This is a genomic window from Nonomuraea maheshkhaliensis (genome assembly GCF_039529435.1).
Classification (GTDB): domain Bacteria; phylum Actinomycetota; class Actinomycetes; order Streptosporangiales; family Streptosporangiaceae; genus Nonomuraea; species Nonomuraea maheshkhaliensis.
This window is the reverse complement of sequence record NZ_BAAAMU010000003.1, coordinates 57,672-114,995: the sequence shown is the minus strand read 5'-3', so window position 1 is coordinate 114,995 and position 57,324 is coordinate 57,672. Positions and strand designations below refer to the sequence as shown.

General features: G+C 67.6%; 49 protein-coding genes and 1 pseudogene. 22 read left to right on the top strand and 28 right to left on the bottom strand.

The window, feature by feature from the left end; genetic code table 11:
- The first annotated feature begins 377 nt into the window (after positions 1-377).
- Positions 378-1,529: a coiled-coil domain-containing protein gene (locus ABFX54_RS03445; RefSeq protein ID WP_346101397.1), complete on the top strand. Its 1,152-nt coding sequence runs from the start codon at positions 378-380 to the stop codon at positions 1,527-1,529.
- An 846-nt stretch (positions 1,530-2,375) separates the two neighbouring features.
- Here ABFX54_RS03445 and ABFX54_RS03440 read toward each other — a convergent pair.
- The 3 genes and pseudogenes from ABFX54_RS03440 to ABFX54_RS03430 all read right to left on the bottom strand — a co-directional run.
- A complete protein-coding gene (locus ABFX54_RS03440; protein WP_346101396.1) occupies positions 2,376-6,125 on the bottom strand; it encodes a P-loop domain-containing protein in 3,750 nt (1,249 codons plus the stop codon).
- Positions 6,126-6,128: 3 nt separating this feature from the next.
- On the bottom strand, positions 6,129-6,431 hold the full coding sequence (locus tag ABFX54_RS03435; protein WP_346101395.1) for a trypco2 family protein: 303 nt from the start codon (positions 6,429-6,431) through the stop codon (positions 6,129-6,131).
- A 399-nt stretch (positions 6,432-6,830) separates the two neighbouring features.
- Positions 6,831-7,748 (bottom strand): annotated as a pseudogene (locus tag ABFX54_RS03430) (Tn3 family transposase); the annotation flags it as partial.
- Positions 7,749-7,891: 143 nt separating this feature from the next.
- Here ABFX54_RS03430 and mihF point away from each other — a divergent pair.
- Positions 7,892-8,203 carry an integration host factor, actinobacterial type gene (mihF, locus tag ABFX54_RS03425; protein WP_346101394.1) on the top strand — a complete coding sequence of 104 codons (312 nt, stop codon included), beginning with the start codon at positions 7,892-7,894 and terminating at the stop codon, positions 8,201-8,203.
- 25 nt (positions 8,204-8,228) lie between these two features.
- On the opposite strand, the gene ABFX54_RS03420 is transcribed toward mihF, so the two are convergent.
- The gene (locus ABFX54_RS03420; protein WP_428834491.1) at positions 8,229-9,347 is read right to left on the bottom strand and encodes a recombinase family protein; all 1,119 of its coding nucleotides are present in this window, start codon (positions 9,345-9,347) and stop codon (positions 8,229-8,231) included.
- Positions 9,348-9,615: 268 nt separating this feature from the next.
- Positions 9,616-10,326: a TetR/AcrR family transcriptional regulator gene (locus tag ABFX54_RS03415; protein ID WP_346101392.1), complete on the bottom strand. Its 711-nt coding sequence runs from the start codon at positions 10,324-10,326 to the stop codon at positions 9,616-9,618.
- Positions 10,327-10,414: 88 nt separating this feature from the next.
- On the opposite strand from ABFX54_RS03415, the gene ABFX54_RS03410 reads away from it, so the two are divergent.
- The 4 genes from ABFX54_RS03410 (at position 10,415) to ABFX54_RS03395 (ending at position 13,976) form a co-directional block, all read left to right on the top strand.
- On the top strand, positions 10,415-11,599 hold the full coding sequence (locus tag ABFX54_RS03410; protein ID WP_346101391.1) for a cytochrome P450: 1,185 nt from the start codon (positions 10,415-10,417) through the stop codon (positions 11,597-11,599).
- A gap of 5 nt (positions 11,600-11,604) precedes the next feature.
- The gene (locus ABFX54_RS03405) at positions 11,605-12,297 is read left to right on the top strand and encodes a class I SAM-dependent methyltransferase (protein ID WP_346101522.1); all 693 of its coding nucleotides are present in this window, start codon (positions 11,605-11,607) and stop codon (positions 12,295-12,297) included.
- 58 nt (positions 12,298-12,355) lie between these two features.
- The gene (locus ABFX54_RS03400) at positions 12,356-12,688 is read left to right on the top strand and encodes a thioredoxin family protein (RefSeq protein ID WP_346101390.1); all 333 of its coding nucleotides are present in this window, start codon (positions 12,356-12,358) and stop codon (positions 12,686-12,688) included.
- 352 nt (positions 12,689-13,040) lie between these two features.
- Positions 13,041-13,976, top strand: a complete 936-nt coding sequence (locus ABFX54_RS03395; protein WP_346101389.1) for a tyrosine-type recombinase/integrase — start codon at positions 13,041-13,043, stop codon at positions 13,974-13,976.
- Positions 13,977-13,993: 17 nt separating this feature from the next.
- On the opposite strand, the gene ABFX54_RS03390 is transcribed toward ABFX54_RS03395, so the two are convergent.
- From ABFX54_RS03390 to ABFX54_RS03380, 3 genes are all read right to left on the bottom strand, one after another.
- Entirely contained in the window at positions 13,994-14,737 is a 744-nt protein-coding gene (locus ABFX54_RS03390) for a hypothetical protein (protein ID WP_346101388.1), read from the bottom strand.
- Positions 14,738-14,821: 84 nt separating this feature from the next.
- Positions 14,822-15,223: a helix-turn-helix transcriptional regulator gene (locus ABFX54_RS03385; protein ID WP_346101387.1), complete on the bottom strand. Its 402-nt coding sequence runs from the start codon at positions 15,221-15,223 to the stop codon at positions 14,822-14,824.
- Positions 15,224-15,414: 191 nt separating this feature from the next.
- Entirely contained in the window at positions 15,415-15,615 is a 201-nt protein-coding gene (locus ABFX54_RS03380; protein WP_346101386.1) for a hypothetical protein, read from the bottom strand.
- A 179-nt stretch (positions 15,616-15,794) separates the two neighbouring features.
- Between ABFX54_RS03380 and ABFX54_RS03375 the strand changes: the two genes are divergently transcribed.
- Positions 15,795-16,823: a hypothetical protein gene (locus tag ABFX54_RS03375; RefSeq protein ID WP_346101385.1), complete on the top strand. Its 1,029-nt coding sequence runs from the start codon at positions 15,795-15,797 to the stop codon at positions 16,821-16,823.
- Positions 16,824-16,963: 140 nt separating this feature from the next.
- Here the strand turns inward: ABFX54_RS03375 and ABFX54_RS03370 are convergent, their stop codons facing one another.
- Together ABFX54_RS03370 and ABFX54_RS03365 are read right to left on the bottom strand one after the other, a co-directional pair.
- On the bottom strand, positions 16,964-17,836 hold the full coding sequence (locus ABFX54_RS03370; protein WP_346101384.1) for a hypothetical protein: 873 nt from the start codon (positions 17,834-17,836) through the stop codon (positions 16,964-16,966).
- 547 nt (positions 17,837-18,383) lie between these two features.
- Positions 18,384-18,872: a hypothetical protein gene (locus ABFX54_RS03365; RefSeq protein ID WP_346101383.1), complete on the bottom strand. Its 489-nt coding sequence runs from the start codon at positions 18,870-18,872 to the stop codon at positions 18,384-18,386.
- Positions 18,873-19,403: 531 nt separating this feature from the next.
- Here ABFX54_RS03365 and ABFX54_RS03360 point away from each other — a divergent pair.
- A complete protein-coding gene (locus ABFX54_RS03360) occupies positions 19,404-21,032 on the top strand; it encodes a YncE family protein (RefSeq protein WP_346101382.1) in 1,629 nt (542 codons plus the stop codon).
- 346 nt (positions 21,033-21,378) lie between these two features.
- Positions 21,379-22,107 carry a hypothetical protein gene (locus tag ABFX54_RS03355; protein ID WP_346101381.1) on the top strand — a complete coding sequence of 243 codons (729 nt, stop codon included), beginning with the start codon at positions 21,379-21,381 and terminating at the stop codon, positions 22,105-22,107.
- A 624-nt stretch (positions 22,108-22,731) separates the two neighbouring features.
- On the opposite strand, the gene ABFX54_RS03350 is transcribed toward ABFX54_RS03355, so the two are convergent.
- The gene (locus ABFX54_RS03350) at positions 22,732-23,079 is read right to left on the bottom strand and encodes a histone-like nucleoid-structuring protein Lsr2 (protein ID WP_346101380.1); all 348 of its coding nucleotides are present in this window, start codon (positions 23,077-23,079) and stop codon (positions 22,732-22,734) included.
- Positions 23,080-23,974: 895 nt separating this feature from the next.
- Here ABFX54_RS03350 and ABFX54_RS03345 point away from each other — a divergent pair.
- Entirely contained in the window at positions 23,975-24,601 is a 627-nt protein-coding gene (locus tag ABFX54_RS03345; protein ID WP_346101379.1) for a hypothetical protein, read from the top strand.
- Between the two features lie 1,355 nt (positions 24,602-25,956).
- On the opposite strand, the gene ABFX54_RS03340 is transcribed toward ABFX54_RS03345, so the two are convergent.
- Positions 25,957-26,571, bottom strand: coding sequence for a hypothetical protein (locus ABFX54_RS03340; RefSeq protein ID WP_346101378.1), 615 nt, complete (start codon positions 26,569-26,571; stop codon positions 25,957-25,959).
- Between the two features lie 185 nt (positions 26,572-26,756).
- Between ABFX54_RS03340 and ABFX54_RS03335 the strand changes: the two genes are divergently transcribed.
- Together ABFX54_RS03335 and ABFX54_RS03330 are read left to right on the top strand one after the other, a co-directional pair.
- Positions 26,757-27,584 carry a helix-turn-helix domain-containing protein gene (locus tag ABFX54_RS03335; RefSeq protein WP_346101377.1) on the top strand — a complete coding sequence of 276 codons (828 nt, stop codon included), beginning with the start codon at positions 26,757-26,759 and terminating at the stop codon, positions 27,582-27,584.
- Positions 27,584-28,471, top strand: a complete 888-nt coding sequence (locus ABFX54_RS03330) for a helix-turn-helix domain-containing protein (protein WP_346101521.1) — start codon at positions 27,584-27,586, stop codon at positions 28,469-28,471. Before ABFX54_RS03335 ends, ABFX54_RS03330 begins: the two co-directional genes overlap by 1 nt.
- 735 nt (positions 28,472-29,206) lie before the next feature.
- Here ABFX54_RS03330 and ABFX54_RS03325 read toward each other — a convergent pair.
- The 3 genes from ABFX54_RS03325 to ABFX54_RS56830 all read right to left on the bottom strand — a co-directional run bounded on the left by ABFX54_RS03325 (position 29,207) and on the right by ABFX54_RS56830 (position 33,057).
- On the bottom strand, positions 29,207-30,184 hold the full coding sequence (locus ABFX54_RS03325; RefSeq protein ID WP_346101376.1) for an ATP-dependent DNA ligase: 978 nt from the start codon (positions 30,182-30,184) through the stop codon (positions 29,207-29,209).
- A gap of 312 nt (positions 30,185-30,496) precedes the next feature.
- A complete protein-coding gene (locus ABFX54_RS03320) occupies positions 30,497-32,017 on the bottom strand; it encodes a TetR/AcrR family transcriptional regulator (RefSeq protein WP_346101520.1) in 1,521 nt (506 codons plus the stop codon).
- Positions 32,018-32,646: 629 nt separating this feature from the next.
- A complete protein-coding gene (locus tag ABFX54_RS56830; RefSeq protein WP_428834490.1) occupies positions 32,647-33,057 on the bottom strand; it encodes a DUF5919 domain-containing protein in 411 nt (136 codons plus the stop codon).
- A gap of 792 nt (positions 33,058-33,849) precedes the next feature.
- Between ABFX54_RS56830 and ABFX54_RS03310 the strand changes: the two genes are divergently transcribed.
- From ABFX54_RS03310 to casA, 5 genes are all read left to right on the top strand, one after another.
- Positions 33,850-35,292 carry a hypothetical protein gene (locus ABFX54_RS03310; protein WP_346101374.1) on the top strand — a complete coding sequence of 481 codons (1,443 nt, stop codon included), beginning with the start codon at positions 33,850-33,852 and terminating at the stop codon, positions 35,290-35,292.
- 176 nt (positions 35,293-35,468) lie between these two features.
- Positions 35,469-35,921 (top strand): calponin homology domain-containing protein, encoded by a 453-nt coding sequence (locus ABFX54_RS03305; protein WP_346101373.1) that lies wholly within the window; start codon positions 35,469-35,471, stop codon positions 35,919-35,921.
- 80 nt (positions 35,922-36,001) lie between these two features.
- Entirely contained in the window at positions 36,002-36,733 is a 732-nt protein-coding gene (locus ABFX54_RS03300) for a zinc finger domain-containing protein (protein WP_346101372.1), read from the top strand.
- Positions 36,734-36,948: 215 nt separating this feature from the next.
- Positions 36,949-37,125 carry a hypothetical protein gene (locus ABFX54_RS03295; RefSeq protein ID WP_346101371.1) on the top strand — a complete coding sequence of 59 codons (177 nt, stop codon included), beginning with the start codon at positions 36,949-36,951 and terminating at the stop codon, positions 37,123-37,125.
- A 75-nt stretch (positions 37,126-37,200) separates the two neighbouring features.
- A complete protein-coding gene (gene casA / locus ABFX54_RS03290) occupies positions 37,201-39,033 on the top strand; it encodes a type I-E CRISPR-associated protein Cse1/CasA (RefSeq protein WP_346101370.1) in 1,833 nt (610 codons plus the stop codon).
- A 63-nt stretch (positions 39,034-39,096) separates the two neighbouring features.
- Here the strand turns inward: casA and ABFX54_RS03285 are convergent, their stop codons facing one another.
- From ABFX54_RS03285 to ABFX54_RS03275, 3 genes are all read right to left on the bottom strand, one after another.
- On the bottom strand, positions 39,097-39,783 hold the full coding sequence (locus ABFX54_RS03285; RefSeq protein ID WP_346101369.1) for a hypothetical protein: 687 nt from the start codon (positions 39,781-39,783) through the stop codon (positions 39,097-39,099).
- Positions 39,784-40,004: 221 nt separating this feature from the next.
- The gene (locus ABFX54_RS03280; RefSeq protein ID WP_346101368.1) at positions 40,005-40,382 is read right to left on the bottom strand and encodes a hypothetical protein; all 378 of its coding nucleotides are present in this window, start codon (positions 40,380-40,382) and stop codon (positions 40,005-40,007) included.
- Between the two features lie 227 nt (positions 40,383-40,609).
- On the bottom strand, positions 40,610-42,409 hold the full coding sequence (locus ABFX54_RS03275; protein WP_346101367.1) for a helix-turn-helix domain-containing protein: 1,800 nt from the start codon (positions 42,407-42,409) through the stop codon (positions 40,610-40,612).
- Between the two features lie 248 nt (positions 42,410-42,657).
- Here ABFX54_RS03275 and ABFX54_RS03270 point away from each other — a divergent pair, with 248 nt between their 5' ends.
- A complete protein-coding gene (locus ABFX54_RS03270) occupies positions 42,658-43,260 on the top strand; it encodes a hypothetical protein (protein ID WP_346101366.1) in 603 nt (200 codons plus the stop codon).
- Positions 43,261-43,408: 148 nt separating this feature from the next.
- Here the strand turns inward: ABFX54_RS03270 and ABFX54_RS03265 are convergent, their stop codons facing one another.
- The 4 genes from ABFX54_RS03265 to ABFX54_RS03250 form a co-directional block, all read right to left on the bottom strand.
- Positions 43,409-43,990, bottom strand: a complete 582-nt coding sequence (locus tag ABFX54_RS03265) for a DUF6262 family protein (RefSeq protein ID WP_346101365.1) — start codon at positions 43,988-43,990, stop codon at positions 43,409-43,411.
- A complete protein-coding gene (locus tag ABFX54_RS03260) occupies positions 43,987-45,900 on the bottom strand; it encodes a tyrosine-type recombinase/integrase (protein WP_346101364.1) in 1,914 nt (637 codons plus the stop codon). The genes ABFX54_RS03265 and ABFX54_RS03260 overlap by 4 nt, the downstream gene beginning before the upstream one ends.
- 388 nt (positions 45,901-46,288) lie before the next feature.
- Positions 46,289-46,489, bottom strand: a complete 201-nt coding sequence (locus ABFX54_RS03255) for a hypothetical protein (protein WP_346101363.1) — start codon at positions 46,487-46,489, stop codon at positions 46,289-46,291.
- A 423-nt stretch (positions 46,490-46,912) separates the two neighbouring features.
- Positions 46,913-47,176, bottom strand: coding sequence for a hypothetical protein (locus ABFX54_RS03250; RefSeq protein ID WP_346101362.1), 264 nt, complete (start codon positions 47,174-47,176; stop codon positions 46,913-46,915).
- Positions 47,177-47,191: 15 nt separating this feature from the next.
- Here ABFX54_RS03250 and ABFX54_RS56825 point away from each other — a divergent pair, with 15 nt between their 5' ends.
- Positions 47,192-47,488, top strand: coding sequence for a zinc-ribbon domain-containing protein (locus ABFX54_RS56825; protein WP_428834489.1), 297 nt, complete (start codon positions 47,192-47,194; stop codon positions 47,486-47,488).
- Between the two features lie 478 nt (positions 47,489-47,966).
- Positions 47,967-48,329 carry a hypothetical protein gene (locus ABFX54_RS03245; protein ID WP_346101361.1) on the top strand — a complete coding sequence of 121 codons (363 nt, stop codon included), beginning with the start codon at positions 47,967-47,969 and terminating at the stop codon, positions 48,327-48,329.
- A 321-nt stretch (positions 48,330-48,650) separates the two neighbouring features.
- On the opposite strand, the gene ABFX54_RS03240 is transcribed toward ABFX54_RS03245, so the two are convergent.
- The 4 genes from ABFX54_RS03240 to ABFX54_RS03225 form a co-directional block, all read right to left on the bottom strand.
- On the bottom strand, positions 48,651-49,469 hold the full coding sequence (locus tag ABFX54_RS03240; protein WP_346101360.1) for a phosphotransferase family protein: 819 nt from the start codon (positions 49,467-49,469) through the stop codon (positions 48,651-48,653).
- A 308-nt stretch (positions 49,470-49,777) separates the two neighbouring features.
- A complete protein-coding gene (locus tag ABFX54_RS03235; protein WP_346101359.1) occupies positions 49,778-50,032 on the bottom strand; it encodes a hypothetical protein in 255 nt (84 codons plus the stop codon).
- A 140-nt stretch (positions 50,033-50,172) separates the two neighbouring features.
- Positions 50,173-51,372 (bottom strand): DUF6236 family protein, encoded by a 1,200-nt coding sequence (locus tag ABFX54_RS03230; protein ID WP_346101358.1) that lies wholly within the window; start codon positions 51,370-51,372, stop codon positions 50,173-50,175.
- Between the two features lie 1,111 nt (positions 51,373-52,483).
- Positions 52,484-53,002 carry a GNAT family N-acetyltransferase gene (locus ABFX54_RS03225; protein WP_346101357.1) on the bottom strand — a complete coding sequence of 173 codons (519 nt, stop codon included), beginning with the start codon at positions 53,000-53,002 and terminating at the stop codon, positions 52,484-52,486.
- A 281-nt stretch (positions 53,003-53,283) separates the two neighbouring features.
- Between ABFX54_RS03225 and ABFX54_RS03220 the strand changes: the two genes are divergently transcribed.
- Positions 53,284-53,700 (top strand): hypothetical protein, encoded by a 417-nt coding sequence (locus ABFX54_RS03220; RefSeq protein ID WP_346101356.1) that lies wholly within the window; start codon positions 53,284-53,286, stop codon positions 53,698-53,700.
- 133 nt (positions 53,701-53,833) lie between these two features.
- Here ABFX54_RS03220 and ABFX54_RS03215 read toward each other — a convergent pair whose 3' ends face one another.
- Complete coding sequence (locus tag ABFX54_RS03215; RefSeq protein WP_346101355.1) at positions 53,834-54,871, bottom strand: TetR/AcrR family transcriptional regulator; 1,038 nt, start codon at positions 54,869-54,871, stop codon at positions 53,834-53,836.
- A gap of 196 nt (positions 54,872-55,067) precedes the next feature.
- Positions 55,068-55,538, bottom strand: coding sequence for a hypothetical protein (locus tag ABFX54_RS03210; protein WP_346101354.1), 471 nt, complete (start codon positions 55,536-55,538; stop codon positions 55,068-55,070).
- Positions 55,539-56,114: 576 nt separating this feature from the next.
- Between ABFX54_RS03210 and ABFX54_RS03205 the strand changes: the two genes are divergently transcribed.
- Positions 56,115-57,257 (top strand): helix-turn-helix domain-containing protein, encoded by a 1,143-nt coding sequence (locus tag ABFX54_RS03205; RefSeq protein WP_346101353.1) that lies wholly within the window; start codon positions 56,115-56,117, stop codon positions 57,255-57,257.
- Positions 57,258-57,324 lie beyond the last annotated feature (67 nt).

Below are 57,324 nucleotides of genomic sequence, written 5' to 3'. Positions count from 1 at the left end.
TACGGCGTAACGTGACCGGCGGGTGGCGCTGTGCGCCGCCGCTCGATCGCCTGATGGGCCTTCGGCCGCCGCATCGCGCGGCCCGGGGGAAGGATGGCAGGGTTCTCCCCCTGCCCGCGGAGTGAAGACATCCTCCGCTCGTGCCGGGCATGGGATCGGGCGGCGCGCCAAGCACCGCGGCGGCTGAACACGCCCGCGTTGATCTTGAACCGGGCCAGGCCTGCGTAGTCACCCTCATCCCTCCCTCCTTCCCCTTCGGTTGCATGCTTTCACAGAAGGAGCATTCTGTGAAGCCTTACGCGTTCATAACGCGGAACGCTAAACAAATCGCGTCATCTAATACGCGCAATATGTTGATCTTGAGGTACGCTCAACGCATGATCGACGACGACGCAGAACCGGCGGCCGTCCCGAGGACGGGGCCCGGCGAAGAGCTGCGCTGCGGCAACCCGGGCTGCGCGGAGCTGTGGGCCACGCCGGACGGCCTGCCCCGGTCGCTGGAATACAGCGGCGCCGGCCGCAGGCCCAAGCACTGCTCACGGCGCTGCACCAACGCCGTCAGCAACGCCCGCAAGCGCTCCCACGACCAGCGCCGCAGCCAGCTGCAGTCCACCTTCGCCGCCACGGTGGCCGAGCACCGGCCCGCCTTGACGGCTCTCGCCGAGACGGTCGGTGCTCAGCTGACCGCCGAGGTCGCGCTGCTGCACCGCATCGAGACCGAGCTGCTGGAGCGCATCGCCGACCTGGAAGAGCAACTCGAGGACGAGCGAGGGGTCGCAACGGAAGCCGAGCAGCGCGCCGCCGCCGCCGACGAACGCGTCCGCACGGCCGAACAGAACGCGCGCAACGCCGACGAACGCGCCGCGGCTGCCGAGCACATCGCGGCGCAGGCCGCCGACGCGCAGCGCACCGCCGACGACCGCGCGGACGCCGCCGAGCATCGCGCCCAGGCAGCCGAGCGGCGCGCAGACGCCGCCAAGGAGCAGGCCCGCACCGACCGCGCCCTGGCAGCCCAGGCCAACCGGCAACTCACCGAAGCGGCCGACCGGCACGCCGAACAGCTCCGGCAGTTGCGCACCGAGCACGACGTGGCCCTGGCCGGCCAGCGAGAACGGGTCGCCACGGTAGAGCGCGAGCTGGCGGCCCTGCAGGAGCGTCACCGCGCCGGCGTCGAGGAGCTTCAGCGGTTGCGCGACCGCGCCGAGGAGGCCGTGACCGCCGCAGAGCAGGCTCGCACCGAGACCGCCACGGTGCGCGCGCAACTACTTGCCGCGGAGGAGCGCAACACCGACCTTGCCCGGCAGGCGGAACAGGCTCGCCGCGAGGAGAGCGAAGCCCGCGATCTGCTGATGGTCCGCAACAGCCGGATCGAGAAGGCCGAACGCCAGCGAGACACCGCGCATGCCGCCCAGCGCGCCGCCGAACAGCATGCCGAGCGCCTGCAGCAGAGCCTGACCTTGCTCCTGCAACGACTACCGGACCCCACGCCCGGCAGCCCGCCCAGCACGCCGGACCCGGCCGGATCATGACCACCAGTGGACAGAGCCGCGCACGGCGCCCCCCGGCAAGGAAGGACGAGCACCTCATGGGACGACGCGTCGCCGAACGCCCCCGCCAACGGCAGGCGCTGCAGGAGCTTCATGCAACTGCCCGAAGTAGTCCTGCCAAGGCCTATGCCAGCAATCGTGCAACATCCCGGATCGACATGTCCGACCTCGAGCGCAATCTCCTCCAGGCTTCGTCCGGAGTACGGATTCTCGACTGGGATCAGTGGCCGACCGGTGCCCCCTATCTCCTGTTGACATCCTCGGGCGCGTGCGGCGACCACCCCAACCGGCCGACAGCCTGCCGCCTGTACGGAGCCGTCGCCACAGCCAACATGCGCTGCCCGCACGGTTGCACCGCGAGCACCACACTGTCAGCCGAGCAGCTGGTTGACGTCATCCTGCGTTCCTTCACGATCGGAGGGCACCGCGACTACGCCGCGCACGCCGACACCACGAGAACTCTGGTAGCCGATCCCCGGCTCGGCCCGCCATACTGCGGCTGTGGAGCGGTCACACCTCGGCCCGCCACGAGGTCGAGCGCGCTCAGCGCCATCACCTCGCCCCCCATGACGACATCCCCCGCCACCGACGAAGGGCAGCGAACGAACCTCATACCAGAAATGATCACTAACACTGCGCCGCCGAGTAACCGCACACCTCCCGGTGAGCCCCGTGCTGACGTGCGGGTGACCAGGAACCACTGACACCTCGCGGGCCAGTACAAGCCAGAGACGAAGCCCCCATGGCGTGTCAGCAGGAATGTGGCCGGAGGCGATCATCGCCTCCGGCCACATTCGCATGATCGCAAGGTGATCTACTGATCTGCCCTCAAGCGGATGCGGATCTTGTCAGGGGTGCGGCCAACACCATCAGTGCGCCCGCGTCCCCACCCAGAGCCAGGACAGCGCCGGGCAGCCCCTCGCCGGTGGCGAGCGCCCATGCGGTGACGGGTCTGGGCGCGGTGAAGCGCATCTGGCACACCCCCTGTGCCAGATCCCAGATCTGGATGACGCCATCGGCCGACAGCGTCGCGGCGCAGGAGCCGTCCGCGTCCGTGACGATGGACTCTATCGGGCCGAGCAGGCCCTCGGCCCGATGTCGTAACCGGCCTTGCCGCACGTCCCAGACAAGCAGCGCACTGTCGCCGCTGTCCGCCAGCGCGACACCGCCGTCAGCGCTGATGGCCACCACGCGTCCGGCATCGATCTCTTCCTCGAGGAGGGGAGCGCTCGCGGTGTCCCGGCTGATGGGCCAGACGCGGACGATGCCGTCCTTGAGGCCGATCACATGGCTCATGTCGTTGCTGATGGCGACCGTGGAGGTGACGGGCAGGTTCTGCTCGCTGTACGGGACGCGCTGCCGGAGTTTCCAGAGCTTCAGGCATCCGGCGGCGTCGATGGTCGCGGCACGATTCCCTTTAGGGCTCAGCGCCACCGCGACGACGACCGAGGTATGCCAGGACACTTGGTCGTGCAGCGGTAGCCGTCGGTTGCGTTTCATGTCCCAGGCACGAACGTGCCAATCGCTGCTTCCCGTTATGACGCGGGTGCCGAGCCGACTCACCGCCATAGCTGTGGGGGGCCTTGGGCTGGTGTCCCATTGGTCCAGCGAGCGGGCGAGCCTGCGGGCGCGGCGGGACCATCGGGAGGGGCCGGGTATCTCCCGCAGCACCGACAGCCCGTCGCCCAAGACCTCGACCAAGCCGGTGGGACCGCCGTAGTGGCCTAACGGGTCACCGGTTGGGAGATCCCACAAACGGATAGTGCCGTCCGCCCCGGCGCTGACGATCAATTCGTGGCGGGGCTCGATGGCCACGAAGTGGACGGGGCCGTTGTGACGGGCCGGGTCGATCGGAAGCGGGCCGTGGTCGGGATCGTGGTGCCAGTCCATCCAGATGGTACGGGACCAGTATCTGCCCTGCTCCTTGTCCTCCAGCGGGAAACGGCCCACGACAACTGGCCGGGCCAGACGCATGTTCCACAGGAGCGGACCGTCTCGGTACGGCGGTTCCACCGCCGCCCGCAAGACCGGATGGAGCCGTCCGAACGAATTCTCAACCGCTTCACCTTCGAGGTCCCAGACCCGCACGGCGCCGTCTGCACCACCGCTGAGAATACGCCTGCCCCTGACGGCGACCGCTCGCACCGCCCCGCCCGGCTGGCGAAACAGGTGCGTCTGGCGGCCGTCGCGCAGGTCCCAGACGCGCACGGTGGCGTCTGCGCCACCGCTGACTCCAAGACTGCCGTCCTCCGTGATGGCAACCGACCAGACCCGCCTGAAGTGGGCGTGTGAGCAGCGGATCTCCTGACCCTGCCGCTTCACCCACACGAACCCGGTCAGGTCGCGGATGATGGACACGCCGTCGGCACTGACCGCCTCCCATCGCGAGTACAGGCCATAGTGGTCCTGGTCGAGCTGCACTTGGGAGGTGGAGAGAGGGCTTCCCGTCGCCAGATCCCATGTGACGGTGTGACCGGTGGTATCGGTGGTGACCGCCGTCAGGCCGTCGGGTTCCAGAGCCACCCGAGCGATCGGCCCGGAGTGGCCCAGCAGGGTGCGTGTCAGCGCACGCGGCACGCGATTCGCCGTCCATATCGGCACGGCCGGCGAGGACGGTTCGTCCAGCAGCCAGTCCGCCGCCCTGTCGGCCAGATCGTCGTGGTCGCTCTCCAGCGCCTGCAGGCACAGTGCCTGTACCACGGCCACCTGCGGATCGTCCTCCCACCCGCCGAGCCGATGGCTTTCCCGGTACAGCACCTGGGCCAGCCTCGCGAACGCCGGATCGGCGGACACCGCGTCCGCCCGCCGCAGATCCTGGCCGACCCTGTTCACGCCGAGCGCGGCCACGGCCCTGCCCACGTATCCGACGTCGCCGTACAGCTCGGCCAGCAGACCGGGGGCGTTGACCGCTAGCATGCCGGGATAACTCTCCAGCAGATATCGGGGGGTCTGCTCAGGCCACCGCTGGGCCCGGAACCGTTCGGCCCAGCCGCGGATCGCCTCACGCAGCCGGCTCACCTCGTCCTCACCCAGCGCCGACTCGGCCGAGCCGCGCAGCGACTCGTGCGCGAAGACGTACCTGGCCTCGCTGCCCGTGGAGCGTTCGAGCACCCTGGCGACCTCCCGGTCCAGCAGTCGCTGAACGCGGGAGCGGCTCACGTCCAGCCCGGACTCGCGCAGCACGGCGTGGACGTCGTCGGCCGTGACGGGGCCTTCCGCCGCCACCAGGGCCGCCAGCAGCGACTCCCCGACGAGGTCGGCGGCGCCGGGGCCGAGCATGCCGTCGAGGTCGTAGGCGGCTCGCCTGGCCAGTTCCAGGGCATGGCGGCTCGGCTCGAGCGGCGTTCTGGGCGTCCGTGTCAGGGGGTGATCGATGAGGTCCACCGGGAGCTGCGGCAGCGGTCTGCTGGTGACGAGCAGGTGTGCGTACCGGCCCAGGTCAGCAGGCAGGAACGCGGCCACGCTGGGCTGCCCGCGCGACGGTCCGAGGTCCTCGTCCAGGCCGTCCACCACGAGCAGCAGATGCCTGCCCAGACGGCGGGCTCGCCCGGTGGCCTGCCGCCACAGCGAGGAGAAGCCCTCGCGGCTGCCGAGCCCGTCCGGGGCGACGCCGAGGAGCGCGGCGAGCTGCGTGGACACCACGCGCAAGAAGGCATGGGCATCGGCCTCACCCATGCGTCTGGACAGGAAGCAGGCCACGCAGTCCACGTTCGCCGGCGACGTGCGCAAGAAGTGGGCGAGCAGCGTGGTCTTCCCCGCCCACGGTCGGCCCACCAGCCAGACCAGCGGCTCGTGACCGGTCGTGAACCCGGCCAGGAACGCCAGCTCCTCTTCGCGGTCGAGGAGGTCGCCGGCGCCGAGCTCGGCGACGCGCTCGCGCAGGTATCCGTCTGAGGTCGAGCCCTGAGGGAGCTCGACGAAGTCGTCGCGGTCGGCGCCCAAGGCAGACCACCACGCCTCGGCGTCGGCCCGTCCGTCGAGCGCGGTCAGCGGCACCACCCCGAGCGCCTGGACGCCTTCCGGCCGGTGATGTTCGGTCACCACTCCGATCAGGATGCCGGCGCTGAACACCGCCGCACCGGACATGCCCGACCACTCGCTGTCGCCGCGACCGGCGGCGAGCACGCGTGGCGTGGCGGTGACGCGAAGCGTGAGCACGTCGCCGTCCAGGTTCTCCCCAGTGGCGATCTCCCCATTCACCTGGGCCGTCAGCCGCTCGCCCCGTTCCTTGTAGCGGGGGAAACCGACCGCCCAGCAGTTGCGGATCAGAGCGGCCCGTTCCCGGTTGAGGGCCCCGCAGGGCGGGGGAACCGCTTCTGTGGCGAGATCGGGCACCGTGAGGATGGCCACGTCGACCACGTCATCGCCAAACAGCGACACGGTGGCGTCGTACGTCACCCCGCGGACACGCACCATGAGCGCGCCCGGCCCGGTGACGTTGTGCGCCGCCGTGAGCACCGTGTGCGGCGCCACCACGTAGCCGGATCCTAGTGACCAGTCGGGCCTCGCCTCATCGCCCTCGTCGTGCAGCACCTCCACGACGAGGTCGGCGAGCGCTGGTCCGGCGTTCGCCGACACCTGTTATGGCTTCTCACGCCTGCGGCGGCGTACCTTGACCGGCTCCCCGTCCTGGTCCACGGGAGAACCGAAGGTCACGGTGACGGTGTGGACGTCCTCGCGAGTCACGCCGGCGCCGCCCTCGAACTCCACAACCCAAACTTTGAGCCCCCCGGAGCCACTCTTCTCCCGCGTCACCCCGACCTGGAATTGTAGTTCCACCGATTCGATGGGGAACTGGAGATCTTGATCCGCCCCCTGTTCCATGGCCGCGAGCAGCCCTGCCCGTACCTCCGCGATAGCCTCCGGCAATCCGATCTCTTCCACATCCTCTGTATCGCGCGGGGCCGACGGCCGTTACCCACAGTCGAGGCCGATCGGGGTGCTGCCGTCCGGCGCTCCCGCACCGTGGGGTCCCGGACAGGCAGAAAATCCAACGAAGCAACCTCTGACCTGCGGTGATCCTGGGCACCGATGACTAAGTCCCTGCGTAAGAACGAAGTAGACCCCGACCCGGGATGGGCAGAACGCGCAGGCGGCGCTCGATCCGACCGATCTCAGCCAGAACGGGCATCGACGAGCTCGAACCGATCGTCTGGCGTCACCTCGCCCGCCGCCCGTCCGCACCCCAGCCGGTCACACCGTCGCCCAGCACGTGCGCCCATCGCGGTGCTCAAGGTCTTCTTCGGTGGCTGTCGTATCGCCGCCACCTTGTGGTAACTCACGCTGCAGGATGCGCAGGCACAACACGCTCATCTCCAGCTCCTCCCGCCGGTTGGTGGCGATGTCACCGCCCTTGTCGTAGAAGATCACCGAATTCGCACCATTGGAGGACTCCACCACGTTGAGCCCTTCCTGAATCTCCCGCTGCAGCTCGCGAAGGCGCAGATAGCGGGCCACGAAGATGGTCTCCTGTGCCCGGCCGACCTCCAGCATGGCCTGGTAGGTCGGGTGAGAGGCGGACTCGGTGAAGCGGCGCAGGATCGCCTCGGTGGAGGCGGTGCCCTGCTTGATCGCGGTCGCGTACTTGATCATCTGGTCGTAGTTCTGCTCGATCAGGTCCCAGCGGATCGGCCGGGTCATCGCCGGCGTCAGCCGGGGGTACAGGTCGCTCTCGCCGCTCTCGACCCGGTACAGCTTGACCTTGTTGATCTGCTTGATGCGCGGCAGCAGGTCAAAGCCCAGGAGCCGGGTCACGCCGAACCCGATTTCCGTCTGGCCGTGGGAGTCGACATAGTTCCCTTCGACCTTCATGGTGGTGCCGTGCCGGACCGCACCCTCGATCATCGCGTGCACCTCCGAGGCCGAGGCACGCAGCGTCTGCGAGTGCACCACCATGGACCCGCGCTCGATGTGCCAGTAGATGAGGATGCCGCGGCCTCCATACCTGGAGTGCCACTCAGTGAAAATATTCTGATCGTAGGCGCGCACATGCGTGGAGTCGGAGGCGACCGTGGTCGTCCCCTCACCCCACAGCGCCACGTCCCGGGCGGCGAAGGTGGCGTTCGCGATGGCGATCGCGATGTCGGTGGCGACCTGCGGGGTCAAATAGCGGCGCCGCACGTAGCGGATCTCGTCCTCGCCGTGGGCGTGGCCACCGGAGGCCACGGCCCGGATCCCGGTGTTGGTGCCGTACCCGAAGATGGCCTGCCAGTAGGAGCGGAACGGCGAGCCAGGTTTAGTGTCACATCTGGTGACGCTGTACGGGATGATGATCGGCGGCGGCCCCGTCGTGATCTCTGGCGGGAGTCACTGACCAGCCGATATCTCTGCAGAAGAGGTGCCTGATGGCCCTGTCGACGATGACGGCGGAGCAGCGTGCGAAGGCGTTGGAGAAGGCGGCCGAGGCGCGTACGGCGCGTCGTGCGCTGTTGGCGGAGGTGGCCTGTGGCGTGGTGAGCGTGGCGGAGGTGTTCGAGCGCGGCGGGCAGGATCTGGTCGGCAGGACGCGGGTGGTTGCGGTCCTGCGGGCCGTTCCCGGATATGGGCCGGCCCGGGTCGCGGCGTTGATGGCCACCTGCGGGGTGGCGGACAAACAGCGTGTCGGCGCGCTGACCGAGCAGCAGCGCGAGCGACTTTTGCTGGCTTTGATCAGCTGACAGCGCCGGGACTGATCGTGTGGAGTTATCGCAGCTCTGCGTCCGGGTGAGGCTGGCTCTGCAGGCGGTGGAGAAGGTCGGCCTGCTCCGCTGTCGCCGCCATGCCCGGGCGGCGGATGCGGGCTCGGATAGGGCCGGGGAGGTCCTCTGCGTCTTGCAGGAGGGCGAAGTCGGCGTGTGCCGCCTCGACGGCTTCGGGGTAGGCCTGGGTCTTGTCGTGCTCGGCGAGGGCTCGGTAGATGCTGGCCAGGGACGGGTTCTCGCCCTTGCGTTTCCCGGTCGGGATGATCAGGTCCTGGCGGATGTCTTCGACGCGTTCCCCCAAAGCCTTGCGGCGCAGCACGGTGTGCAGCATGTCCTCGGTGATCACCGGGGGGCGGCCGCCGTGCTTGCCCTTGCGGGCGGCGGCGTCCAGGCCCTCCAGCGTGGCCTCACGGATGGCCTCGCGTTCGGTCTCGGCCATCGCGGCGAAGAACGCGAACAGCATGCGGCCTGGCCCGGCCGGGTCGTAGATGCCGGCCAGCGGCCCGGCGAGCATCTCCAGGACCAGGCCGTGCGCGGTGAGGTGGTCGGCCAGCGCGGTGAGTTCGGCGGCGTCGCGGCCCAGTCGCTTCATCTCATACACCGTCAGGATGACGCGGCAGTGCGGGGCGTGCGCCTTGATCTGGCGGGCGAGCGTGAGCGCCGCTTCGAATTGCGGGCGCACCTTGACCCGGGTCGAGATCTTCTCGGCGAAGATCTTCTCGCGCGGGATGCCGTGTGCGGCCAGCGCGTCCAGTTGTGACTGCAGTTCCTGGGTGAGGGCGGAGCAGCGGGCGTAGCCGATCCGGATGTCGGCCGTCGGCCCATCGTCACGCAACGGTGCGGGCGGCGGGGTGCCGGGCCGCCACGGCTGGCCGGGCCCGCGGTCGGCCGGGGTGATCACCCGCAGCAGCTTGGCCAGCCGGGGGATCTTGGTGAAGCGGCCGGTGTGGTAGGTGCCGGCCACCGCGCCCGAGCGCGACCGGCACGGAGAACCGGGCGTGACGGCGCATCGCGGGCACGGGTGACGTTCGACCTCATCGGCGTCACGGGTGCTTTCCTCGGCGATAGCGGGCAGATGGGCTGATTCGGCGTGTTCGCGGGGTTGAGGGGCCTCGGCCATGCTCCAGATGCTCTCACAAACATTTCCCAGAATCCGGGAATCCGCCGACTTGCATGAGAACGAGTTCTGAGAGGGAATCGGCCTCTGCGGCGATCGGAGTCGGCCTTGCGAAGCCGTCTGGTGATCTTCTCTGGCAATCGCTCGTTTCTGAGAACACGAACGCCTTGGCTCATTGACGGGGGCGCCTCGCCGGCGTCTACCGGATCTTGGACGACGAGGGCGGCGGGATCCCCGACCGGAAGCTCAACGCTCCTGTCCCGGGCGGCGATCACCCGGAATGGTCGCCGATGGGCACTACGGAGATGGTCGCTTCGGCGGAGGATCCGGGCACCAGGTGGATGGAGTCCCCCGGCTGGGCTGCGGCGAGCGCGTGGGGATGGGTGGCGGGGTGCGCGGCGGCCATGACGCCGTGTACAGCCGCTGTGATTCGGTCGCCGGCCTGGTCGGGGTCGGGCCGGCCGGCGTCGAGCCAGGCGATGACGGCCTCCAGGGTGAAGGCGGGGATCAGGTTGGCGGCCCAGTCCAGCCACGGCCCCTCGGGGATGACGCGCGCCAGGTTGCGTCGGCCGACCTCGCGGGAGGCGTTGGTGATGGAGTCGATCAGGTCCCGGAAGTCGGGCTCGCGGGCAGCATAGCGGAACAGGAGCCGGAACCCGTCGGGGTCGGCGGCGGCGGCGCGCAGCAGGGCCGGGATGGCGTCGTCGCCGAAGTCGTGGGCGCCGGTGGCCTCGGCCAGCCGGGTGCAGGCGCGGTCGAGCACCGCGCGGTACAGGTCGGCCTTGGAGTCGAAGTGCCGGTACAGCATCGCCCGGGTGAGCTCGGCCTCGGCGGCGATGTCGTCCAGGCCGGTGACGGCGTAGCCGGCGCGGGCAAAGGCGCGGGTGGCCGCGTCCAGGATCTGCTCGCGCCGCTCCGCGCGGCGCAGCCGCCGCACCGGCGGCGCCGCGACGGCTTCGCCGCCTGCTTCGGGGTTGCTCATCAGCCCTCCACTTGTAGAACACAAAGTATACATGTAGCGTTTTAGACGTCGAAGTATACAAATTCGCGTCTACCTGATGGAGGTCTCCATGCCGTCCGCCCCCGTTCAGTTGCCGTTCGAGCAGCCTGGCCCGCTGGAGCCGCCGCCGCTGCTGCGCCAGTTGCAGGCCTCGGGCCCCATCCACGCCGTCCGCACCGCGGTCGGTCATCCCGGCTGGCAGGTGACGGGGTATGAACAGGTGCGCGCCCTGCTGGACGACGCCCGGCTCGGCCGCGCCCACCCCGAACCCGAACGTGCCGCTCGGACGGGGGAGTCAGAGCTGTTCGGCGGGCCACTGGGTGGCTTCGACACCGAGCAGGCCGACCACCGCAGGATGCGTTCGCTGCTACAGCCGCACTTCTCGCCCAAGCGGATGCGCGCGCTGCGCGGCCGTGTCGAGCAGCTCACCACCCAGCTGCTCGATGAGCTGGAGAAGGCCGGGCCGCCCGCCGACCTTCATGCCGCGCTGGCGCTGCCGCTGCCGATCGCGGTCATCTGCGAGCTGCTCGGCGTCCCCTACGAGGACCGCGAGCAGTTCCGCGCCTGGACACAACAGACCGCCGACGTCACCGACCGCGCCCGCTCGGCTCAGGGGCTGGGCGCGCTGTTCACCTACGGGCAGCAGTTGGTCGCCGGCAAGCGCGCCACGGGTGACGCGGACGGCGATGTGATCTCCCGGCTGGCCGCCACCGACGGCGTGAGCGATGACGAGGCAGCCGCGATGGGGATGTTCCTGCTGTTCGCCGGGCACGAGACCACGGTCACCGCAATCGGTAAGGGTGTGCTGTGGCTGCTGGCCACGCCCGGCCAGTGGCAGGACCTGGTCACTGATCCGTCCCGGATCGACGCCGCGGTGGAGGAGATCCTGCGCGCCCCGAGCCTGGGCGGCGGCGGCATCCCCCGCTACGCCCGCGAAGACCTGGACATCGCCGGCGTGCACGTCCGTGCCGGGGACCTCGTGCTGCTCGACACCGGCGCCGCCAACCACGACGTGAGCGTGTTCGCCGAGCCCGACCGGTTCGACGTCGACCGGCCCGCCGTGCCGCATGTGACTTTCGGGTACGGCGCCCGCTACTGCGTCGGCGCGCCGCTGGCCCGTATCGAGCTGCAGGTCGTCTTCTCCCAGCTCGCCGCCCGCTTCCCCGCCCTGGAGCTGGGCTGTGCGGTGGAGGAGCTGGTCTTCGACAGGCGCACGCTGACTGGCGGGCTGACCGCGCTGCCGGTGACCTGGTGACCGGCATGAGCGCGGCCAGGACGAGCAGGCAGGTGAGCAGGCGGCGGCCGCTGTTCGGCCGGATGTATCCCAAGATGGCCGCCGGCATGGACCGGGGCGGCATGACCGAACGCCGTCGCGAGCTGCTGGCCGGTCTGTCCGGCGAGGTGGTCGAGGTCGGCGCCGGGCACGGCGTCAACTTCGCGCACTACCCGCCCGAGGTGCGGCGGGTGATCGCGGTGGAACCGGAGCCACGCCTGCGCGCGCAGGCCGGCGCCCCCCGCGCGGGGGGCCCCCTGGGGGGGGGGACCGCCGCCTCGGCGGCGGTCCCCGTGGAGGTGGTGCCCGGCGTCGCCGAGCACCTGCCCGCGGCCGATCACAGCGCGGACGCGGTGGTGTTGTGCATGGTGCTGTGTTCGCTGCCCGACGTCGGCGCGGCGCTGGCCGAAGCGCGGCGGGTGCTCAAGCCGGGCGGGCAGGTGCGCTTCCTGGAGCACGTCCGCGCCGACACGCCTGGCCTGGCCCGCCTTCAGGACGTGCTGGATGCCACCATTTGGCCGCATCTGGTCGGCGGCTGCCACCTCGGCCGCGACGTCGAGGCCGAACTCCGGCGGGCCGGGTTCCGCATCGATCAGCTGGACCGCTTCCTGTTCCCGCCCGCGCGTACCCCGGTCTCCTTCCACATCATCGGTACAGCTGTGCGGGGCGGCGATGAGTGAACGGCATGGCCAGGCGCTGCCAAAGGCGTCATCGATTCGGACAGCAGGGAGGGACGCTATGGACACCACGCCCCTCGCATTGACCGTGGCCGGCTTTGATGCCGAGCTGTCGGGCGCGGGGACGCAGCCGTTCCTGGTGGACTTCTGGGCGAGCGGGTGCGGTCCGTGCAAGGCGCTGGCCCCGGTGCTGGAGGGGGTCGCGGCGGAGCAGGCGGGCCGGCTGCGGGTGGGCATGGTGCAGCTGGACCACGCGCCGGAGCTGGCGGGCCGGTTCGAGGTCATGGCGCTGCCGACGCTGATCGTGTTCGTCGGCGGGGTGGAGAGGAAGCGGCTGACCAGGGCGCTCACCAAGGCTGAGTTGCTCGCTGAGCTTGAGGAGTTCGGCATCTGAACCCTCCGCGCCCGTTCGGCTCAGCGGCCGGGCGCGGCCCTCACCGGCCCTCCGCTCCCGAAGCTGGCCCCAGCCCCAAAGTAGCTATGTGAGTGATCACGATTGTGGTTCGTGATCGCGCTGCGGCTTGCGGCTGATCGCCCGGCCCGCTCGGATTGCCGACGCAGGTGGCCCCGGAACCGAAGCTCCCCGCGGCTGCGATTGAGCCCAGGGCCGTCAGGGGTTCTTAGATAATCGAAGTTATCTGGCAAGATGGCGATCACGCCCTTGGCACGAGCTGGGCGTCCGCCGTGTGGCGCGAGAGCTTCATTTCCGAGTTATCTGGCAACCTGGAGGATCGGGAGGCGGCGGGATGGATCCGGTTATCGTCGAGCAGCTCGGCCGGGCGCATCCGCTCGCGGCGCACCTGGACGACTTCCTCACCGATCTGGCCAACGCCGGGCGCTCGGCGCACACCCGGCGCGCCTACCGCGGCGATCTGATCGCCTTCGCGGCCCACCACGGCGAGGAGATCGGCGCGTTGTCCGCCGCGCCGGTCCGCGCGTTCCTGGCTGAGCTCGCCGAGCTGTCGCCGGCCAGCCGCAAGCGCAAGCGCGCCGCCGTCGCTTCCTTCACCAAGTGGGCCGTCCGTCACGACCTCCTGGACGCCAACCCGATGGACCGGATCGACACCGTCAAGGTGCCCAAGAACCTGCCCCGCCCGGCGGCGGGCGGCGACGTGGCCAAGGTCTTCGCGGTGATTTGCTCGCGGCGGCCGCGCAAGGAGGTGCCGCTGGACCGGCTGCGCGACCGGGTGCTGTTCGAGACCGCCTACGTGTGCGGCGCCCGCGCCTCCGAAGTCTGCGGCCTGTATGTCGAAGACCTGGATCTGCGCCGGGACGACGAACATGTCCGCATCCACGGTAAGGGTGGCAGCGTGCGCACCGTGCTGCTGGACGACCGCGGCTACGTCGCCCTGCTCAAGCTCTACCTGGCCCGCGCCGGTTACACCGCCGGCCCGCTGTTCCGGGCCAGCATCAACGGTGCCGGTGGGCCGCTGTCCTACGACGCGGCCCACCACCGCTGGCAGAGCTACTGCGCGCAGGCCGGGGTCGAGATCGACATCCACCAGCTACGTCATGCCCACGCCACCGAGCTCATCAACGCCGGCGTCTCCATCGAGGCGGTGCGGCGCCGCCTCGGTCACGCCTCCACCGAGACGACGCAGTTGTACACGTTGCTGGACGACAAGGTCGCGGACGCCGAGATTCGTGCTGCCCGGCGGCGCCGGGAGCGGGCATCGCGCTGATTACTGTGTGTGCGCGATTATGAGGCGAGGAGGTCGACCAGGCTGCCGACGAAGAACAGGCCCAACGCTATCCATCGGAAGATGTGAAACGGCTTGGCCCGCTGCAGGGTGACGGCCAGCGAAAACGCGATCACCCTGATCAGGCTCCACAGCACGCTGACGACCTGCATCCGCGCACCCGCATGGTTATCCCCGTCCTTGCTGGAGAGGGCGAGCTTCGCCTGGTCGTCACTGGAGAGATGGTTGACCAGGAAGGCCTCGACGCGCTTCATCACGTGCTTATACCTGAGCCGATCCGCCTCCTTGGGGTCGTCGGGGTCACCCTTGCCGGGCAGTTCGCCCATCAGTTCGCGATGGAAGCAGCGGTAGGTATCGAGCGTGACGTCGAGCCCATCAGGGACCCGCTCGGGAGTGGCTTTGACAATGCTGTACCCGATGATCATGGGGGGGGTTGCCGCCGTGACTATGGGGTGGGCTGCCGCCGTGATCGTCATCATGTCGGCCATGACTGATTCGCGGAGGCGGGACAAGCGGGCTGCCTGGCGGTTGTGGCGGCTACGGGCGAGCGCCCGCTCAGCCCGCTCCTTGGAGGTGTCCCCCCAGCTCTTCACGGTCTTGGGGTCCAGCAGGTCGAAGATGACGGCCAGACCCGCCACGAGCAGCAAGGCCTTGCCCACCCGCCCGTAGTACAGCATCTTCCAGCCGAACACTTCCAGGTCCGAGGTCTGCTGCCCGTCCCACCAGGTGGCGAGAACCTTCATGAGGTCATCCCATGCCTGTAAGAGCACATCCACAGGTTCATTCAAGCCTGACAGCAGAGCTCGTGGAGGGGGATATCGCCGTATTCATGGAGATCTCCGACGCTTCGCGGTAGTGAGAACGGCGCCGACGGCCGTCGTTCCGATGCTGGCCGCCTGATGCGCGGTCTCCAGCGGACGCGGCCCGTTTCCGCCGTATTCCGGTGGCACCCCCAGGTGGGCCTGCGCCGGCAACTGCTCATCCTGGAAAGCGAACAGCTCCCGCGGCGCCCGCCCGTAGATCTCACACAACGTCTTGCAATGGCCGATGCTGGTCGTGTGCCGGGCCAGCTCCCAGCCTGAGACCATGCTCGGCGTCACCCCCGACTGGCCACCGGGCGTCCGCAGGTCGATCTCCTCGACCACGCCTTCCAGCGTCCAGTTACGGGCCAGCCGTGCCTGACGCAGCGGCGAGGGCTCGCGGCTCCAGCGCGTCGAGCGGCGAGGCATAGCAGCCTCCTCCCGAAGGGTCCAGGGGCGTCGGCCGTCCGGAACCAGCCCACCTCCGATGATGCCCGCCCGCACGCTTCGGGGCAGGCCGTTCGCCTTCGGCGGCGCCCGTAATCCTCATCGTCGGCGACGTCGGCGTCAGGATCAGGCAAGGCCCCGCCGCCCGCCACTGCCGCCAACTCATGCCCCCGTCAGGCAGCGAGGCCGAGGTCGAGGCGGCGGCCCATGTCGATGTCGATCGTGCCGTACAGGTTGGCGTTGGACCAGAATAGGGGCGAGTCGCTGTCGCCAACCGGCCGCCCGGCGACGCCTTCATGATCGGCCGATGTTGAAGTCTTGGCAAAGGCAGGCGTGCTCGGCCGGGGTCGCCGCAGCGGATGGGAGATGCTCATGCCGGAGTGGGACTTCCGGTGTTGCGGACACCGCGCCTGCGGCCTTCCCGGCGAAGGCCTTCGTTTTGAGGTGAAAGGGCTTATCCCCCGACCGCAAGGTGGCGACCCATGTCGATCACGATCGTAAGGCCTATTCTTCGGACTGCGCCGGCCGGGCGGTGCGCGATTCGGAGACATCCATGGCCAAGGACAAACTCGCCATACGCCGGACCCGCTACACCCTTCAAGGGTATGAGCACGCGCTGGAGTCGATCCGCCGCGACGGACGCCAGCACGGCCCAATCCCCCATGCGGCACCTCATCAGGCGTTCCTGGAGGCGCTTGCGTTGGAACGCATCGGGGAGTGGAAGCCGGCGTGCTGGAGACCCGACATCCTGGGATTTGGGATCGCCTGGATCGACCCGTCCCCGACCGGGATCACCCTGGGCATTCCCACCCGGTACCTGCCCGACATCGCCTCCACCCTCATGCCGACGTCGAGCGCCGCCGAACTCGCCAACCCAATCGACGGAGAATCCGCCCAAATCTATGGGCTGCCCGGTCTTCGCTTCCGGCTCGACGGCAGCACCGTGATCCTCCACATCCCCGGTATGGCCGGCCGGATCGAGATCCCCCTTGCCAGCCCCGGCCTGTGGGAGAAAGCGCTTCTCATCGCCCAGGCATCCTTCGACGACACCGCGGTCTTCTTCTGGGATCTGCTCCCCGATACCTGGCACCCGCTCGAGCGCGCCTGCGCCGCGTCCTGGCCCGAACGATATGTCATCGGCGGCATCCACTATCAGGCCAGCCGCCTGGCCTCAGGCGTCCTGCGCCGCCTGCCGGGCATCTGCCGGCCGTTCTCGGCCCACGACATGTGGTTCAACTTCGGCAGAGACCTGGGCTATGAGATCGAGTTCGAGTGGCAAGACAGCGGCCCGCCTCGCGAGGTCCTCGGCCTCCTGCTTCACCGCAAAGACGGGCTGAACGTCCGTATCGCCAGCCAAGGCATGCCTCTCAACCACTTCTATAGCGAAAACTGCACCTACGTCCGGCTGCTCGGTGACACCGGAGGCTGTCTCGACCTGCGCCGCCTGCGGCACTCTCCGGAGACTCGCGAAGCCCTGAAGAGGTACCGCGCGGCCCAGGGCCGGGACCGCGTCGCCGAGCGCCGCCTGGAGCTGGAACGTAAGTACAACTACCCGTCCTCGGAGAAGTTCCTCGGACCCTGACCAGGAGTTCGCTTCCACGACCTGCGACGGCGGCCCAGGCCGTCGCCCGCTGGAGTTCGGCCAGCACGACAGGGGCCGCGGTGTCGTCCAGGTACAGGGCGCCCAAGCCATGGCGGAAGAAGCTGCCTCGATCGCCGCCATCATGACCGCGTTGGAGAACTCCTGCCCCGCAGCCTCTGCACCAGCCGCCACCACGAACGTCTCCGGCTGGGCCGCTGCGGTCTCGCCTCCTCGGCCGCCGCACGCCCCTCCAACGCCGACACCACCCGCAGCGTCACCACGTCCGCCACCCGCTCGATCAGCTCCTCCCGCTCCTGCCGCCTCCTCTCTTCGACACCACGCTCCCGCCGTCCCTCGAGCACCAGCTCACCTGCCCATGCCAGCACCGACACCGCTGCTCCCGCCAGCAGACCCGCCCAGAACAGCGACCGGTTCGCCGCCTTCTCCGCCGATACCGACGTGAAGGTCCCGAACCGCTCGTCGGAGTACCAATGCTTCAGCGCGAACACCACGTCGTCGTCCGCCGCCGGCCAACGCAGACCCGGCCCTCGATACCCCGGCGAAACAACCTCCGCCTTGAGGTCATTCGCAGGCGATTCCACCACCCACGCCACTGAGAACGAGGACGGCGCCTCGCTCTGCACAGGCCCCTCGATGGCAGGGAGCCGCACCGACGTCACCGATCCCGTTGTCACCACCAGGGGCTCGTCGAGTTCCCCCTCGACAACGACCAGCGCGCTCGGCTGAGCCCACGCGCACGCCTGCGCGGTAGCCGTGAAGATCCGCTGGTCGACGTCTCGGAAATCGAGCCTAGAACTGATGGGCCGCCCGGCCAGGCTGGTCACCTGAACGACCGGCACGCGGTCGAACTCCAGCGTCACCGGCACGCATCTGCCCGTCGTCTCAGTCGAGGCCGGCACCGGCACGTGGATAGCGAGGCGCAGGCTCTCGCCGATGACCTCGCCCTCCACCGTGACCGAGCCCGACATGTGACCGGAGACGATCCTGATCATGCCAGGATCTCCAACACTCGGAAACGGCTGAATCGCGCTGGTGTACTGCCACAGAGCTGCCACCCCCAGAAGGACGCTGGCAGCGGTCAGCCGCACCACCGCCCGCCATCGTCCCCGCGCCAGCTGCGAGAGGCAATTCCCTGGCAACCTCTGCAGCAGCCTGCGCACCACGCCGCGTTGGCGGCGGGGATCTTGGAACACCCAGCCGGGGGTCGGAGGGATCAGGGGCATCCCCTGAACGTCTCATCCACGCTGGCCTCTCACTGCCGCATCGAGCCAGTCGATGTAGAACCGCAACTGCTCGAGGGCGTGCTCGGCGTGCTGCGCCATGTAGTCCGTCATCTCGGAGCGGCGGCCGGCTGGCGGCGGTCCATCTCCATCAGGTGTTTCCCCTCCGCTCGATCAGGGGAGATCTGTCGCCCGATCCCAGGACGTGATTGGACTGATCGGTTCCACGTCCACCGCTCCCGCCTCTCGGGCTCCACTGATACCCGGCTGTCTGGACTCCCTCAGGGAAGGGCGTGTGGCCCAGCGCGCTGCCGGCCACTTAAAAGCAGTCGCTTATGATCTTTCGCGGGCTGTAGCGGGTACCGGTGGTGGCCGACATGTCCAGCCAGACGTCGGCGATCACGGTCGCGCAGTCACCCTTGACGGTCATCTTGACAGGACCAAGAGACGGCGACCGGCTTCTGTTCCAGTCCTTCGGGTGTGCCGTGACCTTCTTCCAGTCGCTGTCCGAGCTCAGGTACAGCGTGAGTTGCGTTATCTCGGGGATCCTCTTCCAGGTGCGGTTGATGCTGAGATAGGCGCACTTCGCTGCGCCGCGACTGTAGGTCGTGATCGTGCCGATCGACCGGACTGGCGTGCTCCGCACCGTCTTTCCGATCTTGGCGCGCTTGTCGACCGGCATTGTCTCCCGCAGCGTGTACCCGGCTCCGCACGGGTTGGCGCTCGCGGCAGCCGGTGGGCCGAGAACCCCGAAAATCATGGCCGCCACGACACCTAAAGCACCCGTGACCGCGTATCGACTCGTCATTTGACAAATATCCTTTCAGATAGTCAAGGTCAGGTATACACGTTTGTGGAGGCCGTGGCCAGCCATGCGGTGTCAGCTGTCCCGGCACAGAGGAGATGAACGATGTGTGGCGTTTCTCTTTCGCACGTCGCGCCTCGCAGCGGGGCACCTGGGTTATTCCTAGCATTGCCGCAGTCCGGAGGCTCGACTTACCGCACCGGCAACGGCGGCCGCATCATAAGAATGCACCGGACGGATAAGATCACCACGATCCACGCTCGACCAGCTTTCGGCCGGCGTGCCCTCCAACGAGCACACCGGTCGGACTGAGAGGAGCACCATGTGCGCCCACCTCAGCCTGGTGCCGGAGTCGGGCGCGTCGTCCCCGGAAGCCGACGCGCGCTACCCGGGTCATCGTTCCTGCATCAGGTGGGCGAACGAACAGCAAACCCCGTTCCTTCCTCGAAGGAGATGCACGTGCAGCAGCAGCGTCCACGCCCGGTCGCGTCCTTGCTCATCCGCCGATTAGCCGCTCTCGGCCTTACCGTGATCGTGACGAGTGGTCTGCTGGCCGCTCCGTCCCGAGCCGGCCAGACCTTCCCGGCGGCCTTCCCCGATCCATCCCGCGCCGCCTCGGCGGGGGAGACCACGACCGACCTGGGCGTGAGCGTGAGCCTGTCCTCCGTCGCCGATCTGGCGGTGGGTGCCGGCCGGGTGTTCGTCTCCGCCGGCGACCGGATCGTCGTGGCCGACTCCGCGGGTGAGGTCACCGGCGCCATCACCGGGCTGTCCCAGGTGCACGGGCTGGCCATGACGCCGGACGGCACCCGCTTGTACGCGGCCCTGTACGGGTCGGACGAGGTGGCCGAGATCAACACCGCCGCGCTGAGCATCGCCCGGCGCATCGACCTGTCCTCCTTCCCGTGCCCGTCCACGCTGGCGCTGACCGGCGACCGGCTGTGGATCGGCCGCGGCTGCGGCCAAAACCACCAGGCCGGCGTCATCGGCCTGGACCTGACGACGGCGACACCGGCACCGATCGTGCTCGCATCCCGCCTGTACAGTGCCCCCGCCATCGCGGCCGCCGGCGACACACTGGTGGCCGGAGAGACCTACTCCAGCCCGGCCTCGCTGTGGGTCTACGACATCGGCCAGGCGACACCGGCGCTGCGCGGCACGATCTCCGGTTTCACTTACCGCACGGCGGGCATCCGCGAGGTCGCGCTGACCTCTGACGGCTCGGCAGCGGTCCTGGCCGCCGGCGAACCCACCCGCTTCCTCCGCTATGACACCACCGCCCTGTCCCCGGCCGGTGGCTACAGCGGCTCCACCGCGAAACCGGTCAGTGTCGCGATCAGCGCCGACAACGCCACCGTCGCCGGCGGCCGCCGGTCCAGCCCCGGCCTCACCTTCTACGACGCCGCGACCGGAACCGAACTGCTGCGGGCCGACAACCCGGCCGGCACCCTGGTCGCCGGCAGCATCACCTTCTCCGGCAACGACGCCTACGCCCTGCTGCGTGCCCCAGGCGACCGGCTGCATCTGTGGCGGCTGCCGCACGCCGCCCTCCCCCCGGCGCTGCTCACCCTTGACACCTCGCCACGAGTGCTGACGGGCATGGAAGTTCTCATCACCGGACACCTCACCCGAGCCGACGGCTCCCCTGTGGGCGCACAGCCGCTCACGGTGACCCGCCGCATGCCCGACGGAACCGACGAGCCGCTCGACGGTGTGAGCACGGCGGCCGACGGCAGCTTCACCATCTCCGACACGCCACCCGGTGTCGGCGAGGTGCTCTACACCGTGGCCTGGGCCGGTGACGACTCCTCCCGCGCCGGCAGCGCGGTGGCAGCCGTGATCGTCCGCCATCGCAGCTCCCTCACCATGATGGGACCGGACCTGGGCACCACCGGCACGCCGTTGCACATCAGCGGCGTACTGGAAACCGGCGGCAATCCGCCCCCGCCGGGCGCCACGCTCACTGTGCAGCGCAGCGTGCAAGGCGACGACGACTCCACGGGCACCACGCTGCCGCCCGTCACCGTCAACGATGACGGCACCTTCACCTTCACCGACACACCCGTGACCAGCGGCCGCCACCTCTACCAGGCGCGGTGGGCCGGAAACGATATATCCGGACCGGCACGGGGCCTGTACCGGGTCACCGTCGACGGCGGCTGATACGAACTGGGAGGGCGTCCGGCATCGGCGGCCGCCCTCTCGGAAGCCACCCTCGAAGCAGCGCTTCGGGTGCCCGGTGGCCGCTCGGCCACCTCGGTCAGGAGGCCAGGCGGCCTTAAGGCAGCGGGGCACCGGCGTCGCGGCCAGACAAGGCGATGCCGCCGTCCATCCACCACTCGGCGCGGCCGACGCGCTCCACCTGCCAGCCCTTGGAAGATGGCGATGAAGCACGCCGAAGGTGTCGTCAGCGCACTACGCCAGATCACATCACCGCCGGGTGAACGCCTTCGGACCAATGCGACAGACCTCGAAGACAGGGAAGCCTCCCCCTAGGTACGGTGCCGACATGCTGGTGCGGTTGTTGTGGGACCCTTTGCCCGCGTCATGGCCGGCAACGGCGCGCAAGCGGCCGGCCGGGCTGCGTGGCCTGATCGGCTGGGCCCGGGCGACGGCCGCGAGCGTGCCCCAGGGTGATGACGTCGAGCGTCGGGTACTGCGGGGGGCGATGCAGGCGATCGTCCGGGATGCCTTCCAGCAGACGGTGGCCGAGCAGGACAGCGAGCATCGCGGGCCGGACGCGTTCGCTGAGGCGTGGAAAGCCCGTCTGGCTGCTTTCCTGGCGCAGGAGACCGTGGATCTGTCGGGCTGGGGCGTGATCACCGTCGCCGAGCTGGACGTCGATCTGGGGTGGAGCCTGTACGCTGCGGCCAGCAGCGCCAGAGCGGACGCGATCGCACGAGCCGTCGCCACGCCCAGCCAGCGTCGAGCCGCGGACGACGATCCGACCGCGTCGTATGCGTTCTCCATCGTCACCGACGAAGAGGGGCCGCTCGGGCGCGTCCGGTACGCGACCTGTGAACATTGCGGCGTCGGCCTGCTGAGGAAGATCAGCTTCTCTCCGGAGTGGCACTGCTGCGGCTTCGGCACGCTGGCCCTGCGCGAGCTGGAGCTCCGCCACCCGGGCCTGACCTGGTACACCACCGGGCAGTATGAGCACGCCCGAGGCTTTTATGACAGATTTCGGCATCGCAGCAACAGCCCATGGATCGAGAAGCACCCCTGCCCGCACTTCTGAGCTGAGCGATCACCAGCATGCACACCAGGCAGCGAGGTCGACGCCGTGACGGCTCGACGCTTCACGCCCGGCCCACCGCGAGCGCCCGTGGGCGGCCTCATGCACGGCGAAGCTGCGCCGCAGGCTTCCTCCTACGGCAGAGCTGTCATGCAACGAAGCTCCGTGCCCGATCGAGTTGCTGCGAGCCCGAGTTCCGTCCGCCGGCGGGAGAAAATGTGCGGTGCGCCTCCTCCACCTGATCGGCCGTCAGCGGCTCACCTTGGGGCGATTGCAGGCCCTGACTTTTCCGCCTCGCAGCCCCGGCCTACGGCGGCGCCGACGGAAACAGACTGCGGCAACGCGCATCACCACGTTCATCCATTCGGCACTTTCGCCGCTGCCTGCTACGCCGTCGCGACAAAAACCGCACGACCATCCCGACGAACAGGCCAGCATTTAGCCACCGCCTCCTCCCCCGCCATAGCAGCCCTTCTCGCCAGTGCCTGCTCGCGCCAACAGGGGACCAACCATGTCGAACACCGGGACGAGTGGCCGGCTCCGGCTGGCCACTCACACGGAAGTAACGATCAAAGGGACTGTGGTCAGGTGCCGCCGGGCATGCCATCCCGGCGGCATAGCGATGCTCTAATGAGCATCCTGGTATTTCTGCACCACGGTGGAGGCGATGCGGCCCCGCTCGCTGACCGGCAGTCCCTGAGCCTTGGCCCACTGCCGGATCTCGGCCGACTTCTCACGACTCAAAGGAGAAGAGTTCGTGCTGCTAGAAGACCCACGCCGACCTCGACCAGAGCGTTCAGCACGCACCGCACGGCCGTTGGTGATGTACGGCGCAAGTGCCTTCTCCAACTTTTCCCGGTTCGCCCCTGACAGATCGATCTCGTAATTCATACCGTCGAGAGCAAACCTCGTGCTGCCCTCGGCATCACTGCCATCGATGTCGTCAATGAAGCTTTCGACGATCCTCTTTGCCATCCTGGCGCTCCCCTTGTGTGCGGGCTTGGGCGGTACTGTATCGCTACCCATATCTCGGTCAAGCTCATCCGCGATTTTCAGCGATTTCCCCATGCAAGCCGAGCAGACCTGCGGCACAATCAGCTTGCACGCCGCACTCAGCGCACCCGCCTGACTTGCCGACCTATTCACCCTCACACGCTTAAGCCGACGACCTCGTCCGCAGATGAAACCCTTCACCGCGTGATCAGCGGCCGACCGATGCTACCCACCGGGTGCAATAGTACTAGAATCGGAGCCCAGAAACCCCTCCTCGCCGTCTACCGCGACAACGACCACTTCCCTTCTCCATCCCGGAATGGGCGATCACGAGGCCCAGATCAACCCGCGCCGACAGCAGCAAACACCGTCGCCGGTGGCAGAGCCGCGTAGGGGGCGGAAACCTATCCTCATGCGGGCCACCATTCCCGAAGACCAGCTGAACACACGTAGAGCGCCTGCAGGCGGCGCGCGCTCGGCAGCCCGCATGACCGAATCCACCATGTCACGAGCATCGAATCGAATGTTCAGAGTGACCATATGAGCGCTGGCGGCCCGCACCCGGAGCCGGCACCGGCGAGGCCGCCCCGGCAATGAGTAGAGACCGGCCGGCTGCAGAGGCCTTCACCTCGACAGGCGCGCCTGCCGCCAGGGCAGCGGCAGGGCCGCCACTCCTCCAAGGCCGTATCTCGGCTGGGCCCCTTCCGACTTCAGCCGCCCCAGAGGGTCAGAATCAGCCGTGCCCACTACGAGCTCGGCAGGCTGGATCCCGCTGCAGGGGCCGATGGCAACCGTCCGATGGCCGCTCAGCACCGCTGTCCCCACGCCATCCAACTCGATATCGAACGCGCTTGCGAACAACCGTTACCATGACACCATGGACGACCCACCAGCGATTCGCATCCACCCCGACAACGCCGGGTCGGTCCTGGAGTTCCTGGTCGACGAGGCCGGCGCCCTGATCCAAGCCAAGGTGACCTGGCAGGAGTTCGCCAACGATGGGTACGGGACCTGCAGCGAGCATGAGCAATGGCTGCCGATGGATCAGCTGGCGCTGATCCCGGGCCAGGCGTACGAAGGAGTGCCTCGGACCTCTGCCGTCTCTGCGGCCGCCTCGCATGCCGCGAAGGATCGCTCCTCCCCTTCGGATGCCGCCCTGCCGTCTGGCTGGCCCCAGCAGGTTCCCCCGCCGGGCGTGAACGGCTGGGAGAAAGCAGCGCTCACGTGGCTCTTTGAGCAAATTCCGGCCGACTACCGCAAGCACATCGTCTTCGCTGAGCACCCGGCGGCCCTGGCCTCTGCCGCCCTTGTCCACCTCCAACACGCCTACCGCGCAGTGGCAGCGGGCTATCGAACGGCCGCCGTCGATCTGAAGGCGTATCTGCCGCCGGATGCCCTCGATGCCGTTCTGGCCACTTATCGTCACGAGCGTGAGCGGATTGTCCACTGCGGCCGTTCGGTGCCACTGGTCGCGCGTGCGCTCGAAGCCCATCGCCATCCTTGACATTTCCGGACCGTCGCGCCCGAGCGTTGACTCGGCTGGGCTCACATCCGGGCAGGCGGTCGGCAAGCCAATAGCGCAGAGGCCTGGGGAGCAACGTAGCGTCAGGGGCGTCGGCGCCTGCCTGGTCCCGTCATCGTGGGCCGGTCAGAAATGATCGGACAGCTCGGGCACGCGTTCGTTGGCGAGGTGTGCGAGGTCGCGGATCGCCCGCGGGTCACCAACCCGTGCGGTACCCGCCCCTACAGTCAAGCTGCGTCCTTCGGGGCGGGGTCGGAAAGGAGTTCGGCTAGCTGCGCCGTCGCGAGTCGCCAACCTTGCCCAGCCCGTCACTCTGTGCCATCCGCACGACCGGAACTCGCCCCACAAAGAGGTATGCGTGCGCCCGGCTGATCAACCGGAACCAACAGCCGGCAAGAACAACGGAACAGATGGCGGTTCACCAGGTGTCTGTGCAGGGGCAACGTGGCTGGCTGTGCGTAGCCAGCCAACGCATCACGCATGTCCGACGGAAGCTGCGCTACCAGCTAGCGGCTCTCTGGGATGTTAGTCTCTCACCGCGGCCAGCGTGAGGAGCTTGCACTCCAAACTGTCTGGGCCACACAGTTGCCATGCCGCTGAGATCACCCTCGAGAATCGCTGCCCCCACCCATTCGGCCACATCGAGAACTCGCGACAGCTGCATAGACAATCCCCCAGTAGAGAAGGGTACCCGGAGGCGTCAGCAGGGTGCTTCTTTACTTTTCATTATGTTTGATTGCGTTCCATTCTCGGCCACCGCTTGTTCGAAACGGCTAATCATCGTCTAATGGACGTGCGGTTCGCGGGGCTTCCCGTAAAGCGAGATCAGAGATCGCTGGCAGCCCTGTTTCTTCGCACGTGGATCAGTGCTATCCCTTCCTGATTCCGACGCGGTTGTCTGTTGAGTCCAGGTGGCGACGGCGGCACGATGAGGAGGTCTCCCGCGGCAACGGGGGCCTCCTTTCCCACAGGTATCTGCCGTGCTTCTGGAGATGGCCGGGACGCCGCACGTCAACACGTCATGCGGGGGTCCAGCACTCCGCCAGCGTTCCGCGCCGGTGAGCGGCGGGCAGGGACCAGGTCGGCCCACTGCTGGGCGGCGTTTGGCCTCTTGCCGATCCGGCAGCCGTGCTCCTGCCGCGCGAAGGCACTGCCGCTCGTGCGCCCCCATGTCAATCGGGTCGTGACACTCATGCTGACCGCGCAGGCCGCGGCAGGTCACTGGAGGAATTCGGTCGTAAATCTCGGCCGACTGCTCATCGGTGGCCACCGCCCACGCGCTCGGCGGGTGGGCGTGCCGGCCGCGAGATGAGGTTCGCCCATCCAACGACTCGTCTTCACAGAACATGCCTACGATCGTGCTCTGCCAGAAGGCAGACTGTCGACGGGCGCTGTCGAGCCGACCGGGCGGGGCGAGGCGCCTTGCGTCCCATCCGGTCGTCGTCCAGTACTGACGGTGGCTGTGATACCTCGCCGTCAAGCCCGCCGGGCTTGTGCCGCGTACGGAGCATCTCCTCCAGGCGGCTTGAGCGAGAGTAGAGCTTGGCAAGCTGGTCGGCCTCGGCCAGGAGTGCCTCGGGACCGGCGATGGAGGCGCCGAACTCGTAGCGATCGTGGTTGCCCGGCCCCGTGATCGGATAGCCTTCATCCACGCACAGGCTCGCGATGTGGCGGCGCAGTGCATTGCGTTCACGTCCACCGATCAGCGCTGCGCCGTCGTCACGGATCGCGAGCGCCATTTCCCAGGTCTGCGGACCGGGGTTGTAACTGATCTCGTTCTCCCACTCTTTGTCGAACGCGGCGCGTGCGTCGTCGGAGAGTGCAGCCCGGAACTCATCGAACTCCGGGATCTCGCTGGCAGCTACGGGGGTTTCCTGCTGCAGCCGCTGCAGGAACGCATCACCGGCTTGTTCGGCCGCAGCGACACGAGGCGTCTGGTCAGGAGCAGGCATGGATCCTCCACAACATCCTCATTGAACACACTGAGCACCCACCCGTTGCAGTGACGGTATTTTCTCGGTGCAAGCGTCGCCGCGCCGGGAAACACCACGATTGAGCTGGACCAAAATGGTGGTGGGCCGTCGTAGGGGCCGCCGATCGTGCCGGGCAAGGCCACCTGGACCTCTAAGGTGATCACGTGGCCGTCTCTAGCATCTCAGCGATCGATCGCGGGCTGGGCACCTGCCTGCAACACCTGCGGGAAGGCAAGGGCATCACGCTCAAGGTCGCCGCAGCACATCTGATGCTGTCAACGGCGAGCATCCGACGACTGGAAAACGGACAGACGCTCCCCCGGCTGGCCGATCTTCGGGCCCTGATCGACTTGTACGGCATCGGAGGCGTACGCAGCGCCGCCTTGCAGGACGTCGCGCGGCGGGAGCGAGCGCAGCGCCGAAGCCCGACCGCAACCGCAACTGGAGCACGGGATCACGGTGAGGCCGTCCTGGCCTGCCTGGAGCAAGGGGCAACCACCATCAGCGCTTATCAGGGGTTCATGCTGCCTGCGCTGGTGCGGACCCGGGCCTACATGCGGGCGATCTATGCCGCCCGTCAGATGACCGACGGTCTGGAGGATGCGCTCAGCCTGCACGAGCGCCGCGTCGCCGCGATCCACGGCCACCGCCGGCTGACGATCGTCGTCGAGGAGAGCGCGCTGCGCCGCCATGTCGGCGGGCCGGTGGTCATGCGCGAACAACACGCACATCTGGCCGAGATGGCGGCTCTGCCCCACATCACCGTCCAGGTGATCGCAGCAGACGCGAACGTGCTCCCCCGCCAGGCGGCCTTCACCCTGCTGCGGTTCGCCGAGGCCGCGGCCCGGTGGGCCGGCGAGTTCGCTCGCCTTCAAGCCGCAGCCCTGTCCTGCGAAGACAGCATGACGCTCATCGCGGCGGCGCAGGCGTCCGCAGCTGCGCCAGGGAGCCGGTCGTCACGGTCGGCGAGCCGCAAGGAGCGGCTCACGTGATGGCCCTGTCGCCCACGCCGCCCCCCGACCGCCGGTCGCAACCACTCGCCCGGCAACAGCGTCTGGCGGCTGAGCTGCGGCGGCTGCGCGACCTGTCCGGGCTGTCCGGCCGAGAGCTCGCCGCCAGGCTGGGAGTCACCCAGTCCAGAGTGTCCCGGATCGAGTCCGGCGCGGTACTGCCGCCCCTGCCGCTGGTCACCGCCTGGGCCGAGACCGTGGACGCCACGCCGGAGTCCCGGCAGATGTTGCGTGAGCTGACCGAAGAGGCCTTCATCGAGAAGCGGACCCGGAAAGTCTCCGGCAACTCCATTCCCGACCACGACGAGGAGGCGCACCAGCGCGAGAACAGCGCCCAAACGATACTCACCCTGGCACTGACCACCATCCCCGCTCTGCTGCAGACCGCCGAGTACGCCCGCCAGCTGTTCGCCCTCAGGCCCTTACCCGGCCCGCCCGAGCAGTTGGCCGGCCAGGTAGCCGATCTGGTCGACCGCCAGGTGATCCTCTTCGGCGAGCAGCGCCTGGAGTTCCTGATCTCGGAGACGGCGTTGCGCATCCGCTACAGCCCGGTGCCGGCCCACCTGGCCCAGCTGGACCGCATCGCTTGCCTGAGCACCCTGGCGAACGTGTCCATCGGGGTCATCCCCTACCACCACCAGGCCCGCGCCGTAACACTGCACGGCTTCACCCTCTACCAAAGTACCGGGGAGAAAGGCACCGTTGTGTCAGTGGAGGCCGTGCACGGCCACCTGCGCATCACCGACCCCGACAGCATCGACCGATACCGCCGCGACTGGGAGTTGCTCCACACCTCGGCGCTGGCCGGTGATCAAGCCCGCGTCCTCTTGCGCCAGATCATGACCGAGATCAGCAAGCACGCCTCGTAAGCCCACCGCACCTCCGCCGGCCGCCACGAACCCCGCACCGCTGGCCGCCCAGGCGCGCAGGTGAACTTCAGTGAACCATCTGAGATCGTCTCAACCAGCCAGGCCTGGTTCGATCATGCCGCCACAGAGGCGGCCGAGCAGCGGCTGCGCGCATGCCCGCCGACGTCAACCCCGTGCGGCACCCAGGAGGAGCCCCCCCGAAGGGCAGCAACCGTGGCCGCGGCCTACGCCCCGAGTCAGGCGCCGCGGGCCCACGCCGTGGGGCATACACGCCGTGGGCCGCGTTGGACGATCTGGTGAGCAGCGAGAGTCAGGGCGCCTTGGGGTAGGTGTCCGTGGGGTAGTTGTCCTTAGGGTAGCTGTCAGCATGCGCGACGACCGGGGTAAACGCGACGACGATGACGGCGGCAGCCGACACGAGCCCAGCGGAGATCCTCGTCATCATGGCAGTGAGTTCCCTTCTTCCCAGTGGTGTCTTCTCACATGCCTATCGAGTCTGCTGTTTCCCCGCTGTTTCCCCGCTGTTTCGTTCCCCGCGGCTAACCTTCCGATGCGGTCGACGAGCGGTGCGCTCCGGGTCGCGCTCCGCCTCCTCCGTCACCCGGTCCAGCGTCTCCTGCACGCTGATGTGGTCGCCGCAGTTCTCGTACACGTGGCAGCCCATCCGCGACTCACCCATTCAGACCACGCCAACATGGCACTGGCTGCTGCCGGATTCCGCCTGGGCCTCGGGATTCAGGCGGCTGGCTCGCGTTGCTCGATGACATGCGCGGGGTCGAGGTCGGTGCGCGGCCGGAGGTAACGGCAGTGGTGTCGATGTCTGCCCGCATCGGTGGCCATGTCGACCAGGATTTCGACCACCAGGTCGGGCTGGACTCTCGTGTAGGTGATCGGGTCGCGCTGGCCGTACGAGCTGGATGCCCATCCCGGAGGAAGTGTCGCCGGCCACGGGTGCTCGCCAACCGCAGGCGTGAGGAGCGGGGCGAGCTCGGCAGCGGCCTGCGCGGTGAGCGGGGTGGTGCGGCCGACGACGCGGAGCCGTCCCGTCGGGTCGTACCGCCCAAGGAGGAGTCCGCTGGGCCGCCGGAGGTGTCCGATGTAGCCGCCCACGATCGCGTCGGCGGTCCGCCTCTGCTTGAGTTTGAGCCACGTGCGCGCGCCGCAGTCGTAGGTCGAGCGGGCCGCTTTGATGACCAGGCCTTCGACTCCGGCGACGTGCATCGTCTCGTACCAGGTGCGGGCCTCGGCCTCGTCGGTGGTATGCATGCCCAGGGCGAGGACGCCGGCGGCCGGGATCGTCTCGAACAGCTCCTCCAGCATGGCGCGGCGCTCACACAAAGGCAGGCCGGTCACGTCCCGGCCGCCCAGCGTCAGCACGTCGAACACCGCGAAGTGCACTGGCTCGGTGCGAGCCATGGCTGCCGCCCGGCGGCGCCCGGCGATGTTTCGCCGGTGCAGGGCGGAGAAGTCGAGACGGCCCCCGCTCCATCGGACGATCTCTCCGTCCAGGGTGGTGCCTGCGGCCACCATGTCGTACGCGGCCCACGCCGCCTCGGGAAAGATCTCGTTGAAGCGCGCCCCGTTGCGGGACTGCAAGTGCACGCCCCGGTCGCGGTCGACCCTGGCGATAGCACGGAAACCGTCCAGCTTCGGCTCATAGCACCACGTGCCGGGCCGCCCTGGCGGAAGGTCGCCCACCGGCTTGGCCAGCATCGGTTCGATCGGGCCACGTCGTCGTGTGCGGGCGTGTTTGTGCCGGTCGGAAGGGGTGGGCATGAGCCGGTTTCTACCGGCCATCCGAACGGGACAAAACCCCCGGAAGGTAGATAAACACTCAAGAGATGTTCTAGCCGGAACAGCGCTGCGTGATCCTGGACTGCTCGTCCATAGGGTGGGCGGTCGGACGCAAACCCCGCGGCGCTCCCGGCCCTGAGCCGGCCGCCTCGCGCCACCGTCTGCGTCACCGTCTGCGTCACCGTGCCGCCAGCGGAGCGAATTCTTCGCCATTGCGTGGTTCGCTCCTGGTTACAGCTCACCCGGCCCGGCGGGCGTTCTTCTCGCTGCCCGAGGTCCTGCCGTGCCGGTGTGGTGCAGATCAGATGTTGCGGGGGGCGAGCGGATGATTCGCCGCAGGTGTTCGTCGAGGCTGAGGTCGTCCCCGGAGTCCACCGTGGACACCAGGACTGCGAGCACGGCCTTGCGCAGCGTCAGTTCGAGCCGCTCACGGTCTTCCGCCGGACCGGACAGTGCGCGAAAGGCGACGCCTTCGACGGTCACGGCGAGGATGTCCGCGAGGTCCTCGACGGTGACGCCGGGGCGCAGTCCCACAGCGTTGACCGCCAGCATCTCCTCGTAGATGGGGATCCATCTCTGGCGGACCGCGCTTCTGGCGCTGCCGGCCGTAGCTTTCAGTTCGGGGAAGCGATCAGCCATCGCCGTGGCGACGAGGGACAGGCCCATCGCGGGGTTCTCCAGAAGGGACGCCAGTTCCTGGCAGCTGGCCTCCTGCGCGCCCTGGACCGGGTCCACGGCATTGGAGATCAGGTCCGCCGATCTCCCGATGGAGCCCGGCCGCCCATGCCTGGCCCACAATGCGTAGGCCAGCAGGTCGAGCGCGAAGTCGTCCCTGCTGGGCCATCTTGTGCGGAAGTCCTCTTCGTTTCCCGGCGCCCGTCCCGCCCGCTCGGTCTCTTGGCAGATCTCGCGCTCCGAGGGCAGCCCTAAAAAGGTGCCCGGGCCGTCGGCGATGGTGCTCAGCCGGAGACCTGCTTCCAGATATTCCCTGGTGAGGCTGTCGTTGGCGAGCGCCCGCCGGGACCCGTCCGCGGCCAGCCGCATGAGCCGGTGCAGAACCCAAGACAGATCCTCCTCGCCCATCCGGTCCGAGGCGACGGTGATGGAGGCACGATCGCTGGAGCTGCCGGGGTTCGCCGCCCACGTGGAGAGCAGTTGGTCCAGCATGTTCAGGGCGGTGTCGTGAGCAGACTCTTCGTGGAGGTTGAGGGCCTGGTGCAACAGCGCATCGGTGTAAAAGGCCGCCCCCTTGATGACGGACGGACCCGACCGCAGAACCCCGTGCTTCTGGCCGTGCTCCATCAGGTCGGCGAGCATGGTGCACAGCGGCACGAGATGACGGACATCCGCTTCGTCGAATTCCGCGCTCACTGTGCCGTGTCTGAGGGTCTGCTCTTTCATCGCGGCGACCAGCGCCTCCGTCAGCCGATGCCATCTGCGCGCCAGCGCCACCAGATCATAGAAATGCCGGAGTATGACATCGACCGGATCAGAATCGACCTCAAGGGTCGATTTCACCGCTTCCGACAACCGGCCGATCAGCGGACGATAAACAAATCCCATCAGAATCTGTTTGCTCTTGAAATGGTTGTAGGCCGTGGCCGAACTCACCCCGGCTGCCCTCGCTACGTCGTCCATGCGCGTGTGATGCCAGCCGTGCTCGGTGAACTTCGCGCGAGCAGCGCTGAGAAGAACGGCTCGCGTGCGCTCTCGTTTGACGTCCCCGGCACTCCGGGCAGGCTTGCTTCGCATCACCCAGCAGAGCCTAACTAATGCTCCATTCACAAGGTCCAGTTCTCGCCCGGAAAGACCGGCGGCATCACGGCCTGCCCTGGCCCGCGGAAAGTGTTCCTGCCGGAGGTCACTGGGTTTGGCTTTCTCACCTGCGATGACGGCTCAGAGCAGGCAGGCCTGAGGTTCCTCAGCTACGGCGGATCGTCTGGCCGCCGGCCCGCCGAGGCGGTCAAGGTCACGCAACGCCTTGCAGCAGGCCAAACGCGGTCCGTCGGCAACCACACGCTCGAACAGCTGGGCCGTGACCGGACGTCCGGCAGGGTCCGGTTGGCGGTCGGGTGGCGGCAGGCGCAGATGCCGTACCAGATCATCCAGCCGATGACAGGGCAACTTCGGGCAGACCACCCGGCCAGTCGCACCGTGTCCCAAAGGGGACCGCGGCCAAGGTGGAGCAGTGCAGTCGCTGACTGGTGGTGACGCCCGCCTCGGTGGGGCGTGGTGAGCGGCCAGCCAGGGCGGCGGACCGGGCAACCGGTCGTTCAGATCGGCCATGATCCCAGCCGGCGGCGCAGCATAGGCGAGTAACGCCGCAGTGATACCCGGGCAGAGACAAAGCGGCCGGTGACGGGCACGTGGGGGCGGTGCGATCACGATTCGGGAACCCATCTCTTGGCTCGTGCCCAGTTCAGCTCGAATTCTGCGGCATAGTAATCCACCCAGCCCGAGTCCTGGGGCTTGCGGAGGACGACATGGGGCCGAGAATCCATCGCTGCCTGGCTGTTCTGAAACTCGACTACGGCTGTGCCATGTTTGGTGTCGGGATCAACACTAAAAAGCGAGTATGGCGGGAACATATCTGTCAGGCGGACTTGCAGTCTGCCTTTTGCGACAGCGTCCGCAAGTTCTGAGAGATGCTGTAATGACAGGCGAGTAAGTGCAGCTGGCGTCGATGGGCTGGCTTTCGCCGTCACAAATAAAGCCTGTGCTGGTGAATCTGGATTCAAAAGGAGTATCCGGATGCGGCAGCCTGCTGCCAATCGATCGCGATAGAAGGTCATATGGGGGATAATGGCTGAAGTTGCATGAACGCCGACTTATCAGAATTTCTTTGGCATGCTCGGCTTGCGCAGGAATAGTTGGCATATCGGTGCGGTGACGCAGCGTTGAAGACGCTTTGATCTCACCTAACCGCTTGTTGAGCTCGGCAAATAGCGTCGACCTCTCGACGAGAGCATCCACCCCGAGCAGCCCCAGAAGCGCTATGATCACCTGCTCGGCCAGGGTGGCTTGCAGGACACCTAGCAGATCAAGAACGAGGGCTCCGGCAGCAGCCGTCAGCGTCATCAGCGGCAAGACTTGGGATAGCTTGACTTTCGACAGGTATCCGCTCTTTTTTCGCATACATGGCTCCTGCGCGCGCATCTCCTCTTCACACCTTAATGTCAGGATGTGATCATGGTGATGTCGCGAGCCTCAATAGCTCAACGGCATAAGAGCGCGCATCAAGGCCGCAGCCGGTAACTGCTGTGTCCGTCCACTCGATCGCAGCACCGGGCCACACACCGTCGCGTCCGAGCCCGGCACCGTCTTCGTGGGAACCCCCTTGGCCGTAAGCGGGGAAGCCCGCTAGTCTGACGGCGGGCAAGGTGCAGGCCCAAGCTCGCTGATCGGCCCATGACCGGTCGGCCAGGGCAAAGGTGCGAGAGCCGTGAGGCTTGCTCAGCCGCCACGTGCGGCGTGCCAGCACCATCTGCGGGCCCGGAGCATATGCTCGGGTTCCCGCGTTGCTGACGTGCCCGCTCACACGCACGCCAGGTCATGGGACTGCACGTGCGGAGAAGAGCCATCGCATGGTACGCAACCGCCGGAAAAAGCAAGCCCACCGCCGTCGGCAGAGCAGCGGCGCACCCTACACCGCCGCCGCCTCCCACACCGCCCACCATCACCCCGGCCCGGACCTGCAGCCGGTGGATGGGAGTTCGTACGGCGTCGACGGCCATCCGGACCTGACCCGTGTCACGGCGCTGCTCGGCGCCTGCCTGGCCGCCTGTCGCCCTTGTCAGCAGAGCTTGGCCGACGCGGTGCTGGACGGCGACCGGCTGGTCATCGCGGCCTTGGCCGACCGCGTTTACGGCAGTGCGCCCGTTGCCGGGATGCTGGCCACGCCGACCACGCGCGCCTTGCACGCGCTGGCCGTCAAACGCGCCGGCATCAGGGACGGCCGGGCGTTGCTGGCCTTCGTCGAGAGCCTGTCGCGCGAGCAACTCGACGATCTCCTGCAAGACACGCTGGACCGGTGGTCGGCCCTCGATGAGCTGGCGGACATCGCGAGCATCGCGGCCGCCAAAGCTGGCGAGCAGGGCGCATCGGCCAAGGCGCCCGAGCGGGAGCCGGCTACTCTCCGCACGACGGCGCGCTCCCAGCAGGCAGGCGGGCCCGGCTCCCCATCGCATCCACCGAACCAGACTCCACAGATTGTCGCCGCCTATGTTCTCAGCCCGGGTGTGGAGCACCTGCTCACCGAGCAGGAACGCGCCGATCTGCTCCGGCACGCAGAGGCCAGCGCCGTGGCCGGTGAGCCACTCACCTGCATGTTGTGCGACTACAGCGCGGACAGCGCAGCGGAGCGCGAAATCCATGTGGGGCTCGCGCTGCGCACCCTGCATCGTGACGGCCACAACCTCGACGTGCTGATACCGGTCTGGTCACACCCACGCTGCGCCCGGGCCCGGATCTGGGCGTGGGCGGAACTGGAGGACGAGCGGCGCCGCCGCGGACTGCCCGCCAGCGACGAGCACGACGAGCCAGGCCCCAGCCCCACCGCCGGCTCGGACACCACACGCACCGCTGAGATGGGTGAGGCGGATTACACGCTCTTCAGCCTGGCGCGGCTGACCGACAGCATCCACCCCCTGGTGGTGATCCAGCCTGGCCGACCGCACCCCTACGGGCTGCAGGGGCACCTGGCCGAGATGCTGTCTTACGGGCTCGGACCGGTCGACCTGAGCGGAGACATCCCGCCGCCGCGCCTGGCCGATTGGCAGATGCGCTGCGACCGGGGCCGCCTCAGCGCGCTCACCCGCCGCGGAGCGGGAACCTGGTACCGGCAAGCAGACGGACACCCCACCCCCGGCGAATGGCGCAAAGCGGCCCGCGCCCAGCGCCAGGCGCTCGTGCTGGTCCTCGCTCCAGGCACTGTCGCAGACGACGGCACAGATCACCGCCAGGCGCTGGCGACGGTCCCCGACGGGCACCTGCTCGGCGGGCTCATGGCCATCACCGGCACCCTGTAACCCCACCCATCGCGCCCTGACGGCAGACTTCCGGCGGCCGCACCTAGGCCGGAGCAACACAGGCGCAGCCGGGCTGCGGCCACCGAGCGTGTACCTGTTCATGCCCGCCCGCAGCTCGCACAGCGCGATCATCACCGTTGGACAAAGCCAGATCATGAAGGGGCTTCAGCACCGTCATGTCGACTCAGCCGCCAGAGCGGGACACAGTCCCGCATTCCGGTGATCGCCCGCCGCTGTGGTGCGGCCTCGGCCACCGCGATGCCGTCCCCTATGTCGAGGCCCTGGCTTTCTGGGGCCGCGCCGTCGATCAGCAGTGGGTGCCACGCAGCTACGCCCTCACCGTGCTGGTCGAGCACCCCTTTCTCCTTAACCCCGCCGTATGGCAGGGCCCTGAACCGCCCTGTCGATGGGAGCGCCTCTGGGCCGCCGCCGAGGACCTGGCCGACTGGGAAAACATCGTGGTCGACCTCTCACGCGATCCCGGCGACTTCTTCGACCACCTGCGTGCTGAACAGCGCCTGTTCAAGCAGCTCGCCGAGACCCGCGCCAACATCACCGACGGCGATCAGCACCAAGAACCCGACCGCACCCGGCATCACGACAGCTCCCCCGGCACCGCATCACCGTGACCGGCCCCACGCGCCACGATGCCGACGCCCGGAGCGCCACCCTCACCTGCCCCTACCGATCGCGACAGGAAACCTCCAGCATGACCGACCACACCACCGCCACCATCTCCGGCCGGGACAACGAGGCGAACCCGCTGATCCCCCAAGATCCGCACACGCGCTACCTGTTCCACGGCGACCGCATCACCCTGGACGAACTCGCTGTGCACCTGAACGCCGCTTCCATCTGGCTGCGTGACCTCGCGATAGCCGCGGAACGACCCGACACCCCGATAGAACTGGGCGACAACGTGTGCCAGCGCCTGGCCACACTCAGCGACGAACTCGCCCAGCTCGGTGAAGACATCGCCGAAGCGGACACCATCATCAGTGAACATCGCCCGCTGAAGCCACACCTGTCGATGCACAAACGTGAACCCTGGGGCAGCCGCGCCCACGGCGAGGACCCGGCCACCTGGGGCAAACGCCTGTCCACGGTCCTGTCCCTGCGGCAGATCCTCATGCTCGCCCGCCAAGACCACGAACCATGGGGCAACCAAGAGGCCGGCATCGCCTACTGGGACGGCATCAAAGATCTGCCCGGCATCGAGGACTGGGTGTCCAAACGTGCCGCTGATCGCCTAGCTCAAGCCCGCACCACAGCGATTCAGGCCCAGGCCCAGCGGGAGCGCTGCGATACCTGCCAAGCCCCCGCTGGCGTTTTGTGCCGGACGAAGAACGGCCATGTGGCCGAGTCCTTCCACAAACCACGGCTGAAGGCCGCCACTGTCGTCGTCGACGAAGCGCTCGCCGAAGGCTCCAGCAACGCCTGACAACCAGTTGGAGGCACGCGCCCACCAACGTCACCCGGGACTGGGAGAGGCGACGGGCCAGACCGCCAGCCTCGCCGCTGATCGCGTCTGCCCGCCCGGCCTGCACTGCCTGGAACTCACCCTCACGATGACCTGGCCCGCCTCCTGCAGCACCAGGTGTAGCAAGTCTTGGAACCTCACCCGCATCAACTGACGACACCGTCGGCTACGTCGTGATGGCCACCACCAGCAACCGCCCCGAAACCGCCCAGTGGATGACGCCGGCCCGGCGCGACAGCATCGAGCGCGCCGAGGCCGACCGGGCGTTCTGGGCCGACGGCCGGCATTTGAAGGGGGCGGGGCTGCGCTTGGCCAAGATCGTGCTTCTGCCCGACCCGCAGCCTGCGGAATGACCGCCAATCCCCCACCGTTCCCCACGTTCACGGGGTAATATGCGAACTCGACCTATGGCCCCAAGGAGGCCACTCGTGACCGACGGCACCCCCCGCCCGGCGAAACCCACATCCCGCTACCGCGCCGGCGCCCGGAACGATCCCGAGGCACGCGCCGCCCACAACGAGCAGACTCGGGAGTGGCGCCGCCAGCAGTCCGACGCCGAGTTCCCTTCCGCCGCTCGCCAGCGCGTCCTCACCGCTGTACGAGAGGGGCAGAAGCTCACCGACGCGGCCCGCGCCGTCAACATCACCACCAACGGCGTCTGGGGCCGCGCCCGCTGGGATGCTGAGTTCTCCGACGCTCTGGAAGAGGCGCTCGCGGCCAACTGCCCGGGTGGCGCTCGCTGTGGCACCGACGGCGGATACAAGGACGGCGGCCGCTGCCGCCGATGCCGAGGCGCCCACCGCAATCCGGGCGGCGCCCGCCCGGCCAAGCCCCCCGCGGCCGCGCCGCCCGGGTTCGACCTCGTCAACGAGCCCTGGATCGACGCCTACACTCTCGACGGCCACAAGCCGGTGACCGTCTCCCTGCGAGAGGCGCTGACCGGCGGCCACCGGCTGCGCGATCTCAGCTACCAAGACGGCACCGTCACCGTGGCCGTGCAGCGCTTCCTCGTCGCCGTAGCACACGACGCGCTAGCCGCGCCCGCCGACGACCGGCGACGATGGGCCGCCTTGTGGAAGGACGGACAGTTGCCCGCCGACCAGCTCGGCGCGTGGCTCGACGACCACGCCTCCGCGTTCGACCTCTTCTCCCCCGACCGGCCGTTCGCTCAGGTCCCCAACCTGCACGTGCCCGCCGAACCGCGCCCGATCTCCTACCTCACCGCCTATGCCCCCCAAGGCAGCGGCGCCGGATGGTTCTTCCAGCCGCCCACCGAACTCACCCCGGCCCAGGCCGCGTCATGGCTGCTGCACTGCCACGCCTACGACGCCGGCGGCATCCGCACCAAGGCCGGCGGCGGCCGCGAAGCGGGCACCCCCGCCGGGCCGCTCGGCTACGCCACGCAGATCCGGATCGTCGGCCTGAGCCTGGCGCACACGCTGCTCCTGGCGCTCATCCCCGAGCTCGGCAACGGCCGCACCTGGTGGAACCGCGTCCAGGAGCCCGGCCGCCGCAAGGGCGAGACCCCGCAGGCGATGGCGGACCTGCTGTGCTGGCCATCACGCGGCATCCGGCTGTTCCGCGACCCGGACGGCATGGTGCGCCGTGCCCACATCACCACCGCCGACGACCGCCCGGCCGATGCTGCCGACCCGTATGCGGGTCAGGCATGGACCGACCAGGAGGAGACGCTGCAGGCGCCGTCACCCAGCATGCTCGCGCCCATCTTCGCCAAGGACCCCGTGCCGGTGGTCGCCGCGCTGGGCGAGAGAGTCACCCGCCGCCTGGTGGCACCCGCCGAGCCGATCAGAGTGGAGCTGGCCGGGATTCGCTACGACAAGTGGCGTGCCACCATCCAGGACGCCGGGGTGTGGCGGTCGGCGATGACGACGGCTGCTCATCTGACGTCGGGGGCGCTGGCCGGGCAGGGCGCGGCCGCGGCCGTCGAGGATGCCCAGACGGCGCTGAACCTGCTGCGCTGGGCTGTCCGGGAGAACATCAAGAACATGTCGAGCGCGCGGGCCGAACGCGCCCGTATTCATGCCGATCAGGAGATCCGTATGGCGTGGATGCGGGTCGGTCCCGAACTCGCCCGCGTTCTCGGGCCGGGCGTGCCGCGCGAGCCCTGGCGGGAGCAGTTGCACGGGATGGGCGACGACGTCGGCAAGGCGCTGGGCCGCCAGTGGCGGGCGCTGGACCTAAGGGCGTCCGCGATGATCGAGTCGGCGGGCAACCTGCTGCGGGAGAAACTGCCCGCCTGACATAGTGATGCCCGCCCCAGCGCTCGGAGGGCGGGCATCGCTCTTGCCAGGGATGGTCACTTCTCACTTCTCGTTCCAGGACCACGCCTCCCCGTTGACGATGTTGTAGAAGTGGCTGGACGAGACACCGAGCCGGTCTGACATCGTCCGGACGGACGGGCCGCGGCCGCGGCCGATCTGCCCAGCCTCGAACGCTTCCCGGATGGCGTCGCCCTTCTCGATCAGCTTGACCCGCTCCTCGTGGGCGGCCACGGCGTGCCGCAGGTCGGCGACGTACACCTCACCCAGCGTCTGCTCGGCGAGGGTCTCCGCGTGCTGGCCGGCCAACTCCTGTGCGGCCTCGGTGGCGTCCTCGCGGCCGTGGTGGCGGGAGTAGCCGCACTCGCCGTTCAGCCTCCACGCGACGTACCAGGTGATCGCGTTGAACTGGTCGGCGACCGGGACGACCGCGATTTCGTCGGTGTGCTCGCCGGTGTCCATCTTCCAGGAGAACTCGTTGCTGAACGGTTCGCGGCCGCCGAGCAGGAATTCGGTGACGTCGGTGACGAAGGCCGCCTTAGCGGTCGCCTCGTCGGGGTGGGCGTCGGCGAAGAAGCCGGCGGGGGCGGCGCAGTAGGAGACCCAGACGCCGTGGTGGTTGATGAGCGCGAAGTCGTGGTCGGCGCCGGGGAACTGCTCGTCGTCCTCGCGGCCGGGGTGGGTCCAGACGTCGCCCAACTCGTCGACGGTGATCTCGGGGGTGCTGTCCATCAGGGCCTCCATCAATGAGTGTCCAATCGTTTGGACACTCATAATGTGCATCCCTCCGCCGCGAGTGTCAAGCTGATTGGACACTCGATATCGGGTCTGCCACCTAGCCCTACCCTCGCGCCTCATGCAAACATGGCCATCACTCCCCGCACGCCAGCGGGGATCGCCCCGAAGGCGAAGACAGGTACGCCTCGCGCACGCGAGGATCACGCCCGGCGACTTTACGGAATCAGGTCGATCTCGACATCGGCCCCCAACGCGGTCAGCGGCAGCGGATTGGCAGTCACCACCGGCAGTCCACGCCGCTTGGCCGCGAGAACAACACTCGCCGCGGTGACGCCCTGCTCCGCGTACGCGGCGTGCCGCGGCCGTAGCAGGGCCGCCACCCCGGGCGCGCTCTGCCGGCCCACTTCGTCCACGATCGTCACGTCCATGCTCAACAGGGCGTCCACGATCGGCGCCGCCGACTCCGGGAGTTGCGCGAGCGCCGCCGCCACCGCCGGACCCGTCGTCACGAGCGGCACGACGTAGCCGGCGTGCTCCGCACGCGCCCAGATGGTCGCGTCGACGAACGGGGACGTACGCCGCCCCCAGGCCACCAGCGCGCTGGTTATCTATAGGTGATCAACGTGTGTGCTGGTAGGTGCGCGTCCTGGGCTTGAGCCACCTAAGGAACGTAGGTTCACTTGGCTGATGCCTGGGCCGCCAAGATCTGACGTGGCGCGAGGTCGGTTCATCTGCAGGAGCGTCCTCTGCGGTCCAGCTGCCGCTCCGAACACTAAGACGGGAAGGTCCCAAGCCAGCACACGGCCGATGTCGCTGCTCGTTAAGCAGCGCGAAACAGCGGCCGAATCGTGCCGTCATGGGGGTCGAATCGCGAATCGAGCGCCCATTCACTCAATTCTCTGGTCACATCGTCGGGGTGTTCGCGCAGCCCTTTTAGCAACTCCTCAGCGAGGTCGATCTTCCCGTTCTCTCGGGGTTGTGCGGTGACGGTCAGCATGTAAGAGGCGGCTCGGGCGATGGGATATAGATCCGGCTTATCATTGGTTCGCTTCTCGATGACGAGATCGCGGAGTAGGTCGCTTAGCTCTTCCCTAATATCGCGTGCGTCCTTTTGCGCCCCATCAGCTCCAAAACAGTCGCCAATGGCGAATAGTGCTGCATGCATCTCGTCTATCTTGGTCGGTGTCGGAGAGTCCGCGATGCTCTTGAATGCGTCTTGACAAGCATCAGCGAGCGTTCCCCTGACGCCTTCGCTTCGGTGCTGCAGGAATCCCAGCGCGAACAAGGCGCGGATTCGAAGCCATGCCTCTTTTCGTTCCTTCTTGAGCACACGTCCCAGCGCTTCGGTGACCGGCTTGGCCATCCCGGCCGCAAGCAGCGTTTCGATCGCGTGGCGACGTTCAACTCCCCCGTTCTGTAGAAGAGAATGCTTAAACAATGTTTTTGTCCCTGGGAGGACATTTTTGGGAATCGCTGGCGACTCGAGAAGCTCCGCCGCATCTTCGACAGTGGCGAGCCAGTTCCCTCCCGCTGGCGGCCAAGAGTTGCAGATTGGATTCCCCTCACGGATGACGTTTTGTAGCGTGGCCGCCAACCACCGCAGCCCGTTGACTATGTCCTCAGAGGCGGAATCATCTTGGAACGCACTGACCAACTTCTCCAGATCGCTTTTGGTCTTGGCCAGATCTGGGCGGTCGTTGGCGACGGCTCGGTGCCACAGGCCATGCGCTGCAGTTGCACGTTCTCGAAGCGTCGCGTTGGGATTTTGTGCTCTCGCGAGGAGAACATTGCCGACCCAGTCATCTTCGGGCGGTGACCACTCCGACGGGACGACGAGTGCAAGCTCGAGGTCCAGTGATCTTCCGGGGTAGAGGCTCTTCTCCCGAAGCTCTTCGGCATCTTCGAGTAGGTCACGAATCCAGACCTTCAGAGGGCGAGGGGCCAGAGGGCCCTTCATTTCGCTAAGCCGCGCGAGCTTCGAGATTGCTCGCCATACCCGGAAACCCAGTGGCCAAGTCCGTAGCCGACGTTCCAGGCTGTCTCTGACGAAATCGACATAGTTGGCGAAGCTGCCCAGGAGGACCAGGGCGTCAACGTTGAGCGGCGACGGCGTTGCCACGCCGATCATGATGAGCTGTTCCACTGTTTGCTTGATCTGGTCTTTGTGACGCTCACGTATGGGGCTGACGGCTCTATTCGCGTTATCCGCTGCGAGAAACTGCGACAACAGCACGGTTGCCTTGATCAGCACGTCAATCTCGGTGCTTGGGGGTTCCCGTAGCGTCCTGCCGGCCCAGCTCGCGGGGATATGCGCCCCTAGGCTTGTCCTGTCCGCCAGTCTGCGCAGTCGTATGCCTAGGGAACTGAGCAAGCCAACGTCCTCCATGTCCGGCGCCAGCGCGACGAGCAATTCGTCCAACTGCTTCAGTCGATCATTTGATGGGGGATTTTGGTCGCCGAGTTCATGCGACAAAGTCGTGTCCCGCATGTCGATCGCCTGGGCGACGGCGGCATGGGAAACCCCCGTGTGCTCCCGCAGTCGTTCCAGCTGTGCAGCAGTCGCATATTTGATCAGCTGGTCGTTGGAGCCAACGTCACTGATGTCGTAGATCCTGCTCACGAGTCCAACGTAACAAGAGTTGCTTTTCGTCCGTCAAAACTTGTGATCGATCAACGGCAAATTGCGTGATCGGCACTCTCGGTGAGTTGATCTGCAAGGACAATTTGCTAAATCATGCGTTTTCAGCCCTTGACACGCGAAATGACCAATCGTCATCAGGCAGGATGAGTGTGGAAAGCAGGCGGCCCCTCGCGAGTCTCGACTCGGAGGGGCCGGCAGTAGAGGTAGATCGAATTTGGTCTGGACCCATGTTCGATCTTCAGCCCCATCAGCCACACTCTGCGAAAGGCGCTGACATGGTTGTCTCCACTACCACGGAGAATACCTCCGTGGAGGGCTGGGCGGTAGATATTCCGTTCCTTCGTGCAGGCCGAGACCGCTCCCCTGTGCGGATCACCGGCAATAGCCCGACGTTCCATTCCTTGATCTATTTCGGGGGCCTCGCCGGGCCGACGCGGATCGCGATGGCCCATTTCGGGCCGACAGACCCGAAGACCATCTTCTGCGCGTATCTCGCGTGTGTCATCGGGGCGCTGCTCATGGCGCGCCTGATCCGAACCAAGGCCGAGAGAACGGCTCGGATGATCAGTAGCGCGCTTGGGCTGGCAGGGTTCGCCATGAGCACCACCGTGCCGACCTCGGCGACCCCGATCGTGGGCTCTGCCAGCACCGCCGTGTGGCTGATTCCCCTCGCAGCCACCGCGTTCATGGTTCTACTCAACGGCGTGGGCGAGGTCATGTGCCGGATATGGCCGGACTCGACCGAGCAGGTCGATCGCTCTCGCAGCCAGCAGGGCTCGCCCGCCACCAGCAGGACCGTGAGGCGTGGTGGCGCGAAGAGCACCAAGTAAAAATCGCGTTTAGCACAGCGATTTGGACGGCTGTGGCGGTCAGTCGTTGGTCGTCCCGCAAGAGCCTCGTCGATCCGCTCGACGAGGCTCTTGTTGTGGCTGAGCTGATCGAGCTGGTGACCGAGCTGCAGCTTGAGAGGCCCGGGATCTAAGACATGGCAGTGGGTTCGATGTTCTCCGAGCGGATCATGCGGCGCAGGCTCGTGCGCGCTGCAGCAAGATCGTCCTCAAGCTCCTCGACCTGGCGGCGAAGAACGTCCCGGTTGGCGGTGAGCGTGTCCACCTCGCCCAGCAGGCGCTCGTTGTGGTGGGTGAGCTCGTCGATGCGCTGCACCACGTCCTGCCGGCCGAGCGTGTCAAGCTGTGCACCCAGAGCGCGTTGCATCCCGGCGCGTAGCGCGTCGCGCTCCTGTCTGAGTCGGGTGATCTCGGCACGGGCGAGGGCCAGGTCGGTGCGCAGCCCGGCCGAGGCGCGCTCCGGCAGGACCGAGCTCGCGGGAGTTGGCGTCGTGCGCTGGCGGTCCCGGGCGGCCTGGATGGTCTCCTTGACGCCGGGTGCGTAGACGAGCCAGGAGGACACTCCAGCGCGTCGGGCGACCGTGGCGAAGGTGATGGGCTCACCAGCCGTTTCGAGGTCGCTGACGGCTTGCAGGGCGCGTTGCCGCTTGCGTTCGCTGTCGGTGCGCCGCGCGGCGTGCATACCGTCGGTGGAGCGGATGTGTCCGGTCATGGCGCAGTCGGTCCCTGGGTGACCTCGACGATGGGCAGCGAGCGGCCGCGGGCGGCCCGAGAACGGCGCAGCACCTTGCTGGCCTCCTCCACCTCACTTCGCTCGTCGGCGGACAGCCGCGCCAACGTCTCCCGCATGGTGTCTGCCACCTGCTGGAATGCGGTGATCTGGTCGGTCAGGTTGCGGACGACGAAGTCGTCGACCTCCAGTGCGATCGCGGTCTCCCGGTCGGCGCGCAGGCTGTTGAGGTGCTCCTCAATAGCCAGCAGGTAGGACGGGTCAGGCCGGTAGAAGCCGCAGCCGGCGCACTGGAACCGGATCGGGCAGCTCTGGCCGCCGGCCTTGACGTTGGAAGGCTCGACACAGTTGCCGAACGGGACGGCCACCGAGCGCACCTCGTAGGCGGTGGCCGAGCCGAACGCGGCCGAGCGACCGCCGCGGTCGATGACGTGGCGGCTCAGCGCCTTCATCGCTTCACGCTTCCGCTTGGCGGTCACCTGGTAATAGCCCATCGTGACCTGGGCGTCCTTGTGGTCCATGAGATCGCGAAGGACGTCGATCGCCACCCCGGCGTCAGCGTGCCGTTGAGCGTAGGAATGCCGGAAGGCGTAGGGATAGACGAGCAGGCGGTCGAACGGCAGCGGCGCGCCGTCCGGGCCGGGTAGCTCGCTGTCGAGCCGAGGAACGGCGTCCGCCCAGGCGCGGATGATGCGGGAGATCGTGTTCGAGATGATGTGCGGCGTGCCGCTGGTGTCGGTGATGGCCGGGAACAGCCAACCATGGCTGCACTCAGGGATGGGCAGCCGGCTGACCCGCTGCCGCCAGGTGAGGATCTCGCGGGCGAGTTCTGCGGTGATCGGCAGGCGCCGGCGCAGGCGCCGGGCCTTGCGGTTGTCGTAGATGAGGCTGTGCTCCCCGCCGATCACTTCGACGCAGTCGCGCGTGAGGGCGGCGACCTCGTTGGGCCGGCGGCCGGTGTCACGCAGGATCACGTAGATCATCTGACACATGGCCTGGATGTCGTTCTCGGCCAGCCGGCCGTAGGTGATGCCCCGGCCCAGATCGCCCATATGTGCGTCGAGTTGGCGGATGACAGTCTCCGGGATCGCCTTGCCGATCTCGTCCTCGTTCGGCTCGACATCCAGGATGCGGTGGTTGGCGTTGCGCGCGAAGGCGCCGGGAATGTCGTTCATCAGGCCGGCCGCGCGGCCGAAATCGAGGGTGGCGTAGAGGTGGCCGAACAGCACCCGGCGGTGCTTGGCGCTGTAGAGCTCCCCAGAGTCCATGGTCAGGTTCTTGAACGCGTGATAGACCGCGGTCATATCGGCATAGTTCAGCACCATCACCCAATCGGCTCGCGTCAGCGTGTCGTCGCTGGCGGCGTTGGCGAACAACGCCACGGCGCGGGCCCAGCGCCGGGTCAGCCGGGCGTGCGCCGGCTCGACCGGGTCGGCCAAGCGCGGCGGCATCTCCTCCAGGACCTCCAAGGGCGTCACCGCGTCGTCGAGGATGAAGCCCATGAGGTCGATGTCGAGGTTCGTGGTCCACTGGGTCGTGTCGATCGGCCAGTTCTTGTGGCCGGTCTGCCACAGCTCCAGCACGCGGCCCGCGCGGTGGTGGGTCGGCTCGGTGTACGGGCTGCCCGTGGTCACATCCCGGGTCAGGCGCACGAGGACGCGCCGCCACCAGTCCCGTTCAGCGATCTCCGGACTGTGCTGGCCGTTCTCGACGGCATGCGCGCCGAACTCGGCGACGTCGGCGGCCGGCGCGAGCTCCGCCGTGGCAGTGACTGATGTGCGGCCGCGCATCACCACGGCGTGGCGGGCGGCGGCGGCCAGGCTGTCGAGCTCTTCAGCACTGATGCCGCCACCGGCGGGCGGGGAGGTAAAGGTCAGGCTCGCCAGCAGCACCGCGCGCTCGGCCCCGGATCTGACCAGCCAGACGACGACCCTCGGGCACGGGACCTTGGCGAGCTTCCAGGCCCCTGACATGGCCAGGGCCGCTGCCGCCCGGTCCTGCGGGTCAAGCAGACGGGGGCCGTCCTGGGTGATGTCGAACTGCAGGGTCACCCGCAGCCACACGGCGGCGGGAGGGTCCTGTTCGGCGCGGAGCGCCGTGGTGTACTTCTCACCCTGGCGCGCGGCCTGGCGGGCCTTCTTGGCGGCGGTGGACTGGTTCTTCGGCATGCGTTCGGCTCCCAGCTCGGCGAGGCCCCACGCGCCTGGCCGGTTCGGGTCAGCATGCGACATGTGCCGGACAAGGAGCCGGCAGCCGCACGGCTATCGCCTCTGCGCCGGCTCAGCCGTTCGGCCAGTTGGCTTCCACCATCTCCTCAAACGAGCCGAACAGGGCGGGCCAGCCAGGGCGAGGCTCGAGGACGCGGTCGGGCAGCCGCCCGAAGCTGATCGCCAAGCAGACCTCGACGCTGTTAATCCCTTCGACAGCCAGCCAGCCCGCACACGCCAGATCGCCGCCGTCTCCTGGTTCGCCGGATGACAACCGAACAAGGGGCACTCGTATGCGCGTGTCCCACATCGGAGCGGCAGGTGGCGCGCATGTCTTCGAACTGCTCGCGGGAGAAGGCCCGGCGCGGCGCGTCCCGGCGGAACGGCAAGGAGGGCATGGTGCTGCCCGGTGTTTCATCGGCATCACAGCCGCGCCGCCGGCACCCGACGGCGGATCCGGCGTAACGCATCCTGCCGCACGTTCATCGCCGGCCTGGAACAGCTCCGTCAACGGCACCAGCGACTCGATGTTCGTCTGCCGCGCCTTCGCCACCGGCACGGCAAAACGGGCATCGCCGGCGTTCGAGGGCGCGCCGTTGGAACGCCGTGCGGGTGGCCCGGTGCCACTGGCGGGGCTGACAAGCGCCAGATTGCGGTGTGGCCACGCAGGTTGCGGCGAGGAGGTGGGCGTCCTGAGCTACATGGAGCACGCGTGGGGTCTTGTAGCGCATGGGTATGCCGCCTGCAACTGCCTGAACAGGGTCGCACCTCGCTTGGTGAGTTCCACCCGGCGGCCTTTGTCGTGCCGAGCCCCCAGCACGGTCAAGCCGCGATCGGAGAGCGCGACGAGGTCGCTGCTGTGGATGTTGCCGCCCGGGCGGGTCATGGATGTGGGGTAGACGTACAGGTTGCCGTGGTAGGCGCGGTACAGGAGGTCGATCTGTTCATCGGAAAGGCTCATGCTGGCTCACTTTTTATGGCTGTTCAGGGTCTTGATCGGATGCCGCCGGGGTGCAATGACCTGTGCGCCTGGCGCTGTTCGAAGTCGGACTGCGGCCACGAATGGGAAATCGAGCTTTCCACTAGAACGCTCGCGGGACGAGGATGCAAGGAATGCGGTCATCGTAAGACCGGGGCGGACAACAGCCGACCTGGCCCAGGCGAATCGCTGGCTGAGGTGAACCCGGCGCTGGCGGCCCAGCTTGTTGAGGTTGTGGACCACCCGAGGTGGACCGCATGGGACCTTCTTCCGAATTCGAACAAGTCGTGCTGATGGAAGTGCCCGGTTTCGGACTGCGGACATAGGTGGCCGGCTCCACCCGGCCGACGTTAGAGCGGCGTGAACAGCGGTTTGTCCGAAGTGCGGGCGGAAGCGCACTGTGGCGGCACGGGTCCGGCCGAAGTCATCGGACATCCGGAAATGAGGGCTGCGGATCTGCGTGTGAACTCTCGCAAGGACTGCAGATGGCGGTGCTTGAAGGCAGGGTGTACTGAAGCTTTTCATTCCCCTGGCGGCGGGGTGCTGGTCACAGCATGATCGCGAGTCTGGCGTTCGCCTGACGACGTAAGAAACCCTGGTAGATGGATTGATCACCACAACCAGATCCGTCACAACCAGGGGCCTCGGATGCTTTTCTATCGTGCCGCCGTCAATTTGTCGCGTTCAACGCTGAACTACGTCGCCGGGGTGATCCGCCGGCCCCCTCTACGAACTCGGCAGCAACGGCAGTCACCGGCTCCACACCGCCCGGATGCTCAACCTGCCCGCCATCTGGACCGAAGTGCAGCAGCGGACGCTGGCGCCCTGGGTCATTCCTGAAGACACCGGCGCGGAAACCGGCGACGACGCCGCTGCTGTGGTCGCGTGCTGGCGCGGGCTGCTCGCCCGTGAACTGGTCGTGGGCCGCCTCCACGAACAGGACGGGTTCCCGCTGACGGCCAAGCTCTGCTTGGACTACGCGGCCGCGCCCTGGTTGCTGGCCGTCCCTGACAGCGCCGCGGCATGGGCTCGCGCCTACGAACGTACCTATCCGGGTTCCCTCACTCGGATCGGTATCCCGGCCGCTGCGTATGCGAGTGCTGACGCGTGGATGGCGTGGGCCGCCTCGGACTGATCATTGTGTGCCCTGAACGCGGAGGCAGACGGGCTTCATCTTGACGGCGAAGCCGTCATCGACACCATCGGGAACCACCCCCGCCCGCCGCCGCCCGTCGGCCCCGAGATGCTCGTGGAGTCGGGCGCGGCGTCAACGTCCAGCCGACGCGTCGTGTCGGCCCCCGCAGAGGGCCAGCCGTGTTCCCTGGTAGCTGCGGCGTTGGACGGAAGCCATGACCGGCGCGCGGGGCCGCCCTCGCGCCGGCTGCGACTCACTCACCCAACGGCACTCGCCGCGCCGGCGAGCCACAGAGCCTGTTGCGCGCGAAAGGGGAAGCTGTCAGCCAAGCAGGTGGAGGACCCTTTCGCCCAGGCGTTCCAACGTGCCGACCGGGTTGTGTGCTGTCGCCGGCCCGTCGGGTCCAAGCTGGAGGAACCAACCCAGCGCGATCAAGCGGCGAAACCCCAGCACCCGCTCGGCTTCTCCCGGTGTCAGGTCGATGTGATCCAGCAGCTGTTCCGCGTCCAGGGCGCCGTCGATGCGGGAAATGTGCTCGGTGACCTCGCCCAGTTCGAAAGCACGATCGCTCCGGCCGGAGTCTTCCCAGTCGATCAGCCGCACACGACGCTCGTGATCGTCCCACAGGTAGTTGGCCCGATTCCCGTCCGCCAAGCCGAGGACGGGCGGCAGCGGGTTCGTGACGAGCTGGTCGGGAGCGGTCGAAGCCAGCCACGCGACCCCTGCCCGAAACGCCTCAAGGACGAGAGGATCAGCGCCGAGATCAGGCTGCTTGCGCGCCCATGCCCGGGTCTTGGCCACCGCTGCGGCTGGCCCCCAGGGGGCGGGCTCGACGTCTTCCACCACCTCGATCGGAATCTGATGCAGCCGGCGCAGTGCGGCGGCCATGGCCTGGACCTGCTCGCCGGTGGCGTGCTGGCCGCGCAGGACGCGGCCGGGCAGCCTGCTCATCACGATCATCGGCGGGTGCGCGTCGAGCGCTGCCTCCACGGGTGCGGGCGCGAGGCCTGGCGCGTGTTCGGCCAGAAGGGTGAGCGCCTCCCATTCCCGCTGGGGCTCTCCTCTCCCCCATGACGTGTACCGCTTGACCACGACGTCGTCGCCGATGTCGAGGCTGTGGGTGCATCGGCCGACCGTCATACGTCTGCCTTGCCCCTTTCTGCCTCTCGGGTTGAAGGACAGCCCCTGATCCAGCCACTTACCAGGAAACAAGGGAGCTGAGGTTACCGCAGGCTGCGCCGGTTATCAGGGCCGAGACAAAAGATCTGTCACCGGCCGGAGGGGGCAACGCTCGCGCCCCTCGCCCGCGAGCCGGGCGGAGCGAATCCTGCCGTCGGGCGCACATGCTGCCCAAGCAATCCTTTATCCGCCCGGTCCGGGCGCGGTGCGGCGGCCGGGACAGACCAGCGACGAACCGTTCGGGCCCGGCCACGGGGTGCGTTGGCGCGTCAGGCGTTCACAACCTCGAATCTCTCTGCCGCTTCCCTGCCCCGGATCTCTACCCGGCCGGTCGTGGACGCAGTCAGCGTGCATGCCGTCACGTTGTGCACGGCGGCCAGATGGGCTCGGTCGCGGATCACGCCGCGTGCCTCCCAGCGGCCAGCGCGGGCCGGGTGCAGCCAGCCACGCGGCAGGTTCGAGCCCGGCCGGATCACCATGGACGGCGTCCTGCCGGTGATCGCCTGTGCGGCGAAGCCATTCACGGGCCTCCACCCGTGACGGCGCAGCTCGGGAGGTCGCCGATGTTGATTGCCGCGATCGGGAGCGAGTCTCTACAACGTCCTGCTCCTCGACCCACCGCAGAAGATAATGTGACTTGCGGCACCGGCATTCTCGTGACCGGTCAGAAGATTTCTCCCCTGATTCTGCGCATGACACGCTGTACCACCAGGTCTGCGGTCGCGGCCTCGTCTTCCACATGGAGCAGATACGTAGCCGGCGACGGGGCAAGCGCTTCGGCGCGCTTGGCGCGGGCGTTACGGCGGACCTGTACTAAGGCGAGGGCTGCAGCGGCCCCCATTCCCACCGCTTCGTGCCCGGTGGCGACGCCGGACGCGATGGCGCCCAAGGCGGTGAGCATGCCAGGTAGTTCGATCTTCAAGTTGATCACGGCGAATCGGGTGTCCACTCGCATAGCTTTCAGCGCCTTGCGAAGCTCGGCTGCAGGCCGGCCGAAATCGGCGAAGGCGACGTCCCTCAAGAGCGACTCGACTACGTGGCGATCCTGGATGGTGCTCAGCTGGGTAGCGATCTCGGCGGCCCTGTCCTCTACGGTAGCCCCAAACGCATCAAAGTCCGCTGCGTATCGCTGGCGGATCTTGACAATCGTCTCCACAGGTACGTTGTACAGGTCGTCTGGCACAACGAGACCGACCGCGAAGAGCCCGAGAGTGTGCGCAACCGCTCCTGCGTGCGCAGTCAGATCGTCGTCGTCGAGATCATCGACCTTCATAACATGTGCCGCTCGTACCGCTTCCAGGCCAGCAGCGGCTTGGGTGCCGATTTGGTCGCAGACCGGCTGTAGTTGGTTAGCGGTGGCGACATGGTTGGCGAGCACGCTCATGTACCACCAGGCGAAGTGAGGGTGCATGGCCACCCACGGTCCGATGTGCGCCGCCAGACCATGCGCGGCCAGTTCGTCGCGCAGCCTCGGATCGACCTGCTCCTCGTAGACGCCGGCGAGGGAGCCACCTGTCGCCGTGACGCCGAGCGATGTGTCACGAAGCGCCCATTGCGTTTCGACCTCGTGCATCTTCAGCCCCAGTGCGTCGAACCCGTACGCTTCGGCGAGCTGGGACCCATGCTCGGCCAGCAACGCCCGCACCTGCGGTGTCACAGCGGCTGCCGATGTCTGTGTGCTACCTGCGGTCAGGCGGAAGTCGAATCCGATTTCACCAGCGAGGACCTTCATGGTCTCTGAGTCGCGCGTTGGATAGCCGTCGGGCACCATGCGCACGATCTTGGGCCAGTATAAGGCGCACGCTTTGAGCCAGGCATCGTCCCGAATATGAATGTACGGATAGTACAGGCCGTACCTGCGCATCTGTCGTTCCCCTCGCCGGCGCACTCTGTCCGACCCACTCCACCACGTTCGCAGCGACATGCAAAAAACCGGAGTGAGATCTGCGCGTTGATCCGGTCAGCACGCCGGGCGGAGTTCCTCGTCCTGTTCGCATTCCTGCTGGCGGGCACCCACACCACCCCGCCGAAGATCGTCACAATCAGGTGGGCCGACATCGACTTGGCGTGATCCTGCAGTCCCCATCGAAGGGTTGAAGGGACGTTGTCCTCACTACCCTTCGCCGGGTGAGGACCGATCGGGCTCGGAACGGGCCGGCGCGTTACGGCCGCCATGCCAGAGCAAGCGAGCCGAGGTGGACGCTCCACGTGGTACTGAGCTGCGCGCGGCAGTAGTAGCTGGTCCGCTGCTGCCGGAGACTGCCCGTCGTCGGGCTCCTCGTCGTCGGCGTCCACCGTCGCGCGCCGTTGCTCGATCACAATGTCGCCAGTCCGGTCCTTTTCATTCCACGCGGATAACTGCCGGGCATCGACCGCAGGCCGCAGGTGCCGGCAATACCGGCAGTCCCCGACCGATATGGGTCGCGGCCGCGCCCGGTCGCCGTCATCCGGCCGGCTCTAGCCAGCTGACCAGGGCGATAGTCGGCCATTACCGTCCCGATCACCTGCCAGACCGCGTCCATGTGCACCGGGCCCGGCCATCCGAACGCACCTCCGTCAGACGGGCGGCGCGACAACGGGATCGTGATGCTGGTGCCGTATCCACTCCGCGGTGCTGGCGTAGCCGTCCCCGTTCCTTGCTGAGCTCGGCGGGCGCGCTACCTCCGGCCGCATGTCTTCGGCTGTCTTCGGCGTCGCTCTGCTTCGACGCACACGAGCCCATCACTCACGAGCAGAGCGCACAGCGTGACGACGGATACAACACGGCCCCAGGTACACGTCCTGGATGTCGCGTTGACGAACGCAGTCCACCCCGAGGTGAGCCTAGGTGCGGTCACCTCTGTCCTGCTAGGTTCCCGCCGGTCATGGTGGCTGTGAGGAGGCTTGAGCCGATGCGACGACTGCCTGGCGCAGACACCAGCCGCCCCCAGCCGCCGGGTAGAAGCCCGTGCGGGTGGTACGACGGACTACAACGATCACAGCGCCTTGATCATCACCCGGAAACCGTCCGCGCCTGCCGCGAAGCCGACTCTCCGCCTCGCGACCACGACGTCGACCGTTTCCCCCCATGCCAGCGGCCGGTAGCCGCGCCGGCGATACCAGCGCACCACCGGCCGATCGGCGTCACGCACCTTGGCATACAGCAGCCTGCCGCCGCGGGTACGTGCCATCTGCTCGGCCTCTGACAGCAAAGCGCCACCGATCCCCTGCATACGCGCGTGCGGCGCGACTGCGAGCAGTTCGATCTCCGCCAGCAGACGCGTCAGACCTCGCTGAACCGTGTCTCCCTCATCGGCGCATTCGTCGATGAACCGGATGGGCGGGCACTTGTACAGCATGCCGGCCACCTGGCACGGGTCAGGGCCGGCGCCAGCAGCGCCGACAGTGGTGGCAATCAGGACCACGCCGTGTCCATGCGGTAACGGAATCTGTCCGCCGGTCTTGTCGATCGCCGCGGCGAAGGCACTGCGCCCGGGGGCCGGCATCCAGGGCATCGCCCAGCGCGAGCGCCGCCAGCGCCTCAACGGCGTCCCCGTCGCCGCGCCGAGCTTGACTGATGTGGACCATGGCGCATTGTAGGCACGAGCCTGGTGGCGGCAGTCAGCCGAAGGATCCTCACCTCCGGTGTTCTGCCGGTCGGCCTCCCCGTTGTCGAAACGCGAGCCGGCGGGGCTGACCAGGCGCCGACGTTTCGTGAAACGGGATCGTCGTCCTTGATGGCCGCGAGAAACGGCTTTGATCTTCTGTTGGGTCGCTCGCGCGTAGGGTCCGGGACATGCGTGCGGGCATCACCTGGGCTGCTGCGGCCGCGGCCGTCACCGGCGGCGCCGGGCGATGGGGCAGGCTCCGGGTCAAGGCGTGGCCGGGCCGGCGGCTGGCGCGGCAGGCGGCCGCCAGCTTGATCACCACGCTCCCCCAGTTGCGGGCGGACATGCGCCATGCCCTTACCAGCACCGATCGAGGCATCGCGGTCGCTCGGTGGAGATCGCGATGGATGCTCGCTGCGGCGATGATCGACCTCGTTGACCCTGCCGCCGCCAAGGCGGTGCGGGCCGGTGGCCGGCGGCTGCACCGGCACTTGATGGCCGTGGAGGTGTCGGGAACCGCCTGGCCCGTTGGTGGCATCCGCCGAGAGACTACAGAGCGGATCACGGCCGAGGCCCGCTGTGCCGCGGCACGCTGGCGCATCTAATTAGCCGCCTCACCGGCCACCAGCACTGATGCCCGCCGCGCGCCGCGTCATCTCCGTACCGCCAGCGTGATGAAAGTCTGCCTCTGCTCGTGCTGCTTTGTGCCCCTCGCGTGCACCGCACAGAGGCAGGACGTCAAGGCCGACTTTTCCGAACGGGCATAGCGTCGGGCGGGAACACAGCGTCGAGCGCAGTCTCGACGAGCCAGCCAGCGCGTCCCTCACCTTTCATCTCAGGCTCCTGCGCGAAGCCCCCGCGGCCACTGACGACAGACACCTCCCACGTGGCCGACAGCACCGTCGTCGACCACTCGATGATCTGCCCTACCGACAGGTCTCCATCATGCTGCCGCTCGCCTAGCAGTTCATCCACCGCACCCGCTGCCGCCCCCAAGGCCAGCTTCATTCCCACCCCTCCAGGACCTGCGCCAGGGCCGCCCGAGGCCGCTAGGCCGCCCGAGGCCGCTAGGCCGCCCGAGGCCGCTAAGGCCCCCACCGTCAGCAACGGATGTTTCCGGGCACACACGCCCACCAGATGATGACGCTCCTGGCTCACAATCCGAAACAGCCGAGCATCAGCGACAGCCATCTCCACATAGGCCGCTATCACCGCTCCCACGTCACTGACCCGGCCGCCACGAGACTGCCCCAAACGCTCCCAGGCCGCAGCCGCCAAATCCTCGGTGCAACGATCGACCACCGCCGCCAGCAAGCGCTCCTGCGTCCCGTAGAGGGAGTAATACGACCGCAACGAGCACTGAGCCCGCCGCACCACCGCCTGAACCCGGGTCGCGGCAAAACCCGACCGGCCGAATAGATCAAACCCGGCCCCGATCAGCCGTCGTACCCGATCGTCCTGCCGTTGCGTGCCGCGATCGCCAGGCCACCCCACGTGCACTGCATCCCGGCCCCCCACCGGCCCGTTCCCGACCGCCTCGAGGTTCGGCCTGCTGTAGGCAACCCGCGCCCGTTCCCTCGTGCCCCCGCCTTGAGTTCCGGCCGCTTCCGAAAGCTCCGACCTCAACACCGCGCCCGCATGCACCAGCCTCGTCAGGATTTTGCGCAGATAATCCGCCGTCACCGGACACGGAATCTCCTCGCGCAGCTCTCTCACAGTCATGTTGCGCGGCTCTTCAGGAAGTCGCTGCAGGATCTGCTCAAGCACCGTCGACATCCCACACTCCTGTCATACTCTCATCTGATCTTTTCGCAGGGCGGGTAACAGCAACCCTGGAGGTTGCCTGCTCTGTCCGACGAAAGATGCCGTCCACCGCGTGACGACCGGCCAGAAAGCACGATCAACCGGGGAGCTGAAGGGCGAGGCTGGGGCGCCCAGGCTCCTCGCCCTCATGACTGACTGGCACACGTCCCTACGGTCCGTTCCCGTCATGCGTCTCCCGCTGCTCTCCGTTGTCACACGGCAAGCCTCGCCAGTCGCGCGCCAAGCCGTTGAACGCTCCCGCTCGTGCGGCGGTCACGAACTGGTCCCGCACCTTCTGCGGAACGTCGAAGATCTTCGGCTTCCACCCGGTCAGCGTCACCTGGCCGAGCTCCTCGCTGATCGTGAACCGCACCCATGCCCCAGGTACCGCCACTGGTTGCGGCGGGTCATCGTTGTCAGCGGCCTCCACCCCGTCGCGCCGCTCCCGCAGCCGCTCCGGGCTGTACACACCGGAGCTGACCACCCGGAGAAACTTCTCCCACGCCCACGCCCACGCCCACGCCCGCACTCGCCAGCTCACCTGCGAGCCCCACCGCACCTGTACGAACGGTCCGAACTCATCCCGCCGGGCCTCCACATACCCCGGCTCATCGACGTTGGATTCGTCATGCTCCATCACGCCTCCCCCATCAGCCTTGAAAGGCGTGGCCCGGCCTCTCCGGCAGCCCCGAGCCGCCCTGTGCACTTGTGCCCGCCCCGTACACAGGAGACGGCGCGACCGGCCGTCTTGCGAGGCATCCTTGGCTGCATCGTCACCGGCCCGTCCTGATCAACCGCCCAGCTCGTGGGGTCTGAAGCCGCCCGCGCCGCGTCCGGGCCGAGCGGCACCGTGCTGGACGGCCGGAAACCACCTGGGCGCGCGTCAGGCTTGATAACCCGAGACAGAACAGAGCCAGCCGCCGGCGCGTCCGTCGATGCTCGGCAACCGGAGTTTCTTCGAAAACCCATTCGCCATGAATGCTCCATACACGTACCATTTGCCAGAATTATCACCATTCGGGCAGAATTTGCGCTGATTGCTCCGCCTGAGCGCATCATCACCTCCGCACGCACGTCTCACCTCACGCCTTGCAGAGGTGATCACCCTGGCTGGGGCCGCCATGCTCCCGTGTCAGTTTCCGTGAGACCAGTACGGGTATGCGTCAGAGGTAAGAGACGCTGTCGAGTCAATACCTCTCCGCTATACGCTCAGCTGGTGGAAGCCCGGACCCTCCCCGATGCACTCAAGGCGATCATGGCGCAGCGCGGCTGGAGTCAGGCCCAGCTCGCTGAGCGCCTTGGGATGTCGCAAGCTTGGATTTCAAGAGTTTGCAGCGGCATCTCCGACACGGGAGTGACTAAAGCACAGGAGCTTCTCTCGCGGGTTGATTGGGAGGTTTGCTTTTCACCAAGTGTGGAGGAGCCCGTGGATCGCAGGGAGTTTCTGACAGCCGCCGCATCGGTCGTCTTCGTGCCTTCAGCCGGCGGCGCCCATCCCTACCGTGATTCCGGCTACTTGAGCACCCTGGCTGACAGTCTGGCGCGCGGCCGATATGAGCTCGGCGGGCTACCTCTGACATCACGCGCTCTCTCACACATCAAGCAGGTGAGCGCGCTGACGATCGCTTCCCTCGATCAGGAAGCGCAAAAAGCAGCCTCAAATCTGATGTATCAGGTCAGTGTCACCTTCTATGACGCCGGCAGGCTGGCCACTTCCCAGCGCGCCGGCTCTCTCGCGCTCGAGCTTGCCTTCCACGCGCAACACTTCCCAGCGCAAGCTCGCGCCTATGACGTCTTGAGCCGCGTAGCCCTTTACAAGAAGGACGCGACGCGAGCCGCCCAGTACGCCCAGCGCGGCCTGCGCATTCCCGACCTGCCCGCGAGCAGGACATCCAGTCTGCACATGCGACTGGGGCGGGCACTTGTCGCGGCCGGGGAGCATGATCGGGATGCGCGGCAGGCTTTGGAGACCGCCCTCGGCACCCATTCCCTGAGCCCGTTTGCGGAGGCTGCTCTTGGTGGTGACGTGGCCATCGGATTGAGCCAGCTGGGAGACTACGACCGTGCCGACGCCCTTCTGCGCGATGCCGCTAAGGCGATGAGCCGGTATTCGCTGCTTTTTCAGGCTCAGTATGTGGGCCGTCAAGCTCAGACCGCTATCCGTGCCGGGCGGCCAAGTCTCGCGGCCGAATACATGGAGACGCTCACACGTGCTCTGCCTTTGGTCAGCTCAGCTCGCGTTAATTCCCGGGCGCAGGAGATCCTGTACACGACCAAGTCATGGGAACGGATGCATGAAATCCGTGACGCGCGTGCCCGCCTGCAAGAGATGCTGATTTCAGCACCTCCCGTTTCTTGACCGCGGCAACAATGGGCTGTACGCCGTTATGGTGTTCCTTAGCCCGCTAGATCGTCGCGGAGCACGA

Excerpts from the sequence above, each read along its gene's own strand:
- ABFX54_RS03445 (WP_346101397.1), top strand. The coding sequence starts at position 378 with ATGATCGACGACGACGCAGAACCGGCGGCCGTCCCGAGGACGGGGCCC.
- mihF (WP_346101394.1), top strand. The coding sequence starts at position 7,892 with ATGGCCCTGTCGACGATGACGGCGGAGCAGCGTGCGAAGGCGTTGGAG.
- ABFX54_RS03420 (WP_428834491.1), bottom strand. The coding sequence starts at position 9,347 with ATGGCCGAGGCCCCTCAACCCCGCGAACACGCCGAATCAGCCCATCTG.
- ABFX54_RS03415 (WP_346101392.1), bottom strand. The coding sequence starts at position 10,326 with ATGAGCAACCCCGAAGCAGGCGGCGAAGCCGTCGCGGCGCCGCCGGTG.
- ABFX54_RS03410 (WP_346101391.1), top strand. The coding sequence starts at position 10,415 with ATGCCGTCCGCCCCCGTTCAGTTGCCGTTCGAGCAGCCTGGCCCGCTG.
- ABFX54_RS03405 (WP_346101522.1), top strand. The coding sequence starts at position 11,605 with ATGAGCGCGGCCAGGACGAGCAGGCAGGTGAGCAGGCGGCGGCCGCTG.
- ABFX54_RS03400 (WP_346101390.1), top strand. The coding sequence starts at position 12,356 with ATGGACACCACGCCCCTCGCATTGACCGTGGCCGGCTTTGATGCCGAG.
- ABFX54_RS03395 (WP_346101389.1), top strand. The coding sequence starts at position 13,041 with ATGGATCCGGTTATCGTCGAGCAGCTCGGCCGGGCGCATCCGCTCGCG.
- ABFX54_RS03390 (WP_346101388.1), bottom strand. The coding sequence starts at position 14,737 with ATGAAGGTTCTCGCCACCTGGTGGGACGGGCAGCAGACCTCGGACCTG.
- ABFX54_RS03385 (WP_346101387.1), bottom strand. The coding sequence starts at position 15,223 with ATGCCTCGCCGCTCGACGCGCTGGAGCCGCGAGCCCTCGCCGCTGCGT.
- ABFX54_RS03380 (WP_346101386.1), bottom strand. The coding sequence starts at position 15,615 with ATGAGCATCTCCCATCCGCTGCGGCGACCCCGGCCGAGCACGCCTGCC.
- ABFX54_RS03375 (WP_346101385.1), top strand. The coding sequence starts at position 15,795 with ATGGCCAAGGACAAACTCGCCATACGCCGGACCCGCTACACCCTTCAA.
- ABFX54_RS03370 (WP_346101384.1), bottom strand. The coding sequence starts at position 17,836 with ATGATCAGGATCGTCTCCGGTCACATGTCGGGCTCGGTCACGGTGGAG.
- ABFX54_RS03365 (WP_346101383.1), bottom strand. The coding sequence starts at position 18,872 with ATGACGAGTCGATACGCGGTCACGGGTGCTTTAGGTGTCGTGGCGGCC.
- ABFX54_RS03355 (WP_346101381.1), top strand. The coding sequence starts at position 21,379 with ATGCTGGTGCGGTTGTTGTGGGACCCTTTGCCCGCGTCATGGCCGGCA.
- ABFX54_RS03350 (WP_346101380.1), bottom strand. The coding sequence starts at position 23,079 with ATGGCAAAGAGGATCGTCGAAAGCTTCATTGACGACATCGATGGCAGT.
- ABFX54_RS03345 (WP_346101379.1), top strand. The coding sequence starts at position 23,975 with ATGGACGACCCACCAGCGATTCGCATCCACCCCGACAACGCCGGGTCG.
- ABFX54_RS03340 (WP_346101378.1), bottom strand. The coding sequence starts at position 26,571 with ATGCCTGCTCCTGACCAGACGCCTCGTGTCGCTGCGGCCGAACAAGCC.
- ABFX54_RS03330 (WP_346101521.1), top strand. The coding sequence starts at position 27,584 with ATGGCCCTGTCGCCCACGCCGCCCCCCGACCGCCGGTCGCAACCACTC.
- ABFX54_RS03325 (WP_346101376.1), bottom strand. The coding sequence starts at position 30,184 with ATGCTGGCCAAGCCGGTGGGCGACCTTCCGCCAGGGCGGCCCGGCACG.
- ABFX54_RS03320 (WP_346101520.1), bottom strand. The coding sequence starts at position 32,017 with ATGCGAAGCAAGCCTGCCCGGAGTGCCGGGGACGTCAAACGAGAGCGC.
- ABFX54_RS56830 (WP_428834490.1), bottom strand. The coding sequence starts at position 33,057 with ATGACCTTCTATCGCGATCGATTGGCAGCAGGCTGCCGCATCCGGATA.
- ABFX54_RS03310 (WP_346101374.1), top strand. The coding sequence starts at position 33,850 with ATGGTACGCAACCGCCGGAAAAAGCAAGCCCACCGCCGTCGGCAGAGC.
- ABFX54_RS03305 (WP_346101373.1), top strand. The coding sequence starts at position 35,469 with ATGTCGACTCAGCCGCCAGAGCGGGACACAGTCCCGCATTCCGGTGAT.
- ABFX54_RS03300 (WP_346101372.1), top strand. The coding sequence starts at position 36,002 with ATGACCGACCACACCACCGCCACCATCTCCGGCCGGGACAACGAGGCG.
- ABFX54_RS03295 (WP_346101371.1), top strand. The coding sequence starts at position 36,949 with ATGGCCACCACCAGCAACCGCCCCGAAACCGCCCAGTGGATGACGCCG.
- ABFX54_RS03285 (WP_346101369.1), bottom strand. The coding sequence starts at position 39,783 with ATGGACAGCACCCCCGAGATCACCGTCGACGAGTTGGGCGACGTCTGG.
- ABFX54_RS03270 (WP_346101366.1), top strand. The coding sequence starts at position 42,658 with ATGTTCGATCTTCAGCCCCATCAGCCACACTCTGCGAAAGGCGCTGAC.
- ABFX54_RS03265 (WP_346101365.1), bottom strand. The coding sequence starts at position 43,990 with ATGACCGGACACATCCGCTCCACCGACGGTATGCACGCCGCGCGGCGC.
- ABFX54_RS03250 (WP_346101362.1), bottom strand. The coding sequence starts at position 47,176 with ATGAGCCTTTCCGATGAACAGATCGACCTCCTGTACCGCGCCTACCAC.
- ABFX54_RS56825 (WP_428834489.1), top strand. The coding sequence starts at position 47,192 with ATGGCTGTTCAGGGTCTTGATCGGATGCCGCCGGGGTGCAATGACCTG.
- ABFX54_RS03245 (WP_346101361.1), top strand. The coding sequence starts at position 47,967 with ATGCTCAACCTGCCCGCCATCTGGACCGAAGTGCAGCAGCGGACGCTG.
- ABFX54_RS03240 (WP_346101360.1), bottom strand. The coding sequence starts at position 49,469 with ATGACGGTCGGCCGATGCACCCACAGCCTCGACATCGGCGACGACGTC.
- ABFX54_RS03230 (WP_346101358.1), bottom strand. The coding sequence starts at position 51,372 with ATGCGCAGGTACGGCCTGTACTATCCGTACATTCATATTCGGGACGAT.
- ABFX54_RS03225 (WP_346101357.1), bottom strand. The coding sequence starts at position 53,002 with ATGCCCTGGATGCCGGCCCCCGGGCGCAGTGCCTTCGCCGCGGCGATC.
- ABFX54_RS03220 (WP_346101356.1), top strand. The coding sequence starts at position 53,284 with ATGCGTGCGGGCATCACCTGGGCTGCTGCGGCCGCGGCCGTCACCGGC.
- ABFX54_RS03215 (WP_346101355.1), bottom strand. The coding sequence starts at position 54,871 with ATGTCGACGGTGCTTGAGCAGATCCTGCAGCGACTTCCTGAAGAGCCG.